The 57,037-nt window shown below is 72.6% G+C and carries 54 protein-coding genes, 1 tRNA gene and 1 riboswitch (1 of these 56 running past the window's edge); of the genes, 38 read left to right on the top strand and 17 right to left on the bottom strand.

All coding sequences use genetic code 11. The features are described from left to right. On the bottom strand, positions 1–150 hold the start of the coding sequence (locus tag JK361_RS01105; protein WP_201813684.1) for an enoyl-CoA hydratase/isomerase family protein. 606 nt of this gene lie to the left of the window's left edge; 150 of the gene's 756 nt are visible here — the first part of the coding sequence; it begins with the start codon at positions 148–150; its stop codon lies beyond the left edge, outside the window. A 236-nt stretch (positions 151–386) separates the two neighbouring features. On the opposite strand from JK361_RS01105, the gene JK361_RS01100 reads away from it, so the two are divergent. Continuing rightward, on the top strand, positions 387–881 hold the full coding sequence (locus JK361_RS01100) for an ATP-binding protein (RefSeq protein ID WP_201814220.1): 495 nt from the start codon (positions 387–389) through the stop codon (positions 879–881). A gap of 15 nt (positions 882–896) precedes the next feature. Here JK361_RS01100 and idi read toward each other — a convergent pair whose 3' ends face one another. From idi to galE, 3 genes are all read right to left on the bottom strand, one after another. Next, on the bottom strand, positions 897–1,490 hold the full coding sequence (gene idi / locus JK361_RS01095; protein ID WP_201813683.1) for an isopentenyl-diphosphate Delta-isomerase: 594 nt from the start codon (positions 1,488–1,490) through the stop codon (positions 897–899). Between the two features lie 175 nt (positions 1,491–1,665). Next, entirely contained in the window at positions 1,666–2,607 is a 942-nt protein-coding gene (locus tag JK361_RS01090; RefSeq protein WP_201813682.1) for a cation diffusion facilitator family transporter, read from the bottom strand. A gap of 466 nt (positions 2,608–3,073) precedes the next feature. Further along, on the bottom strand, positions 3,074–4,045 hold the full coding sequence (galE, locus tag JK361_RS01085) for a UDP-glucose 4-epimerase GalE (protein ID WP_201813681.1): 972 nt from the start codon (positions 4,043–4,045) through the stop codon (positions 3,074–3,076). Between the two features lie 265 nt (positions 4,046–4,310). Here galE and JK361_RS01080 point away from each other — a divergent pair, with 265 nt between their 5' ends. The 20 genes from JK361_RS01080 (at position 4,311) to JK361_RS00990 (ending at position 25,609) form a co-directional block, all read left to right on the top strand. Further along, on the top strand, positions 4,311–6,158 hold the full coding sequence (locus JK361_RS01080) for a DUF5941 domain-containing protein (RefSeq protein ID WP_201813680.1): 1,848 nt from the start codon (positions 4,311–4,313) through the stop codon (positions 6,156–6,158). Next, positions 6,155–6,907 carry a phosphocholine cytidylyltransferase family protein gene (locus JK361_RS01075; RefSeq protein WP_201813679.1) on the top strand — a complete coding sequence of 251 codons (753 nt, stop codon included), beginning with the start codon at positions 6,155–6,157 and terminating at the stop codon, positions 6,905–6,907. The genes JK361_RS01080 and JK361_RS01075 overlap by 4 nt, the downstream gene beginning before the upstream one ends. After that, a complete protein-coding gene (locus JK361_RS01070) occupies positions 6,895–7,956 on the top strand; it encodes an iron-containing alcohol dehydrogenase family protein (protein ID WP_201813678.1) in 1,062 nt (353 codons plus the stop codon). Before JK361_RS01075 ends, JK361_RS01070 begins: the two co-directional genes overlap by 13 nt. Then, positions 7,934–8,713, top strand: coding sequence for a CDP-alcohol phosphatidyltransferase family protein (locus JK361_RS01065; protein WP_201813677.1), 780 nt, complete (start codon positions 7,934–7,936; stop codon positions 8,711–8,713). Before JK361_RS01070 ends, JK361_RS01065 begins: the two co-directional genes overlap by 23 nt. An 8-nt stretch (positions 8,714–8,721) precedes the next feature. Next, complete coding sequence (locus JK361_RS01060; protein ID WP_201814219.1) at positions 8,722–9,594, top strand: glycosyltransferase family 2 protein; 873 nt, start codon at positions 8,722–8,724, stop codon at positions 9,592–9,594. A gap of 104 nt (positions 9,595–9,698) precedes the next feature. After that, positions 9,699–10,628: an ABC transporter permease gene (locus JK361_RS01055; RefSeq protein ID WP_201813676.1), complete on the top strand. Its 930-nt coding sequence runs from the start codon at positions 9,699–9,701 to the stop codon at positions 10,626–10,628. Continuing rightward, complete coding sequence (locus tag JK361_RS01050; RefSeq protein ID WP_201813675.1) at positions 10,621–11,400, top strand: ABC transporter ATP-binding protein; 780 nt, start codon at positions 10,621–10,623, stop codon at positions 11,398–11,400. The genes JK361_RS01055 and JK361_RS01050 overlap by 8 nt, the downstream gene beginning before the upstream one ends. Before the next feature lie 360 nt (positions 11,401–11,760). Further along, on the top strand, positions 11,761–12,657 hold the full coding sequence (gene hpnC, locus JK361_RS01045) for a squalene synthase HpnC (RefSeq protein WP_201813674.1): 897 nt from the start codon (positions 11,761–11,763) through the stop codon (positions 12,655–12,657). Next, entirely contained in the window at positions 12,654–13,616 is a 963-nt protein-coding gene (hpnD, locus tag JK361_RS01040; protein ID WP_201813673.1) for a presqualene diphosphate synthase HpnD, read from the top strand. The genes hpnC and hpnD overlap by 4 nt, the downstream gene beginning before the upstream one ends. Continuing rightward, positions 13,616–13,744, top strand: a complete 129-nt coding sequence (locus JK361_RS42565) for a DUF6380 family protein (RefSeq protein ID WP_222995444.1) — start codon at positions 13,616–13,618, stop codon at positions 13,742–13,744. Before hpnD ends, JK361_RS42565 begins: the two co-directional genes overlap by 1 nt. Continuing rightward, positions 13,741–15,216: a hydroxysqualene dehydroxylase HpnE gene (gene hpnE, locus JK361_RS01035; protein WP_201813672.1), complete on the top strand. Its 1,476-nt coding sequence runs from the start codon at positions 13,741–13,743 to the stop codon at positions 15,214–15,216. The genes JK361_RS42565 and hpnE overlap by 4 nt, the downstream gene beginning before the upstream one ends. Next, a complete protein-coding gene (locus tag JK361_RS01030) occupies positions 15,216–16,349 on the top strand; it encodes a polyprenyl synthetase family protein (RefSeq protein ID WP_201813671.1) in 1,134 nt (377 codons plus the stop codon). The genes hpnE and JK361_RS01030 overlap by 1 nt, the downstream gene beginning before the upstream one ends. Positions 16,350–16,465: 116 nt before the next feature. After that, a complete protein-coding gene (gene shc, locus JK361_RS01025) occupies positions 16,466–18,496 on the top strand; it encodes a squalene--hopene cyclase (protein ID WP_201813670.1) in 2,031 nt (676 codons plus the stop codon). 1 nt (position 18,497) lies between these two features. Further along, complete coding sequence (locus JK361_RS01020; protein ID WP_201813669.1) at positions 18,498–19,139, top strand: phosphorylase family protein; 642 nt, start codon at positions 18,498–18,500, stop codon at positions 19,137–19,139. Between the two features lie 5 nt (positions 19,140–19,144). Next, the gene (gene hpnH / locus JK361_RS01015; RefSeq protein ID WP_201813668.1) at positions 19,145–20,167 is read left to right on the top strand and encodes an adenosyl-hopene transferase HpnH; all 1,023 of its coding nucleotides are present in this window, start codon (positions 19,145–19,147) and stop codon (positions 20,165–20,167) included. Positions 20,168–20,171: 4 nt separating this feature from the next. Beyond that, on the top strand, positions 20,172–21,305 hold the full coding sequence (ispG, locus tag JK361_RS01010; RefSeq protein ID WP_201813667.1) for a flavodoxin-dependent (E)-4-hydroxy-3-methylbut-2-enyl-diphosphate synthase: 1,134 nt from the start codon (positions 20,172–20,174) through the stop codon (positions 21,303–21,305). Positions 21,306–21,336: 31 nt separating this feature from the next. After that, positions 21,337–23,289, top strand: coding sequence for a 1-deoxy-D-xylulose-5-phosphate synthase (gene dxs, locus JK361_RS01005; RefSeq protein ID WP_201813666.1), 1,953 nt, complete (start codon positions 21,337–21,339; stop codon positions 23,287–23,289). Between the two features lie 55 nt (positions 23,290–23,344). Beyond that, the gene (locus tag JK361_RS01000; RefSeq protein ID WP_201813665.1) at positions 23,345–24,730 is read left to right on the top strand and encodes an aspartate aminotransferase family protein; all 1,386 of its coding nucleotides are present in this window, start codon (positions 23,345–23,347) and stop codon (positions 24,728–24,730) included. Between the two features lie 136 nt (positions 24,731–24,866). Further along, positions 24,867–25,490: a helix-turn-helix domain-containing protein gene (locus JK361_RS00995; protein ID WP_201813664.1), complete on the top strand. Its 624-nt coding sequence runs from the start codon at positions 24,867–24,869 to the stop codon at positions 25,488–25,490. Further along, positions 25,487–25,609: a DUF6126 family protein gene (locus tag JK361_RS00990; RefSeq protein ID WP_201813663.1), complete on the top strand. Its 123-nt coding sequence runs from the start codon at positions 25,487–25,489 to the stop codon at positions 25,607–25,609. Before JK361_RS00995 ends, JK361_RS00990 begins: the two co-directional genes overlap by 4 nt. 100 nt (positions 25,610–25,709) lie before the next feature. On the opposite strand, the gene JK361_RS00985 is transcribed toward JK361_RS00990, so the two are convergent. Further along, positions 25,710–26,507 carry a tyrosine-protein phosphatase gene (locus JK361_RS00985; protein WP_201813662.1) on the bottom strand — a complete coding sequence of 266 codons (798 nt, stop codon included), beginning with the start codon at positions 26,505–26,507 and terminating at the stop codon, positions 25,710–25,712. A gap of 171 nt (positions 26,508–26,678) precedes the next feature. Here JK361_RS00985 and JK361_RS00980 point away from each other — a divergent pair, with 171 nt between their 5' ends. The 3 genes from JK361_RS00980 (at position 26,679) to JK361_RS00970 (ending at position 31,201) form a co-directional block, all read left to right on the top strand. Beyond that, positions 26,679–28,751 carry an alpha-galactosidase gene (locus tag JK361_RS00980; RefSeq protein WP_201814218.1) on the top strand — a complete coding sequence of 691 codons (2,073 nt, stop codon included), beginning with the start codon at positions 26,679–26,681 and terminating at the stop codon, positions 28,749–28,751. 269 nt (positions 28,752–29,020) lie between these two features. Continuing rightward, a riboswitch (cyclic di-AMP (ydaO/yuaA leader) is annotated at positions 29,021–29,214 on the top strand. Between the two features lie 5 nt (positions 29,215–29,219). After that, the gene (locus JK361_RS00975) at positions 29,220–30,173 is read left to right on the top strand and encodes a M23 family metallopeptidase (protein ID WP_201813661.1); all 954 of its coding nucleotides are present in this window, start codon (positions 29,220–29,222) and stop codon (positions 30,171–30,173) included. Positions 30,174–30,415: 242 nt separating this feature from the next. Further along, positions 30,416–31,201, top strand: coding sequence for an SGNH/GDSL hydrolase family protein (locus JK361_RS00970; RefSeq protein WP_201813660.1), 786 nt, complete (start codon positions 30,416–30,418; stop codon positions 31,199–31,201). A gap of 140 nt (positions 31,202–31,341) precedes the next feature. Here JK361_RS00970 and JK361_RS00965 read toward each other — a convergent pair whose 3' ends face one another. Both JK361_RS00965 and JK361_RS00960 read right to left on the bottom strand, forming a co-directional pair. Next, the gene (locus JK361_RS00965) at positions 31,342–31,962 is read right to left on the bottom strand and encodes a TetR/AcrR family transcriptional regulator (protein ID WP_201813659.1); all 621 of its coding nucleotides are present in this window, start codon (positions 31,960–31,962) and stop codon (positions 31,342–31,344) included. Between the two features lie 49 nt (positions 31,963–32,011). After that, positions 32,012–33,190, bottom strand: coding sequence for a Glu/Leu/Phe/Val dehydrogenase dimerization domain-containing protein (locus JK361_RS00960; protein WP_201813658.1), 1,179 nt, complete (start codon positions 33,188–33,190; stop codon positions 32,012–32,014). Between the two features lie 182 nt (positions 33,191–33,372). Between JK361_RS00960 and JK361_RS00955 the strand changes: the two genes are divergently transcribed. The 13 genes from JK361_RS00955 (at position 33,373) to JK361_RS00895 (ending at position 46,374) form a co-directional block, all read left to right on the top strand. After that, positions 33,373–34,557: an MBL fold metallo-hydrolase gene (locus JK361_RS00955; RefSeq protein WP_201813657.1), complete on the top strand. Its 1,185-nt coding sequence runs from the start codon at positions 33,373–33,375 to the stop codon at positions 34,555–34,557. A gap of 672 nt (positions 34,558–35,229) precedes the next feature. Continuing rightward, entirely contained in the window at positions 35,230–37,806 is a 2,577-nt protein-coding gene (locus tag JK361_RS00950) for a sensor histidine kinase (protein ID WP_201813656.1), read from the top strand. A gap of 77 nt (positions 37,807–37,883) precedes the next feature. Then, the gene (locus JK361_RS00945) at positions 37,884–38,318 is read left to right on the top strand and encodes a roadblock/LC7 domain-containing protein (protein ID WP_201813655.1); all 435 of its coding nucleotides are present in this window, start codon (positions 37,884–37,886) and stop codon (positions 38,316–38,318) included. Between the two features lie 2 nt (positions 38,319–38,320). Beyond that, a complete protein-coding gene (locus tag JK361_RS00940; protein WP_201813654.1) occupies positions 38,321–38,692 on the top strand; it encodes a DUF742 domain-containing protein in 372 nt (123 codons plus the stop codon). Then, a complete protein-coding gene (locus JK361_RS00935; protein ID WP_201813653.1) occupies positions 38,670–39,269 on the top strand; it encodes a GTP-binding protein in 600 nt (199 codons plus the stop codon). The genes JK361_RS00940 and JK361_RS00935 overlap by 23 nt, the downstream gene beginning before the upstream one ends. 61 nt (positions 39,270–39,330) lie before the next feature. Further along, positions 39,331–39,903 carry a GAF domain-containing protein gene (locus JK361_RS00930; RefSeq protein ID WP_201813652.1) on the top strand — a complete coding sequence of 191 codons (573 nt, stop codon included), beginning with the start codon at positions 39,331–39,333 and terminating at the stop codon, positions 39,901–39,903. A 223-nt stretch (positions 39,904–40,126) separates the two neighbouring features. After that, the gene (gene tdh, locus JK361_RS00925) at positions 40,127–41,155 is read left to right on the top strand and encodes an L-threonine 3-dehydrogenase (RefSeq protein WP_201813651.1); all 1,029 of its coding nucleotides are present in this window, start codon (positions 40,127–40,129) and stop codon (positions 41,153–41,155) included. A gap of 70 nt (positions 41,156–41,225) precedes the next feature. After that, a complete protein-coding gene (locus tag JK361_RS00920; RefSeq protein ID WP_201813650.1) occupies positions 41,226–42,419 on the top strand; it encodes a glycine C-acetyltransferase in 1,194 nt (397 codons plus the stop codon). 30 nt (positions 42,420–42,449) lie between these two features. Next, entirely contained in the window at positions 42,450–43,352 is a 903-nt protein-coding gene (locus tag JK361_RS00915; protein WP_201813649.1) for a LysR family transcriptional regulator, read from the top strand. A gap of 46 nt (positions 43,353–43,398) precedes the next feature. Next, complete coding sequence (locus JK361_RS00910) at positions 43,399–43,965, top strand: helix-turn-helix domain-containing protein (protein ID WP_201813648.1); 567 nt, start codon at positions 43,399–43,401, stop codon at positions 43,963–43,965. After that, a complete protein-coding gene (locus JK361_RS00905) occupies positions 43,962–44,513 on the top strand; it encodes a GNAT family N-acetyltransferase (protein WP_201813647.1) in 552 nt (183 codons plus the stop codon). The genes JK361_RS00910 and JK361_RS00905 overlap by 4 nt, the downstream gene beginning before the upstream one ends. A gap of 30 nt (positions 44,514–44,543) precedes the next feature. Next, positions 44,544–44,903 (top strand): MmcQ/YjbR family DNA-binding protein, encoded by a 360-nt coding sequence (locus JK361_RS00900; RefSeq protein ID WP_201813646.1) that lies wholly within the window; start codon positions 44,544–44,546, stop codon positions 44,901–44,903. Between the two features lie 181 nt (positions 44,904–45,084). Continuing rightward, positions 45,085–46,374 carry an MFS transporter gene (locus JK361_RS00895; protein ID WP_201813645.1) on the top strand — a complete coding sequence of 430 codons (1,290 nt, stop codon included), beginning with the start codon at positions 45,085–45,087 and terminating at the stop codon, positions 46,372–46,374. A 10-nt stretch (positions 46,375–46,384) separates the two neighbouring features. On the opposite strand, the gene JK361_RS00890 is transcribed toward JK361_RS00895, so the two are convergent. Both JK361_RS00890 and JK361_RS00885 read right to left on the bottom strand, forming a co-directional pair. Next, a complete protein-coding gene (locus JK361_RS00890) occupies positions 46,385–47,305 on the bottom strand; it encodes a transketolase family protein (RefSeq protein ID WP_201813644.1) in 921 nt (306 codons plus the stop codon). Between the two features lie 32 nt (positions 47,306–47,337). After that, the gene (locus JK361_RS00885) at positions 47,338–48,045 is read right to left on the bottom strand and encodes a thiamine pyrophosphate-binding protein (protein ID WP_201813643.1); all 708 of its coding nucleotides are present in this window, start codon (positions 48,043–48,045) and stop codon (positions 47,338–47,340) included. Positions 48,046–48,169: 124 nt separating this feature from the next. Here JK361_RS00885 and JK361_RS00880 point away from each other — a divergent pair. Continuing rightward, a tRNA-Pro gene (locus tag JK361_RS00880) sits at positions 48,170–48,243 on the top strand. Positions 48,244–48,330: 87 nt separating this feature from the next. On the opposite strand, the gene JK361_RS42560 is transcribed toward JK361_RS00880, so the two are convergent. The 8 genes from JK361_RS42560 to JK361_RS00840 all read right to left on the bottom strand — a co-directional run bounded on the left by JK361_RS42560 (position 48,331) and on the right by JK361_RS00840 (position 56,932). Next, positions 48,331–49,311 carry an NADase-type glycan-binding domain-containing protein gene (locus JK361_RS42560; protein ID WP_372448672.1) on the bottom strand — a complete coding sequence of 327 codons (981 nt, stop codon included), beginning with the start codon at positions 49,309–49,311 and terminating at the stop codon, positions 48,331–48,333. Positions 49,312–49,940: 629 nt separating this feature from the next. Continuing rightward, a complete protein-coding gene (locus JK361_RS00870) occupies positions 49,941–50,537 on the bottom strand; it encodes a phage tail protein (RefSeq protein ID WP_201813641.1) in 597 nt (198 codons plus the stop codon). Next, positions 50,537–52,498 carry a putative baseplate assembly protein gene (locus JK361_RS00865; protein ID WP_201813640.1) on the bottom strand — a complete coding sequence of 654 codons (1,962 nt, stop codon included), beginning with the start codon at positions 52,496–52,498 and terminating at the stop codon, positions 50,537–50,539. The genes JK361_RS00870 and JK361_RS00865 overlap by 1 nt, the downstream gene beginning before the upstream one ends. Then, positions 52,498–52,932: a GPW/gp25 family protein gene (locus JK361_RS00860; RefSeq protein WP_201813639.1), complete on the bottom strand. Its 435-nt coding sequence runs from the start codon at positions 52,930–52,932 to the stop codon at positions 52,498–52,500. Before JK361_RS00860 ends, JK361_RS00865 begins: the two co-directional genes overlap by 1 nt. 40 nt (positions 52,933–52,972) lie before the next feature. Then, positions 52,973–54,880 (bottom strand): VgrG-related protein, encoded by a 1,908-nt coding sequence (locus JK361_RS00855; RefSeq protein WP_201813638.1) that lies wholly within the window; start codon positions 54,878–54,880, stop codon positions 52,973–52,975. Continuing rightward, positions 54,880–55,605: a CIS tube protein gene (locus JK361_RS00850; RefSeq protein ID WP_201813637.1), complete on the bottom strand. Its 726-nt coding sequence runs from the start codon at positions 55,603–55,605 to the stop codon at positions 54,880–54,882. Before JK361_RS00850 ends, JK361_RS00855 begins: the two co-directional genes overlap by 1 nt. Positions 55,606–55,619: 14 nt before the next feature. Next, positions 55,620–56,042 (bottom strand): phage tail protein, encoded by a 423-nt coding sequence (locus JK361_RS00845; RefSeq protein WP_201813636.1) that lies wholly within the window; start codon positions 56,040–56,042, stop codon positions 55,620–55,622. A gap of 353 nt (positions 56,043–56,395) precedes the next feature. Continuing rightward, a complete protein-coding gene (locus tag JK361_RS00840) occupies positions 56,396–56,932 on the bottom strand; it encodes an extensin (protein WP_201813635.1) in 537 nt (178 codons plus the stop codon). Between the last annotated feature and the right edge of the window lie 105 nt (positions 56,933–57,037).

The raw sequence follows: 57,037 nt of genomic DNA, 5'->3' as shown, positions 1-57,037 counted from the left end.
CGCCCGTACACCGGGGTCACGTGCAAGCGCGTCCAGCATCGGGGGAAGGGAACGCCACATCGCGGTCGTCATGGCGTTGCGCTTGGCGGGATGACGGATCACCACGGTGGCGACGGAGTCGGTGACCTGGTGGGACAGCTGGGGCTCCATGCGGCGGATCGTATCGAAGGGCGCCTGCCCGGTGGCAGGCCGAACCCGTACAACCCGACTAGTTCGCGAACCGGCGTCCTAAGAACAGGAACAGTCCGACCCGCGACCGGCTGGGGCGCAGTCGGTCAGAAACCGTTCGATACCCGCTGACTTGTGTTCAGGTATCCGGGCGGGGGCGCCTCGTTACCAACACTCGACGTGTGGTGACAATCGAGCGCGAGGGTGGCGACCGGACGATGGACAACCACGGGCGCGGGGACGGCCCGCGCCCGGCGGGGCGCGGCGAACGTCCACCGGATCCCCTGCCGTACGAAGGCGTCTGGCGGTTCACCGCGGCCGCGGTGGACGCCTCGGTCCCGCAGGCCCGGCACGCGGTACGGGACCTGCTGCTGCGCCAGGGCGTGCCGGTCTCCGACGACCTGGTGCACGGGCTGCTGCTGATCGTCTCCGAGCTGGTCACCAACGCGGTCCGGCACGCGGCGCTGCTGTCGCCGGTGCTCGCCGTGGAGGTGGCGGTGGGGGCCGAGTGGGTGCGGGTGTCCGTCGAGGACAACCATCCCTACCGGCCGACCGCCCTGGAGGCCGACCACGGCCAGACCGGCGGCCGGGGGCTGCTCCTGGTCCGTGAGGTGGCCCGGGAGGCGGGCGGTGTCGTCGACGTGGAGCACACCGCGAGCGGCGGCAAGGTGATCTGGGTCGCCCTGCCGCTCAAGCCCGCGGCGCTCTCGTAGCGGGACCGGGAAAGGTCACCAGCCCGCGGACGGGCCCGTCAGCTCCCTGATCGCGGGGCGGGCCGCGTCCAGCACGGTCATGAACCAGGCCGAGAACGGGTCCCGGGCGTGCCGCTCGGCCAGCTCGGCCGCCGTCACGAAGGCGGTCGAGGCGACCTCCTCCTGGTCCGGGCCGAGCGGTGCCTGCACCAGCCCGACGAACAGGTGGTTGTACTCCTGCTCCACCAAGCCCGAGTCGGGGTCCGGGTGGTTGTAACGGACCGTGCCGGCCTCCGCCAGCAGCGACGGCGACACACCCAGCTCCTCGTACGTGCGCCGGGCGGCCGCCGCGAACGGCGCCTCTCCCGGGTACGGGTGGCCGCAACAGGTGTTGGACCACACACCGGGGGAGTGGTACTTGCCGAGCGCCCGCTGCTGGAGCAGCAGCCGGCCGTGGTCGTCGAAGAGGAACACCGAGAACGCCCGGTGCAGCTGCCCCGGTGGCTGGTGCGCGGCGAGCTTCTCCGCGGTGCCGATCGTCACGCCCTTCTCGTCGACCAGTTCCAGCAAAATCGCCTCTGCGGTGCCGTTCGACGAGCTGTGCGTCGCGGTGGCAGGTGTGATCGGCATGCCCATCCTTCGCTTCGGTCCTAGCGCCCCAAGTCTGCCGTACGAATCCGGCACTCCCGGCACGTCCGCGCGTACGCGCGCGGCGCGGTACCGCGAGTCGGATCCGGTAGATCATCGTGCCCGGCGTCCGCCGCCGGGAACCGTCCTGGGGTGCGCCGAACGGCAGTCCGTACGGTCAGTGGCACAGCCGTGCCTCGTGCTCCGCGTGCCCGCCCGGTTCCAGCTGGAAGGTGCAGTGCTCCACGTCGAAGTGGTGGCCGAGGCAGCCCTGCAGCTCGTGCAGCATCTTCTCGTTCCCTATGGCGTTCAGCACCTCGGAACTGACCACCACGTGGGCCGACAGCACCGGCATGCCCGAGGTGATCGTCCAGGCGTGCAGGTCGTGCACGTCCTCCACGCCGTCCAGCGCCAGGATGTGAGTCCGGACCTCCGCCATGTCGACACCCTTGGGGGCCGCCTCCAGCAGCACGTCCAGCGTCTCGCGCAGCAGCTTCAGCGTCCGTGGCACGATCATCAGCCCGATGACCAGCGAGGCGATCGGGTCGGCCGCCTGCCAGCCGGTGGTCAGGATCACCGTCGCCGAGAGGAGCACGGCCACCGAGCCCAGCGCGTCCGCGGCCACCTCCAGGAAGGCGCCGCGCACGTTCAGGCTCTCCTTCTGCCCCTGCATCAGCAGGACCAGCGAGACGGAGTTCGCGGCCAGGCCGATCAGACCGAACACGATCATCAGGCCGCCCCGGGTGTCGGCGGGCTCGACGAACCGCTGGACCGCCTCGTACAGGACGTATCCGCCGACCACGAGCAGCAGCAGACAGTTGGCCAGGGCGGCGAGGATCTCGGCGCGGGCGTAGCCGAAGGTGCGGTTGGTGCTCGGCGGACGGTTCGCGAAGTGGACGGCGAGCAGCGCCATGCCGAGGCCCACCGCGTCGGTCGCCATGTGCGCGGCGTCCGCGATCAGCGCCAGCGAGTCCGCGAGGAGGCCGCCGGCGATCTCGACCACCATGATCATGAGCGTGATGCCGAGCGCGATGCGCAGCCGGCCCCGGTACGCGGCCGTGGCCGTACCCGGAGCCGGCGCGTGGGAGTGCGCGTGCCCGTGGTCGTGCCCTGCCCCCATGACTACCGCCTTCCGTGTGCCTGCCAGGAGCCCCAGTGAACTACGGGTGGGGGGTATCTGGCAACGCGGCACTGAACACCGTTGTCATGTGCCCTGACCTGCGAAAACCGTTACGCAGGTCAGGAGGCTGCGGACGCCCCCGCCGAACGGCGGCGCCGGGAGTGCCGGCTCGCGCGCGGGCCTGAGGCGGCCGTGCTCGGCTCACGCGCGAGCCGACGGCCGACTGTGTCGGCTCGCGTACGGGCCGGAGGTCGCGGTGCCGGATCAGGCGCGGGCCGGGGGTCGGGTGTCGGCTCGCGCGCGGGGGCCGGGGGTCGGCTGTGTCGGCTCGCGTATGGGCCGGGGGTCGGCTTTGTTGGTTCGCGCGCGGGTTGTGGTCGTTTTCTCATCCGCGGTCCGGCAGGCGCCGGACACCCGCCTCCGGGCCGGTCCGCCCTGTCGGCCGACCCGCCGTCCGGGCCGGCGGCTATCCGCCGTGGTGCAGTCGCCAGCCCGCCCACGCCGACTCGATCATCTCCCGTACCCCGCGGCCGGCCCGCCAGCCCAGTGTCGCGGCGGCCCGCTCGGCCGACGCCACCGCGCGCGGCGCGTCCCCGGGCCGGCGGTCCTCGACCAGGGGTGCCCGGCGGTCACCGGTGACCTCGCCGATGACGGTGATCAGTTCGCGCACCGAGACCCCCTCGCCCCGGCCGATGTTCAGTGTCAGATCGCCGTCGAGGTCCCCGGCCGCGAGCCGCCGGGCCGCCGCCAGGTGGGCGTCCGCGAGATCGGCGACGTGGATGTAGTCCCGGACGCAGGTGCCGTCCGGCGTCGGGTAGTCGTCGCCGAAGATCCGCGGAGCCTCGTCACGGGTGAGCCGGTCGAAGACCATCGGCACGATGTTGAACACACCGGTGTCCGCCAGCTCCGGCGCCGCCGCGCCCGCCACGTTGAAGTAGCGCAGGCAGGCCGTGGAGATGCCGTGCGCCCGCCCGGCCGCCCGCACCAGCCACTCCCCGGCCAGCTTGGTCTCGCCGTACGGGTTGACCGGGGCGCACGGGGTGTCCTCGGTGATCAGGTCCACGTCCGGGTTGCCGTACACCGCCGCCGACGAGGAGAACAGCAGCCGGCCGACGCCCGCCTCCGCGACCGCGTCCAGCAGCGTGGCCAGACCGCCCACGTTCTCCCGGTAGTAGCGGGTGGGGTCGGCCACCGACTCCGCGACCTGCTTGCGCGCCGCGAGATGGACGACGCCCGTCACGCCGTACTCCGCGAGGACCCGCTTCAGCAGCGGACCGTCCAGCGTCGAGCCCCGCACGAGCGGCACGTCCGCCGGCAGCCGCGCGGGCACCGCGGCCGACAGGTCGTCCAGCGCCACGACACTCTCCCCGGCGCCCGCCATGGCCCGTGCCACGTGCGCCCCGATGTATCCGGCCCCGCCGGTGATCAGCCACGTCATGGTCGCCCACCCTATGCCGAGCCACCCCGTGTCCCGGTTGCCCGGGTCTGCCCCCATGGGTTTGTGGGCCGGGCCCCGGATCCACGATGATGATCGCGGCAAAGGCCGGGTCAGCCCTCGTGGGCCGGGCCGTGAACGGCCGGTGAACACGGACCGCGGCCCATCGGATAGCCTCTGCCGACATGCCGCCCGGGTGCCGCAGGCAGGGCGCCCCACCACGCGAAAGACCGGCGCCCGCGCGCCGGCACCCAGGGAGTGAGTTCGGTTGTCGACGGCCATCGTCACCGGTCAGCCGGTCCCCGGATCGTCACTGGAGAGCGATCTGCGGTCCCTCGGCTTCGAGGTGCGCACGGCCGCCGACGCCGCCGAGGCGGAGACCCTGCTCGCGGCCGTGCCGGCCGACCGGCGCGTGGCCCTCGTCGACGCCCGCTTCGTCGGTCACCCGCACGCGCTGCGCCTCGGCCTGACCGACCCGCGCTTCCCGCTCGCCGCCGTCCCGGGCGCCGTCACCGCCCAGCCGGCCGCCCGGCAGCAGCTCACCCGGGCCATGGCCCGTGAGACCTCCGCGGGCGACGGCACGACCGTCGAGGGCCCGGCCCCGCTCGGACCGGGCGGCGGCCCCGCGCTCGCCGTGGACAGCCTCGCCGACCGCGTCGTCGCCGCCCTCGACACCGACGGCGGCGCGGTGCACCGGCCCGAGCTGGGCAGCCTGGTCGCCGCCGTGCCGGCCGACCCGCAGGCCCGCAACGAGGTCCGGCAGGCCGTCGCCGCCGTCGACGACGAGGCCGTACGCCTGAAGTCGGCCGTGAAGTCCCGGGACGGCTTCTTCACCACCTACTTCATCAGCCCCTACTCGCGCTACATCGCCCGCTGGTGCGCCCGCCGCGGCCTCACCCCCAACCAGGTCACCACCGCCTCGCTGCTCACCGCGCTCGTCGCGGCCGGCTGCGCGGCGACCGGCACCCGCGGCGGCTTCGTCGCGGCCGGCGTGCTGCTCATCGCGTCCTTCGTCCTGGACTGCACCGACGGCCAGCTCGCCCGCTACGCCCTGAAGTACTCCACGCTCGGCGCCTGGCTGGACGCCACCTTCGACCGGGCCAAGGAGTACGCCTACTACGCGGGCCTCGCCCTCGGCGCGGCCCGCGGCGGCGACGACGTCTGGGCCCTCGCCCTCGGCGCGATGGTGCTCCAGACCTGCCGGCACGTGGTCGACTTCTCCTTCAACGAGGCCAACCACGACGCCACCGCCAACACCAGCCCCACCGCCGCGCTCTCCGACAAGCTCGACAGCGTCGGCTGGACGGTCTGGGTGCGCCGCATGATCGTCCTGCCCATCGGCGAACGCTGGGCGATGATCGCGGTCCTCACGGCGCTCACGACCCCCCGGATCACCTTCTACGCCCTGCTCATCGGCTGCGCCTTCGCCGCGACGTACACCACGGCGGGACGCGTGCTGCGGTCGCTGACGCGGAAGGCCGAGCGCACGGACCGGGCGGCGCAGGCACTGGCGGACCTGACGGACACCGGACCGCTCGCCGGTACCGGGGCCAAGAGGCTGGGCCGCCGTTCCCCCCGGAATGCCTTCGCCGCGCCGCTGTGGGCGGCGGCCGGCGCCGCGGTGCTCCTGATCGACGTCTCCCTGCGGTCCTTCGGGAACTGGCAGACGGTGGTCGGCGCGCTCGTCTACGTCGCCACCTCGGGCCGCGCCGTCGCCCGGTCCCTCAAGGGCCCGCTCGACTGGCTGGTCCCGCCCGTGTTCCGCGCCGCCGAGTACTGCACGATTCTGGTCCTCGCCGCGCGGGCCGAGGTGAACGGGGCGCTTCCAGCGGCTTTCGGCCTGGTGGCCGCCGTCGCCTACCATCACTACGACACGGTGTACCGCATCCGCGGCAACGCCGGAGCGCCCCCGGCCTGGCTGGTGCGCTCCATCGGGGGGCACGAGGGGCGGACGCTGCTCGTCACCGTCCTGGCCACGGTGCTCACCGCCTCGCAGTTCACGGTTGCGCTCACGGTCCTCGCCGTGGCCGTCGCCCTCGTGGTGCTCGTCGAGAGCATCCGCTTCTGGGTGTCCGCTGGGGCGCCCGCCGTACACGACGAAGGAGAACCCGCATGATCGGCCTCGTGCTCGCGGCCGGCGCCGGACGGCGTCTGCGCCCCTACACCGACACCCTGCCCAAGGCGCTGGTGCCGGTGGGGCCCGCGGGCATAGAGGACTCGATCACGGTGCTCGACCTCACCCTCGGCAACTTCGCCGAGATCGGGCTGACCGAGGTCGCGATCATCGTCGGCTACCGCAAGGAGGCCGTGTACGAGCGCAAGGCGGCCCTGGAGCAGAAGTACGGCCTCAAGCTCACCCTCATCGACAACGACAAGGCCGAGGAGTGGAACAACGCCTACTCCCTGTGGTGCGGCCGTGACGCGCTCAAGGACGGCGTGATCCTCGCCAACGGCGACACCGTCCACCCGGTCTCCGTCGAGAAGACGCTGCTCGCCGCCCGCGGCGAGGGCAAGCGGATCATCCTCGCCCTGGACACGGTGAAGAGCCTGGCCGACGAGGAGATGAAGGTCGTCGTCGACCCCGACAAGGGCATGACGAAGATCACCAAGCTGATGGACCCGGCCGAGGCCACCGGCGAGTACATCGGCGTCACCCTGATCGAGGGCGACGCCGCGGCCGACCTCGCCGACGCGCTGAAGACGGTCTGGGAGACCGACCCGCAGCAGTTCTACGAGCACGGCTACCAGGAGCTGGTCGACCGGGGCTTCCGGATCGACGTGGCGCCGATCGGTGACGTCAAGTGGGTCGAGATCGACAACCACGACGATCTCGCCCGTGGACGGGAGATCGCGTGCCAGTACTGACGAGGCTGATCCCCTCGCCGGTCGTCGTGGACATCCGCCCGGGTGCCCTGGACGACCTGGCGGGGGTCCTGGCCGACGAGCGCATCTCGCAGTCCGGCCGGCTGGCCATCGCCGTCAGCGGCGGCTCCGGGGCCCGGCTGCGCGAGCGGATCGCCCCCTCGCTGCCCGGCGCCACCTGGTACGAGGTCGGCGGCGGCACCATCGACGACGCGATCCGGCTGGCGGGCGACATAAAGGCCGGCCACTACGACGCGGTCGTCGGCCTCGGCGGCGGCAAGATCATCGACTGCGCCAAGTTCGCGGCGGCCCGGGTCGGCCTGCCGCTGGTCGCCGTCGCCACCAACCTCGCCCACGACGGCCTGTGCTCGCCGGTCGCCACCCTCGACAACGACGCGGGCCGCGGCTCGTACGGCGTGCCGAACCCGATCGCGGTGGTCATCGACCTCAATGTGATCCGCGAGGCCCCGGCCCGGTTCGTGCGCTCCGGCATCGGCGACGCCATCTCCAACATCTCCGCGGTCGCGGACTGGGAGCTGGCCCACCAGGTCAACGGCGAGAAGATCGACGGCCTGGCCGCCGCGATGGCCCGGCAGGCCGGCGAGGCGGTGCTCCGGCACCCGGGCGGAGTCGGCGACGACGACTTCCTCCAGGTGCTGGCCGAGGCGCTGGTCCTCACCGGTATCGCCATGTCCGTGTCGGGTGACTCCCGCCCCTCCTCCGGCGCCTGCCACGAGATCAACCACGCCTTCGACCTGCTCTACCCCAAGCGCGCCGCGGCCCACGGCGAGCAGTGCGGTCTCGGCGCCGCCTTCGCGATGTACCTGCGCGGCGCCCACGAGGAGTCGGCGTACATGGCGCAGGTGCTGCGCCGGCACGGGCTTCCGGTGCTGCCGGAGGAGATCGGCTTCACGGTGGACGAGTTCGTCCGCGCGGTGGAGTTCGCTCCGGAGACCCGGCCCGGCCGCTACACGATCATCGAACACCTCGACCTCAAGACGAACCAGATCAAGGACACCTACGCCGACTATGTCAAGGCCATCGGTAGCTGAACTCCGTCCGGTCGTCCACCCCGCGGGGGTGAAGGACCGGCGCAGCGGTGAGCACTGGATGGGACGCCTCTACATGCGAGAGGTCTCCCTGCGCGTCGACCGCTACCTGGTGAACACCAGGGTCACGCCCAACCAGCTCACGTACCTGATGACCGTCTTCGGCGTGCTCGCGGCCCCGGCACTCCTGGTGCCGGGGATCCCGGGCGCCGTGCTCGGTGTGCTGTGCGTCCAGATGTACCTGCTGCTGGACTGCGTCGACGGCGAGATCGCGCGCTGGAAGAAGCAGTACTCGCTGAACGGCGTCTACCTGGACCGGGTCGGCGCCTACCTCACCGACGCCGCGGTGCTCGTCGGCTTCGGCCTGCGCGCCGCGGACCTGTGGGGCAGCGGCCGCATCGACTGGCTGTGGGCCTTCCTCGGCACGCTGGCCGCGCTCGGTGCGATCCTGATCAAGGCCGAGACCGACCTGGTCGGCGTCGCCCGGCACCAGGCGGGCAAACCGCCGGTGCAGGAGACCGCCTCCGAGATGCGCTCCTCCGGGATGGCGCTGGCCCGCCGGGCCGCCGCCGCGTTCAAGTTCCACCGGCTGATCCTCGGCATCGAGGCCTCGCTGCTCATCCTGGTCCTGGCGATCGTGGACCAGGCCCGCGGCGACCTCTTCTTCACCCGCCTCGGCACGGCCGTCCTCGCGGGCATCGCCCTGCTCCAGACGCTGCTGCACCTGGTGTCCATCCTCGCCTCCAGCAGGCTCAAGTGAGCGCGCCCGTGAAGGTCGGCGCGGTCGTCATCACCATGGGCAACCGGCCCGACGAACTGCGGGCCCTGCTCGACTCGGTCGCCAAGCAGGACGGCGACCCGGTCGAGGTGGTCGTGGTCGGCAACGGCTCGCCCGTGCCGGACGTCCCCGAGGGCGTACGGACCATGGAGCTGCCCGAGAACCTGGGTATCCCCGGCGGTCGCAACGTCGGCATAGAGGCCTTCGGGCCCGGTGGCCGTGATGTCGACATATTGCTCTTCCTCGACGACGACGGCCTGCTCGCCCGCCACGACACCGCCGAGCTGTGCCGCGAGGCGTTCGCCGCGGACCCCGAACTCGGCATCATCAGCTTCCGCATCGCCGACCCCGAGACCGGCGAGACCCAGCGCCGGCACGTGCCCCGGCTGCGGGCCTCCGACCCGATGCGCTCCTCCCGGGTCACCACCTTCCTCGGCGGCGCCAACGCCGTCCGCACCCGCGTCTTCGCGGACGTCGGCGGCCTGCCGGACGCGTTCTTCTACGCGCACGAGGAAACCGACCTGGCATGGCGGGCCCTCGACGCGGGCTGGATGATCGACTACCGGTCCGACATGGTGCTGTACCACCCGACGACCGCGCCCTCGCGGCACGCGGTCTACCACCGCATGGTCGCCCGCAACCGCGTCTGGCTCGCCCGCCGCAACCTCCCGGCCCCCCTGGTCCCGGTCTACCTCGGGGTCTGGCTGCTGCTCACCCTGCTCCGCCGCCCCTCGCGGCCGGCCCTGCGGGCCTGGTTCGGCGGCTTCCGGGAGGGCTGGTCCACGCCGTGCGGTCCCCGCCGGCCGATGCGGTGGCGTACGGTGTGGCGACTCACCCGACTGGGCCGCCCCCCGGTCATCTGACAAGCTCGACCCTGTGAGGTCGCGACTGTCGGACACCTCATGGACACGCGTCCGCCGACGCGGCGGCGCGCAGCAGACGAACCCGAAGACGAAAGTTTCCCCCTGTGAGTGAGACCACGCACGACGGCACGGTCGCGGTGACCGCGGCCCCGTCGCCCGACGAGGGACTGACGGCGGCCGAGCTGGCCGCGAAGTACGGGCTCTCCGTGAGCGGCGCCCGGCCCTCGCTCGGGGAGTACATCCGTCAGCTGTGGGGGCGCCGTCACTTCATCCTCGCCTTCTCCCAGGCGAAGCTGACCGCCCAGTACAGCCAGGCCAAGCTCGGCCAGGTCTGGCAGGTGGCCACCCCCCTGCTGAACGCGGCCGTCTACTTCTTCATCTTCGGCCTGATCCTGCACGCCGGCCGTGGCATGTCCCGGGACGTGTACATCCCGTTCCTGGTCACCGGCGTCTTCGTGTTCACCTTCACCCAGAGTTCGATCATGTCGGGCGTCCGTGCGATCTCCGGCAACCTCGGCCTGGTGCGCGCCCTGCACTTCCCGCGCGCCTCCCTGCCGGTCTCCTTCTCGCTCCAGCAGCTTCAGCAGCTGCTGTTCTCGATGCTGGTGCTGTTCCTCGTGGCGATCGGCTTCGGCAGCTACCCGGGCCTGTCCTGGCTGCTGATCGTGCCGGTGCTGGCGCTCCAGTTCCTGTTCAACACCGGGCTCGCGCTGATCGTGGCCCGCCTGGGCTCCAAGACGCCCGACCTCGCGCAGCTGATGCCGTTCATCCTGCGCACCTGGATGTACGCCTCCGGCGTCATGTTCTCGATCAACACGATGCTGGCCGGGCGTCCGGAGTGGATCGTCCGGGTGCTCCAGGTCAACCCGGCCGCGGTCTACATGGACCTGATGCGCTTCGCTCTGATCGACGACTACGGTGCCTCGAACCTGCCGCCGCACGTGTGGGCCATCGCCCTGTTCTGGGCCGTGGTCCTCTTCTTCGGCGGCTTCGTGTACTTCTGGAAGGCGGAGGAGCGGTACGGCCGTGGCTGAGCAGAACACCCAGGACCGGCGCCCGACGGTCATCGCGGACGAGCTGCACATCGTCTACCGGGTCAACGGCGCGAAGACCGGCAAGGGCAGCGCGACGGCGGCACTGAGCCGGATCCTCAAGCGCGGCGAGGAGCGGGGCGTGCGCAAGGTGCACGCCGTGCGCGGGGTGTCCTTCGTCGCCTACCGCGGCGAGGCCATCGGCCTGATCGGCTCCAACGGCTCCGGCAAGTCCACCCTGCTGCGCGCCATCGCCGGCCTGCTGCCCGCGGAGAAGGGCAAGGTCTACACCGACGGCCAGCCCTCCCTGCTGGGGGTGAACGCGGCTCTGATGAACGACCTGACCGGCGAGCGGAACGTCATTCTGGGCGGCCTCGCCATGGGCATGTCCCGGGAGCAGATCAAGGAGCGCTACCAGGACATCGTCGACTTCTCCGGCATCAACGAAAAGGGCGATTTCATCACCCTGCCGATGCGGACCTACTCCTCCGGCATGGCGGCCCGACTGCGTTTCTCCATCGCCGCCGCCAAGGATCACGACGTCCTGATGATCGACGAGGCGCTGGCCACCGGTGACCGCAAGTTCCAGAAGCGCTCCGAAGACCGGATCCGGGAACTGCGCAAAGAGGCCGGAACGGTCTTTCTGGTGAGTCACAACAACAAGTCCATCCGTGACACCTGCAACCGCGTGCTGTGGCTGGAGCGCGGTGAACTGCGGATGGACGGGCCCACGGACGAGGTCCTGAAGGAGTATGAGAAGTTCACGGGCAAGTGACCCGTTTCGGCCAGGGCCCCGCCGGAATTCGTCCGGCGGGGCCCTGTGTCTGCAAAGGAAACGTCAACTCGCACTGGCTTAAGGAATCTTGGAGCCAATCGGTGTGTTGTTGTGATGCGCAGGACACCCCGAGGGTCCGTGCTGCGTTGTACAACGTAAGCTGTACCGGTGCCGGAAACCGGCAAGTAGGGCGATAATGCACACCGCCCTCCGCGGGGGTGCCCCTGTGCATTGCGGGGCGGCGTGTCCGAAATAGTGTGTATTGGGTCGGCAGTGTAGAACGGGAGATGTGACGGCAATGGCTACGGAAACTCCCCAGCTCAGCGCAGCATGTGCCGTCCCCGCCCCGGGCAGCCCCCGATGACCGGCACCGCCACGGCGCCCGGTCCGGAACGCGCCACGCTGGACAAGGCCGCGAGCGAGAACTTCCCCGTGGCCCCCTTCTTCCTGCCCCGGGTCTGGCGCGACGACCTCATGGCCGTCTACGGCTTCGCCCGCCTCGTGGACGACATCGGCGACGGCGACCTCGCCCCCGGCGGAGCCGACGCCCGGCTGCTCGGCGTGTCGGCCGACGGCGCGGAGGACCGCCTGGTCCTCCTCGACGCCTTCGAAGAGGACCTGCGCCGCGTCTTCGACGGCACCCCGCACCACCCGCTGCTGCGCCGCCTCCAGCCCACCGTCCGCCGCCGCGCCCTGACCCCCGAGCCGTTCCTCGGCCTGATCGCCGCCAACCGCCAGGACCAGCTCGTCACCCGGTACGAGACCTACGACGACCTCCTCGCCTACTGCGAACTGTCGGCCAACCCCGTCGGCCGTCTCGTCCTCGCCGTCACCGGCACCTCGACCCCCGAACGGATCCGGCTGTCCGACGCGATCTGCACCGCACTCCAGATCGTGGAGCACCTCCAGGACGTCGCCGAGGACCTCCGCCGCGACCGGATCTACCTCCCCGCCGAGGACATGAAGCACTTCCACGTCCAGGAAGCGGACCTCGCCGCGAAAGCCACAGGCGCATCGGTGCGCGCCCTGGTTGCATACGAAGCACAACGCGCCCGCGATCTGCTGAATGAAGGCGCCCCCCTGGTGGGTAGCGTCCACGGCAGGCTGAAGCTGCTGCTCGCGGGGTTCGTGGCGGGGGGAAGGGCGGCGATCCGGGCGATCGCCGCCGCCGAATACGACGTACTTCCCGGCCCGCCCAGACCCGGCAAGCTCCAGTTGCTGCGTGAGGCGGGCGTGATCCTGCGAGGAGAGGGGTGATCCGGACCGTGGATTCTCCGCCGCACGTGTCCGCACCGGTACTCGCCGCCTACAGCTACTGCGAGGCCGTCACCGGGCAGCAGGCCCGTAACTTCGCGTACGGCATCCGGCTGCTGCCGACGGCCAAGCGGCGCGCCATGTCGGCGCTGTACGCGTTCTCCCGGCGCGTGGACGACATCGGCGACGGCGACCTGCCCGGTGAGACCAAGCTGGCGCGCCTGGAGGACACCCGGGCGCTGCTCGTCCGGGTCCGCGGGGAGGAGGTCGAGGAGGACGACACCGACCCGGTGGCCGTCGCCCTCGGCCACGCCGCCGGCACCTTCCCGATCCCGCTCGGCGGGCTCGACGAGCTGATCGACGGCGTCCAGATGGACGTGCGCGGGGAGACCTACGAGACCTGGGACGACCTCAAGGCGTACTGCCGGTGTGTCGCCGGTGCCATCGGCCGCCTCTCGCTCGGCGTGTTCGGCACCGAACCGGGCGCGCGCGGCGCCGAGCGCGCGGCCGAGTACGCCGACACCCTGGGCCTCGCACTCCAGCTCACCAACATCCTCCGCGACGTCCGCGAGGACGCCATGGGCGGCCGGACCTACCTGCCCGCCGACGACCTCGCCAAGTTCGGCTGTTCGGCCGGGTTCAACGGGCCGACCCCGCCGGAGGGCTCCGACTTCGCCGGCCTCGTCCACTTCGAAGTGCGGCGCGCCCGGGCCCTGTTCGCCGAGGGCTACCGGCTGCTGCCCATGCTCGACCGGCGCAGCGGCGCCTGCGTGGCCGCGATGGCCGGCATCTACCGCCGCCTGCTGGACCGCATCGAGCGCGACCCGGAGGCGGTGCTGCGCGGCCGCGTCTCCCTGCCCGGACACGAGAAGGCCTACGTCGCCGTGCGCGGCCTGTCCGGACTCGACACCCGGCATGTGACCCGCCATGTCTCCCGGCGCTCCGTCAGGAGGCGCGCCTGATGGAGTGCCCCGAACCGGACCGCAAGCGGCAGGCAACCCTCCGCTGCGGCGTGGCGTCCCTGACTGCGACGGCCGGGCGTGCACCGTTCAACCAGCACGCTCGGCACGCACGGAAGGACGCACGATGAGCGACGGCTCACCCCCCGCCCGGGCACGGGCCGACGGCCCGCGGACGACAGGCCGCAGCGCGGTCGTGGTCGGCGGCGGCCTCGCCGGGATCACCGCGGCGCTCGCCCTCGCCGACGCCGGGGTCCGGGTCACCCTGCTCGAGGGCAGGCCCAGGCTGGGCGGCCTCGCCTTCTCCTTCCAGCGCGGCGAACTGACCGTCGACAACGGCCAGCACGTGTACCTGCGCTGCTGCACCGCCTACCGCTGGTTCCTCGACCGCATCGAGGGCACGGCACTGGCACCGCTTCAGGACCGCCTGGACGTGCCCGTCGTCGACGTCGCCAAGCCCGAGGGACGGCGGCTCGGCAGGCTGCGGCGCGACCCGCTGCCCGTACCCCTCCACCTGGGGCGCAGCCTGGCCGCCTATCCGCACCTCTCGCTCGCCGAGCGCGCGGCCGTCGGGCGTGCCGCGCTCGCGCTGAAGGGGCTCGACCTCGCCGATCCGGCCCTGGACACCCAGGACTTCGGCAGCTGGCTGGCCGCGCACGGCCAGTCGGCGCGCGCCGTCGAGGCCCTGTGGGACCTGGTCGGGGTCGCCACCCTCAACGCGGTCGCGGGCGACGCCTCGCTGGGGCTCGCCGCGATGGTGTTCAAGACCGGTCTGCTGTCCGACCCGGGCGCGGCCGACATCGGCTGGGCCCATGTCCCGCTGGGCGAACTGCACGACCGGCTGGCCCGCAAGGCGCTCGACTCCGCGGGCGTCCGTACCGAGGTCCGTACACGCGTCACCTCCGTCTCTATCAACGAGAACGGAAGCTGGAACGTTCAGGTTCCCGGCGAGACGCTTTCCGCGGACGCCGTCGTCCTCGCCGTACCCCAGCGCGAGACCCACGAACTGCTGCCGCCCGGCGCCCTCGACGCCCCCGAGCGGCTGCTGGAGATCGGCACCGCGCCGATCCTCAACATCCACGTCGTCTACGACCGCCAGGTGCTCGCGCGCCCCTTCTTCGCGGCCGTCGGCACCCCCGTGCAGTGGGTGTTCGACCGCACCCACGCCTCGGGGCTGTCGGGAGGCGGGCCCGAAGAGCCTCCGTACAAGGGTGGTGGCGGGCGGCGGCCGGGACAGTACCTGGCGCTGTCCCAGTCGGCCGCGCAGGACGAGATCGACACGCCTGTCGCCGACCTCCGCGAGCGCTACCTGCCCGAGCTGGAGCGGCTGATCCCGGGGACGCGCACGGCCGTGGTGGAGGACTTCTTCGTGACCCGGGAGCGCACGGCCACGTTCGCCCCCACCCCCGGTGTCGGGCGGCTGCGGCCCGGCGCCCGCACCAAGGCACCCGGCCTGTACCTGGCCGGAGCGTGGACCGCCACCGGGTGGCCCGCGACCATGGAGAGTGCGGTCCGCAGTGGAGTGAGCGCGGCCGACGCCGCCCTCAGCGCCCTGGGCCGGCCCCGCCCCCGCCACCTCTTCGAGTTCGAGGAGGCGGCCTGATGCCCGACCGGCAGGCGGCAGGTTCCCGCACCCCCGGTACCGCAACAAGAGGAGAGACTGTGCCCACTGTGCCCCCGGCCGCGACGCCCGCTCGGAGGCCCGCGGTGGATGTGACCGCGCTGCTGGAGCGCGGCCGGACCCTGGCCACGCCGGTGCTCCGCGAGGCCGTCGACCGCCTGGCGCCGCCCATGGACACCGTCGCCGCCTACCACTTCGGCTGGATCGACGCCGCCGGCAACCCCGCCGACGGTGACGGCGGAAAGGCCGTCCGTCCCGCGCTCGCCGTGCTCTCCGCCGAGGTCACCGGCGCCGCACCCGAGACGGGCGTCCCGGGCGCGGTCGCCGTCGAACTCGTGCACAACTTCTCGCTGCTGCACGACGACCTGATGGACGGTGACGAGCAGCGCCGGCACCGCGACACCGTCTGGAAGGTGCACGGCCCCGCCCAGGCCATCCTGGTCGGCGACGCCCTGTTCGCCCTCGCCAACGAGGTCCTGCTGGAACTCGGCACGGTCGAGGCGGGCCGCGCCACCCGCCGTCTGACCACCGCCACCCGCGCCCTGATCGACGGCCAGGCCCAGGACATCTCCTACGAGCACCGCGACCGCGTCAGCGTCGAGGAGTGCCTGGAGATGGAGGGCAACAAGACCGGTGCCCTGCTCGCCTGCGCCTCCTCCATCGGCGCGGTCCTCGGCGGCGCCGACGACGCCACCGCGGACGCGCTGGAACGGTACGGCTACCACCTCGGCCTCGCCTTCCAGGCCGTCGACGACCTGCTCGGCATCTGGGGCGACCCGGAGGCCACCGGCAAGCAGACCTGGAGCGACCTGCGCCAGCGCAAGAAGTCCCTGCCGGTCGTCGCCGCCCTCGCGGCCGGCGGCCCCGCCTCCGAGCAGCTCGGCGAGATCCTCGCAGCCGACGCCAAGAGCAGCGACTTCGAGAACTTCTCCGAGGAGGAGTTCGCGGCCCGCGCCGCCCTCATCGAGGAGGCCGGCGGCCGCGAGTGGACGGCCGAGGAAGCGCGCCGTCAGCACACCATCGCCATCGAAGCCCTCGACGCCGTCGACATGCCCGGCCCGGTGCGGGACTCCTTCACGGCGCTCGCCGACTTCGTCGTCGTACGAAAGAGATGATCACTATCGGCCGAACTTGCCTCGCTTAGTCGCCGGCCGGTGCCGCAGGGATGCGGACACCGGCCGACGGCGGACCCACAGCAGCACGACTCGCACGACTGCACGAAGGGGAAGCCATGACAGCGACGACCGACGGAAGCACCGGGGCGACCCTGCCGCCCCGCGCTGCCGCGGCCAGCGACACCACCCTCATCACCCCCGAGACGGCCGGGGTACGAGAAGCCGCCGCCCGTGCCGCACGGCGCGCCACCGACTTCCTGCTCGCCGGGCAGGACACCGAGGGCTGGTGGAAGGGCGACCTGGAGACCAACGTCACCATGGACGCCGAGGACCTGCTGCTGCGTCAGTTCCTGGGCATCCTGGACGAGCACACCGCGCAGGCCGCCGCCCGGTTCATCCGCGGCGAGCAGCGCCCGGACGGCACCTGGGCCACCTTCTACGGCGGCCCCGGCGAACTGTCCGCCACCATCGAGGCGTACGTCGCCCTGCGCCTGGCCGGCGACGCGCCCGGCGACCCGCACATGGCGAGGGCGTCCGCCTGGATCCGCGAGCGCGGCGGCATCGCCGCCGCCCGGGTCTTCACCCGGATCTGGCTCGCCCTGTTCGGCTGGTGGAAGTGGGAGGACCTGCCCGAACTCCCGCCGGAGCTGATCTACTTCCCCACCTGGTTCCCGCTCAACATCTACAACTTCGGCTGCTGGGCACGGCAGACCATCGTGCCGCTCACCATCGTCTCCGCCAAGCGCCCGGTGCGCCCGGCGCCCTTCGCTCTGGACGAACTGCACACCGACCCGGCGAATCCCAATCCGCCGCAGCCGCTCGCCCCGGTGGCGAGCTGGGACGGCCTCTTCCAGCGGCTCGACAAGGTTGTCCGCGGCTACCGCAAGGTCGCGGTGCGCCGGCTCCGCAAGGCCGCGATGAACTCGGCGGCGCGCTGGATCATCGAGCGGCAGGAGAACGACGGCTGCTGGGGCGGCATCCAGCCCCCGGCCGTGTACTCGGTCATCGCCCTGCACCTGCTCGGTTACGACCTGGAGCACCCGGTGCTGCGCGAGGGCCTCGCCTCGCTGGACCGTTTCGCCGTCTGGCGCGAGGACGGCGCCCGGATGATCGAGGCCTGCCAGTCCCCGGTCTGGGACACCTGCCTGGCCACCATCGCCCTCGTCGACGCCGGACTGCCGGTGGACCACCCGCAGCTGGTCAAGGCGGCCGACTGGATGCTCGGCGAGGAGATCGTCCGGCCCGGCGACTGGGCCGTGAAGCGTCCCGGACTCCCGCCGGGCGGCTGGGCGTTCGAGTTCCACAACGACAACTACCCCGACATCGACGACACGGCCGAGGTGGCCCTCGCACTGCGCCGGGTCCGGCACCACGACCCGGAGCGCGTGGACCACGCGATCGGGCGGGCCGTGCGCTGGAACCTCGGCATGCAGTCGAGGAACGGCGCCTGGGGCGCCTTCGACGTCGACAACACCAGCCCGTTCCCGAACCGGCTGCCGTTCTGCGACTTCGGCGAGGTGATCGACCCGCCGTCCGCGGACGTCACCGCGCACGTCGTGGAGATGCTCGCCGCCGAGGGCCTGGCCCACGACCCGCGCACCCGGCGCGGCATCGACTGGCTGCTCGCCGAACAGGAGCCGAACGGCTCGTGGTTCGGCCGCTGGGGTGTCAACTACATCTACGGCACCGGGTCGGTCGTCCCCGCGCTCACCGCGGCCGGACTGCCCGGCTCGCACCCCGCGATCCGCCGGGCCGTGGCCTGGCTGGAGAGCGTCCAGAACGACGACGGCGGCTGGGGCGAGGACCTGCGCTCCTACCGGTACGTCAAGGAGTGGAGCGCCCGGGGCGCCTCCACCGCCTCGCAGACCGCGTGGGCGCTGATGGCGCTGCTCGCGGCGGGGGAGAAGGACTCCAAGGCCGTCGAGCGCGGCGTCCAGTGGCTGGCCGGGACCCAGCGGGAGGACGGCACCTGGGACGAGCCGTACTTCACCGGCACCGGCTTTCCCTGGGACTTCTCCATCAACTACCACCTGTACCGGCAGGTGTTCCCGCTCACCGCGCTCGGCCGGTACCTGCACGGGGACCCCTTCGAGCGCAAACTGCTCGCCCGGGCCGAGAGGGCTTCCTCACAGGCCGAGGGAGACTGAATTGACCAACCAGCCCGCCCCTGCCCCGCTGCTGATCGCCTGCGCGCTCGGCATCGAGCGCCTCGCCCTGCGCACCGGCGACCGCAGCGGTGCCGGCGGGCCGGTGACCTTCGTCCGCACGGGCATGGGGCCCCGTGCGGCGGAACGCTCCGTCACCCGGCTCCTGGCCGGCCCGGCACCGGCCGACACGGCCGTGCTGGCCACCGGCTTCTGTGCCGGGCTGGCCCCCGGGATGCACCCCGGCGACCTGGTCGTCGCCGAGGAGACCCGGGACCCGCGCGGGACCGTCCCGTGCGTGGGCACCGAACTACTGGTCAAAGAACTCGTGCGCCTGCTGCCCGGACGCACCGTCCACACCGGCCCGCTCACCGGCTCCGACCACGTGGTCAGGGGACCCGAGCGGTCCGACCTGCTCGCCACCGGCGCGATCGCGGTGGACATGGAGTCGGCGGCCACGCTCCTGGCCGCCGTCCGCACGGGCGAACGCCCGGTCGCGGCCGTACGGGTCGTCGTGGACGCTCCCGAACACGAACTCGTCCGGATCGGCACGGTGCGCGGTGGGATATCGGCCTTCCGCGTTCTCCGTTCCATCCTTCCCGCATTTTTCGAATGGCACCGTTCCTTGCTGCTCCCTCGGAGGTGAGCCAGATGGCCATGCCGTTGCGTCAGTCCATCAAGGTCGCTACATACCTGGCCGAACAGAAGCTCCGCAGGCGGGACAAGTTTCCGCTCATCGTCGAGCTGGAACCGCTCTTCGCCTGCAATCTGAAGTGCGAGGGCTGCGGCAAGATCCAGCACCCGGCCGGTGTGCTCAAGCAGCGCATGCCGGTGGCCCAGGCCGTGGGCGCGGTGCTGGAGTCCGGTGCGCCGATGGTCTCCATCGCGGGCGGTGAGCCCCTGATGCACCCTCATATCGACGAGATCGTCCGGCAGTTGGTGGCCAAGCGGAAGTACGTCTTCCTGTGCACCAACGCGATGCTGCTGCGCAAGAAGATCGACAAGTTCAAGCCCTCCCCCTATTTCGCCTTCGCCGTGCACATCGACGGGCTGCGGGAGCGGCACGACGAGTCCGTGGCGAAGGAGGGTGTGTTCGACGAGGCGGTGGAGGCCATCAAGGAGGCCAAGCGGCGCGGCTTCAGGGTGACCACCAACTCCACCTTCTTCAACACCGACACCCCGCAGACCATCGTCGAGGTGCTCAACTTCCTCAACGACGACCTCAAGGTCGACGAGATGATGATCTCGCCCGCCTACGCCTACGAGAAGGCACCCGACCAGGAGCACTTCCTCGGCGTCGAGCAGACCCGCGAGCTGTTCAAGAAGGCCTTCGCGGGCGGCAACCGCCAGAAGTGGCGGCTCAACCACTCCCCGCTCTTCCTGGACTTCCTGGAGGGCAAGGTCGACTTCCCGTGCACCGCGTGGGCGATCCCGAACTACTCGCTCTTCGGCTGGCAGCGCCCCTGCTACCTGATGAGCGACGGGTACGTGCCGACGTACCGGGAACTCGTCGAGAAGACCGACTGGGACAAGTACGGCCGCGGCAAGGACCCGCGCTGCGACAACTGCATGGCGCACTGCGGCTACGAGCCGACGGCCGTGCTCGCCACCATGAGCTCCCTGAAGGAGTCGCTGCGGGCGATGCGCGAGACCGTCTCCGGAAACCGGGAGTGACACGATGACCGCCGTTCCCTTGGGCGTTCCCGAGGTGCCGGCTCGTCCGGTCGCGCCGCGGCGCCCGTCGCGGCAGATCCAGGTCGGGCCGGTGGCGGTCGGGGGCGGCGCCCCGGTGTCGGTGCAGTCGATGACGACGACCCGTACGTCGGACGTGGGCGCCACCTTGCAGCAGATCGCGGAGCTGACCGCGTCCGGCTGCCAGATCGTCCGCGTCGCCTGCCCCACCCAGGACGACGCGGACGCCCTCGCCACCATCGCGAGGAAGTCGCAGATCCCGGTCATCGCGGACATCCACTTCCAGCCGAAGTACGTCTTCGCGGCCATCGAGGCCGGGTGCGCGGCGGTCCGCGTGAACCCCGGCAACATCAAGAAGTTCGACGACCAGGTGAAGGAGATCGCGCGCGCCGCGAAAGACCATGGCACGCCGATCCGGATCGGCGTCAACGCCGGTTCCCTGGACCGTCGCCTGCTCCAGAAGTACGGCAAGGCCACGCCCGAGGCCCTCGTCGAGTCCGCCCTGTGGGAGGCGTCCCTCTTCGAGGAGCACGACTTCCGCGACATCAAGATCTCCGTCAAGCACAACGACCCCGTCGTGATGATCGAGGCGTACCGCCGGCTCGCCGAGCAGTGCGACTACCCGCTGCACCTCGGCGTGACCGAGGCCGGCCCGGCCTTCCAGGGCACGATCAAGTCGGCGGTCGCCTTCGGCGCGCTCCTGTCGCGGGGCATCGGGGACACGATCCGTGTGTCGCTGAGCGCGCCGCCGGCCGAGGAGGTCAAGGTCGGCATCCAGATCCTGGAATCCCTGGGTCTGCGGCAGCGACGCCTGGAGATCGTGTCCTGCCCGTCCTGCGGCCGCGCCCAGGTCGACGTCTACAAGCTCGCCGAAGAGGTCACGGCGGGCCTGGACGGCATGGAGGTGCCCCTCAGGGTCGCGGTGATGGGGTGCGTGGTCAACGGTCCTGGCGAGGCCCGCGAGGCCGACCTCGGAGTTGCCTCGGGCAACGGCAAGGGCCAGATCTTCGTCAAGGGCGAGGTCGTCAAGACCGTCCCCGAGTCGAAGATCGTGGAGACCCTCATCGAGGAGGCCATGCGGCTCGCCGAGCGGACGAGCCCCACAGAACACTTGAGTTGAGGCAAGGCACAGACCGAGAGGGGGCCCGAGCGTGACCATTCTGGAGAACATCCGGGGACCACGCGACCTGAAGGCGCTGTCCGAGGCGGAACTCGGCGAACTGTCCGAAGAGATACGTGAGTTCCTGGTGAACGCGGTGTCGAGGACCGGCGGTCACCTCGGACCCAATCTGGGCGTGGTGGAACTCACCGTCGCGCTCCACCGGGTGTTCGAGTCGCCCGTCGACCGCATCCTGTGGGACACCGGCCACCAGAGCTACGTGCACAAGCTGCTGACCGGCCGTCAGGACTTCTCCAAGCTGCGTGGCAAGGGCGGCCTGTCCGGCTACCCCTCGCGCGAGGAGTCCGAGCACGACGTCATCGAGAACAGCCACGCCTCCACCGCGCTCGGCTGGGCCGACGGCCTCGCCAAGGCCAACCAGGTGCAGGGGGAGAAGGGCCATGTGGTCGCGGTCATCGGTGACGGCGCGCTGACCGGCGGCATGGCCTGGGAGGCGCTGAACAACATCGCCGCCGCCAAGGACCGGCCGCTGATCATCGTCGTCAACGACAACGAGCGCTCGTACGCCCCCACCATCGGCGGCCTCGCCAACCATCTGGCCACCCTGCGCACGACCGACGGCTACGAGAGGGTCCTCGCCTGGGGCAAGGAGGTGCTCCAGCGCACCCCGGTCGTCGGCGGCACGCTCTACGAGTCGCTGCACGGTGCGAAGAAGGGCTTCAAGGACGCCTTCGCGCCGCAGGGCATGTTCGAGGACCTGGGCCTGAAGTACCTCGGCCCGATCGACGGCCACGACATCAAGGCCGTCGAGTCCGCGCTGCGCCGTGCGAAACGCTTCCACGGCCCCGTCCTGGTCCACTGCCTCACCGTCAAGGGCCGCGGCTACGAGCCGGCCCTCGCGCACGAGGAGGACCACTTCCACAGCGTCGGCGTGATGGACCCGCTGACCTGCGCACCCTTGACACCGTCCCAGGGGCCTTCCTGGACCTCCGTGTTCGGCGAGGAGATGGTGCGGATCGGCGAGGAGCGGGACGACGTCGTCGCCATCACGGCCGCCATGCTGCACCCCGTCGGTCTGGGGAAGTTCGCCGAGCGCTTCCCGGACCGGGTGTGGGACGTGGGCATCGCCGAGCAGCACGCGACCGTCTCCGCGGCCGGCCTCGCGACCGGTGGGCTGCACCCGGTCGTCGCGGTCTACGCCACCTTCCTCAACCGGGCCTTCGACCAGCTGCTCATGGACGTCGCCCTGCACCGCTGCGGGGTGACCTTCGTGCTGGACCGGGCCGGTGTCACCGGTACCGACGGCGCCTCCCACAACGGCATGTGGGACCTGTCCGTCCTCCAGGTCGTCCCCGGCCTCCGGATCGCCGCGCCGCGCGACGCCGGCCAACTGCGGGCCCAGCTGCGCGAGGCGGTCGCCGTGGACGACGCGCCCACCCTGGTCCGCTTCCCCAAGGAGTCCGTGGGCCCGGACGTCCCCGCGGCCGGCCGCGTCGGAGGCATGGACGTCCTGCACCGTGCCGAAAGCCCCGAGGTGCTGCTCGTGGCCGTCGGGGTGATGGCGCCGGTGTGCCTCCAGGCCGCCGAGCTGCTCGAGGCCCGCGGCATCGGCTGCACCGTGGTGGACCCGCGCTGGGTCAAGCCCGTCGACCCCGCGCTGCCCGGACTCGCGGCCGCGCACCGGCTGGTGGCCGTCGTCGAGGACAACAGCCGGGCCGCGGGCGTCGGTTCGTCCGTGTCGCTGGCCCTCGGCGACGCCGACGTGGACGTGCCGGTGCGCCGGTTCGGCATCCCGGAGCAGTTCCTGGCGCACGCCAAGCGCGGCGAGGTGCTGGCCGACATCGGCCTCACGCCCGTCGAGATCGCCGGGCGGATCGGTGCGAGCCTCGCGGCGCGGGACGTCGAAGGCGCGGCGGGAAGCGCCGAGAATCGCCGTACCGCGTCCGCGGCGCCGGCCGGGCCGGTCGCGCCCACGCGGCGGTAGCCGCATGAACCACCATGGCCCCGCGCCCCTTCGGGGCGTCGACGAGGAGGGTTGAATGAGCACGGAGTTCGACCTCGGCGCCCTGCTCGCCGAGCGCGGAGCCGAACGCTACGAGCTGCACGCCAGGCACCTCAACCCGCAGCTGCCGCGCATGCTGCACACCATCGGCTTCGACAAGGTCTACGAGCGTGCCGAGGGAGCGCACTTCTTCGACGCGGACGGCAACGACTACCTGGACATGCTCGCCGGGTTCGGGGTGATGGGCCTCGGCCGACACCACCCGGTGGTCCGCAAGGCGCTGCACGACGTCCTGGACCTGGACCTCGCCGACCTCACCCGCTTCGACTGCCAGCCGCTGCCCGGTCTGCTCGCCGAGCGGCTCCTCACGCACAGCCCGCACCTGGACCGGGTGTTCTTCGGCAACAGCGGCACCGAGGCGGTCGAGACGGCCCTGAAGTTCGCCCGGTACGCCACCGGCAGGCCCCGCGTCCTGTACTGCGACCACGCCTTCCACGGTCTGACCACCGGCTCCCTCTCGGTCAACGGCGAGAGCGGCTTCCGTGACGGGTTCGCCCCGCTGCTGCCCGACACCGCCGTACCGCTCGGTGACCTGGACGCGCTCGCCCGGGAGTTGCGGAAGGGCGACGTGGCCGCCCTGATCGTGGAGCCGATCCAGGGCAAGGGCGTCCACGAGGCCCCGCCCGGCTATCTGCGGGCCGCGCAGGACCTGCTGCACAAGCACAAGGCGCTGCTCATCGCCGACGAGGTGCAGACGGGACTCGGCCGCACCGGTGACTTCTACGCCTACCAGCACGAGGACGGCGTCGAACCGGACCTGGTGTGCGTGGCCAAGGCGCTGTCCGGCGGCTATGTGCCGGTCGGTGCCACCCTCGGCAAGGACTGGATCTTCAAGAAGGTCTACTCGTCCATGGACCGCGTGCTGGTGCACTCGGCGAGCTTCGGCGCCAACGCCCAGGCGATGGCGTGCGGCCTCGCCGTGCTGTCGGTCATGGAGAACGAGCAGATCGTCGCCGGCGTACGCAGGACGGGGGAACTGCTCAAGTCCCGGCTCACCGGGCTGATCGACACGTACGAGCTGCTCGCCGACGTCCGTGGCCGGGGCCTGATGATCGGCATCGAGTTCGGCAAGCCGTCCTCGCTGAAGCTGCGCGGCCGGTGGACCATGCTCCAGGCGGCCCGCAAGGGTCTGTTCGCGCAGATGGTCGTCGTGCCCCTGCTTCAGAAGCACCGGATCCTCACCCAGGTCTCCGGCGACCACCTGGAGGTGATCAAGCTCATTCCGCCGCTGGTCGCCGACGAGGCCGACGTGGAGCGGTTCGTGGAGGCCTTCACCGCGGTGATGGACGACGCGCACAGCGGCGGCGGCCTGATGTGGGACTTCGGCAAGACCCTGATCAAGCAGGCGGTGGCGAACCGCTGACCGCGGGCGGCCCGGACACCACCGTGGGGGCCCGGACACCGGCACGGTGGACCGGTGGTCACCGCGGGTGGTCCGGGGCTTTTGCCTCAGAGGCAAGAGAATTGCCGGTGAGGCAAAAGTCGGGCTCAATGGAGGCATGAACGCCTCAGACGCCGCGCCGCCGGCGGCTCCGGACGACGGCCTGCCGGCCGTCGCACCGCAGCTACGCGCTCTGCGCCGGCGCGCCGGCCTCACGCTGGAGGCCGCGGCCCGCGCCGCCGGCCTCTCCCCGGCCCACCTCTCCCGGCTGGAGACCGGGCAGCGTCAGCCATCGCTGCCGATGCTCCTCGCGCTCGCCCGTGTCTACGGTACGACGGTCTCGGAACTGCTCGGCGAGACGGTCGCCGACCGGGACGCCATCGTGCGTGCCGCCGACATGGAACCGACCCGGGCGGGCGGGTGGATCTACTACCAGGCCGGGGCGCCCGGCCGCGGCATGCAGGCCCTGCGGGTACGGGTGCCGTACGGCTCGCAGGGCGACATCGTGCGCGTCCATCCCGGCGAGGAATGGCTCCACGTCCTCAAGGGACGCCTGCGGCTGCGACTCGGGGACACCGTGCACCTGCTCGGCCCGGGTGACAGCGCGCACTTCGACTCACTCACCCCGCACCGCCTCGCCGCCGAGGACCACGACGGCGTGGAGCTGCTGTTCGTCCACACCCTGCTGCAGAGCCCCACGGCCACGCTGTGCCTGGGCCCCCTGACCGGAGAGCTGCCATGAGCGACTTCGAGGAGAAGTTCCCCCGTTCCCTGTGGATCCGACTGCTCATCTACATCGCCCTCGGGCACGTCCTCGCCGCGTTCCTCTACCTGCTGTTCGCGGTGGGCGCCAAGGGCTGACGCCGACGGGAGGACCGGCGCCGTCCGTCCGCCCCGGGCGACTGGGCGACTGGGCGTCTGGGCCACTGGGCGCCGGCCGCCGGTCCACCGGGGCCGGCCGTCAGTCCAGCAGCCGCTCGCGCAGCCGCTCGCGGGACTCGGGCGCGAAGCCGAGGCCCTGCGACAGGTAGGTCTCGGTGTCGCCCCACGTCTCCTCGATGCTCCCGAGTGCCGCCTGAAGGTACTCGGCGCGGGCGTCGAAGAGCGGGCTGATCAGGTCCATCACCTCGGGGGTGTACGCGCTGTCCGCGCTGCCGCTGCGGCGGACCTTGTAGCGGCGGTGCTTGGCGTTGGACTTCAGATAGTCGGCGACGATCGCCTCGCGCTCGACCCCCAGGGCGAGCAGGGTGACGGCGATGGAGATGCCCGCGCGGTCCTTGCCGGCCGCACAGTGCATCAGCGCGGGGACGCTGTCGTCGGCGAGCGAGTGCAGCACCCGGGAGTGTTCGGCGGTGCGCTCCTTGACGATCTTCCGGTACGAGGCGATCATCCGGTCCGCCCCCTTGCCGCCGTCGAGGATCGCCCGCAGCTGGTCGAGGTCGCCGTCGCGGACCATCTTCCAGAACTCGGCGCCGTCGGCCGGGTCGCTGAGCGGCAGGTTCACGTTCCGCACGCCGGGCAGCTCGACGTCCGGGCCCTCCAGCTTCTGGTCGGCCGCGTTACGGAAGTCGAAGACGGTGTGCAGGCCCAGGGAGGCGAGGAAGGCCGCGTCCTCCTCGGTCGCGTGCGCGAGGTGGCCGCTGCGGAACAGCACTCCGTGGCGCACCCGCCGCCCGTCCACGGTGGGCAGTCCGCCCACGTCACGGAAATTGCGGACTCCGGCCAGCTCCGGCTCGGTCGAGGGGACCTGCTGCGTCACGGGGGCTCCTCCCGGTCGGCCCCGCCGGCGCGGCTCGTCGACGGGCACTCCGTTGACGATACGACATCGATTTCCTCGGGCAATGAGTTGTCCACAGGCATTGTCAAGCCGGTCCGCACCCGGTGATGATGTTGGTACTTGAGCGCATCTGTTGGCACCTGTGAGGTCTCGATGGTCGACATCGCCGAAGACGGTCGTACTTGGCTCCTGTCGGGCCCCGGCAGCAGCTACGCCCTGCACCTCACCGCCGCGGACGAACTGCTCCACCTCCACTGGGGGCCGCGGATCGCCCTCGCCGACGCCGAGGCGCTCGCGGTGCGCCCGCTGCCCGGCTACCGGCCCTTCGAGTCCCCGCTCGACGGCCGTGAGGAGTACCCCGTCGAGGGCGGCCCCCGCTTCGTCCGCCCCGCCCTGTCCGTCCGCACCGAGGCGCGGCGCGGCACCGAGTGGCGCTTCGTGTCGTACGAGACGGAGGACGAGGAGCTGCGGCTGCGCTTCGACGACGACGGCCTGGCGATCGTCCTGCACCACCGGATGCGCGGGGACGTCGTCGAGCGCTGGGTGACCGTCGGGAACGGCGGCCACGCGCCCGTGGAGCTGCTGCGGGCCGACGCGGCCACCTGGACCCTGCCCGACCGCGAGGGCTGGCGGCTGTCCCGGCTGCACGGCCGCTGGGCCGCCGAGTCCCGGCTCGACAGCACCCCCCTCGGGTACGGCGAGACGGTCATCGGCAGCCGCCGCGGACACACGGGCCACCAGTACCTGCCCTGGGTCGCCCTCGACACCGACGCCACCGAGGAGCGCGGCGAGGTCTACGGCTGCGCGCTCGGCTGGTCCGGGTCCTGGCGCATCGCGGTGGCCCTGCTCCCGGACGCGCGCGTGCAGATCACGGGCGGCGCGGGCCACGACGACTCGGGCCTGCTCCGCCTGGAGCCCGGACAGTCGTACACCACCCCGGTCTTCGCGGGCCTGTGGAGCGACGGCGGCTTCGGCGGCGCGAGCCGCACCTGGCACGCCTACCAGCGCGCCCACGTCGTCCCGGACGCCGAGCGGGACCGGCCCGTGCTGTTCAACTCCTGGGAGGCGACGAACTTCGACATCTCCGAGGAGCAGCAGGCCGCCCTCGCCCGCCGGGCCGCGGAGATCGGCGTCGAGCTGTTCGTGGTGGACGACGGCTGGTTCGGTGCCCGCACCAGCGACCGCGCCGGCCTCGGCGACTGGACGCCCAACCCCGACCGGTTCCCGCACGGCCTCAAGCCCCTCGCCGACCAGGTGCACGGCCTGGGCATGCGGTTCGGCATCTGGGTCGAGCCCGAGATGGTCAACCCGGACAGCGAGCTGTACCGCGCGCACCCCCACTGGGTGCAGTACCAACCGGGACGTAAGCGGACGGAACTGCGTAATCAGCTCGTACTCAACCTCGCGCGCGAGGACGTCCGGGAGTATCTGTGGGAGCGGCTGGACGCCCTGCTCTCGAGCGCCCCGATCGACTACGTGAAGTGGGACTTCAACCGCTGCTTCACCGACGCCGGCTGGCCCGGCGAGGCGTACCCGCAGCGCCTGTGGGTGGACCACGTCCACGCGCTGTACGCCCTGCTGGACCGGCTGCGGGCGGCGCACCCCGAAGTCGCCTTCGAGTCCTGCTCGGGCGGCGGCGGCCGGATCGACCTCGGAGTGCTCGGCCGCACCGACCAGGTGTGGACCTCCGACAACACCGACCCGCTGGACCGGCTCGCCATCCAGCACGGCTTCACCCAGATCCACCCCGCGCGCGTGATGGCCGCCTGGGTCACCGACAGCCCCAACACCCAGCTCAACGGGCGCGTCAGCTCGCTGCGGTTCCGGTTCGTCAGCGCCATGGCGGGCGTGCTCGGGGTCGGCGGCGACCTGACCGGGTGGAGTGCGGGGGAACTGGCCGAGGCGCGGCGCTGGGTGGAGCTGTACAAGGAGATCCGGCCGGTGGTCCAGCACGGCGACCTGTACCGGCTGCGGCCCCCGGCGGGCGGCCTGAGTGCCGTCCAGTACGTCAAGGGGGACGAGGCCGTCGTCCTCGCCTGGCTCGAGGCGCAGCGCTACGGCGAGCCGGTGCCGGCGGTGCGGCTGCGCGGACTCGACCCGGCGGCCTCGTACGAATGCCGCGAAACGGGCGAAGTGCACCGAGGTGCGGTGCTGCTGCACCACGGGCTGCGCACGGAACTCAAAGGCGACCTGGATGCGACTGTTCTCCGGCTGCGTCGCATCTGAACCATCTGCCCGAATCGTCACCTTCATTACAACTCGTCGCGGAATAGGGGGACGTAGGGGGAGGGTGGGTGAGGAGCGTCATATGCGTGACCGTGCGTCGTGCGTCATGTTCACGTAAAGACCGTGCCGAGCAGGGGAATTGAGAGCGCGACGGCCCGGGAATTCACTCTGGGTGACGGTGAATTCCCGCAACCGATCACCCGAGACCCGAACAACGGGAACCCCCTGCTTGTTTCCATGCGTCTCGCTCGCTTACGTTCGCCACCAATCCGGACGGAACGCCGAATCCTGCCGCCGCCCGGAGTCCCCACACATGACCCGCGTCGGCAGGAGCGGGGGACCCACCAGGTACGACTGCCTGTCCCGGTCTCCGCGACAGGCTAGGGGTGCAGCCGTGCCGCGCACGGCCGGGCAGCTCCAACCCGAACCCGACAGCTGACCTCGCAGGCGCCGGAGAGGAATCGCGCCATGCCCGCCAAGGGTAAGCACCGTCGTCCCAAGACCCCGCGTTTTTCCCGCTCCATCGCCGTCGCCGGAACCGGTGGCGCCGCCCTGGCCCTCCCGCTCCTCGGGGCCACCGGAGCGCACGCCGCCACCCCCGCGCAGTCCGTCCCCGGAAAGGCCGTGCGGACCCTTCCGGAAACGGTGCACAAGACCGCCGCGCAGTCGGATTCGGGCGTACGCAGCTACACGGTGCGCAGCGGCGACTGCCTCGCCACGATCGCCGAGGCACAGCACGTCGACGGCGGCTGGCAGCGCCTCTACGACGACAACCGCCAGGCCGTCGGCGCCGACCCGTCGCTCATCCACCCCGGCCTGAAGCTCACCCTCGGCGGCAAGGCCGCGGCGGCCCACGCCGAATCCGCCGCCCCGCGGCACACCCCGGCCGCCCCGAAGCCCTCCCGGCCGGCCGCCGCTTCCCAGCCCGCGCACGCCTCCGCCCCGTCCTCCGCCCCGTCCTCGGCCCAGACCTCCCGGCCGGCCGGGGAAGGCACCGCGCAGACCGCCTCCACCGGCTACACCCTCCCGGTGGCCGGCGCCACCATCGGCACCGGCTACCACGTGGCCGGCAGCATGTGGTCCAGCGGTTACCACACCGGCGTCGACTTCGTCGTGCCGACCGGCACCCCCCTCAAGGCCGTCGCCGCGGGCACGGTCGTCTCCGCCGGCTGGGGCGGCGCCTACGGCAACCAGGTCGTCATCAAGCTCGACGACGGCCACTACGCCCAGTACGCCCACCTGTCGCAGCTCTCGGTCTCGGCCGGCCAGACCGTGACCGCGGGTCAGCAGGTCGGCCTGTCCGGCGCCACCGGCAACGTGACCGGCCCGCACCTGCACTTCGAGATCCGCACCACGCCCGACTACGGGTCCGACCTCGACCCCGTCGGCTACCTCCGCGGGCACGGCGTCGCCGTCGGCTGACGGCCGGCCCCCGCACCACCTGCCTGACACGCCACCGAAGGCCGGACCCACGATCCCCGGGTCCGGCCTTCGGTGTGCCCGGCGCCAACAGCCCCGTGAGCGACCGTATTCCTGAAATCGCAAATTCTTTAAGGGTGTCTCATCTCACCGTTCGTCAACCCCCGCTTACGGTCGCGTAGGTCACATCCGAAGGTGAATCATGGTCCGACGTGGCAGACGATTCGAAGAATGACAACAGATCAGTGATCGGGTCGTACGTGGCGGTGGGGGACAGCTTCACCGAGGGCGTCGGCGACCCCGGGCCCGACGGGGCGTTCGTGGGCTGGGCCGACCGGTTCGCGGTGCTGCTCGCCGACCGGCGTCCCGAGGGCGACTTCCAGTACACCAACCTCGCGGTACGCGGGAAGCTGCTGGACCAGATCATGGCCGACCAGCTCCCGCAGGCCGTCGGCATGGCCCCGGACCTGGTCTCCTTCTGCGCGGGCGGCAACGACATCATCCGCCCGGGCACCGATCCCGACGAGGTGGCCGAGCGCTTCGAACGCGCCGTGGCCCAACTGACCGAGGCCGTCGGCACCGTGCTGGTGACGACCGGCTTCGACACCCGTGGCGTCCCCGTGCTCAAGCATCTGCGCGGCAAGATCGCCACCTACAACGGGCACGTCCGGGCCATCGCCGACCGGTACGGCTGCCCCGTGCTCGACCTGTGGTCCCTGAAGTCCGTGCAGGACCGCAGGGCCTGGGACAGCGACCGGCTGCACCTCTCGCCCGAGGGGCACACGCGCGTGGCGCTGCGGGCCGGACAGGCCCTCGGCCTGGACGTCCCGGCCGACCCGGAGCAGCCGTGGCCGCCGCTGCCGCCCCGGGGCACCCTGGACGTCCGGCGCGACGACGTCCAGTGGGCGCGCGAATACCTCGTCCCCTGGATCGGGCGGCGGCTGCGCGGCGAGTCCTCCGGCGACCACGTGACCGCCAAGGGCGCGCTGTCGCCGGACGACATCAAGATGCGGATCGCCTCGGTGGCCTGACGCCGCGGATCGCGCCCCGGGCCGCACCGGCGGCCCGGGGCGGCCCGGCGCCGCGGTCGTCTCCCCGGCGGCCGCCGCGCCGCCTGACACCGCGCATGGCCTCCGGTGCCGGTCGACCCCTCGGCGGCCTGGTGGCGCGCTCACCCGTCCCGCTCGGTCAACGCCTTCCGGTCCAGGCCCAGTTCCCGGGCGAGGGCGTCGTCCACCCACTCCTGCGCCCGGTACCGCGCCACCGCGCCCGGGTACGACGTCAGCTGCACCGCCAGCCCGTCCAGCAGCGCCGTCAGCCGCAGCGCCGCACCGGCCGGGTCCGCGCACGCGAACTCGCCCGCCGACACGCCCTCGGCGATGACCTCGGTGATCGCCGCCTTCCACTGCCTGTCCAGGTCCCCGCTGACCTCCCGCAGGGCCGGCTCGCGCAGGGCCACGGCCCAGCCCTCGATCCACAGCCGCCAGCCCTTCGCCTGACCGGTCGGCGCGTACCAGCGGACCGCCGCCCGCAGCCGGCGCAGCGCGGTGGTCCGCCGGCCCAGCAGCTTGCGCAGATGCGCGAGGTCGCCCTCGGCCGCGTACGTGAACGCGGCGGCGACCAGCTTCTCCTTGGTGGAGAAGTGGTACAGCACCAGCGCGTTGCTCACACCGAGGGCCGCGGCCACGTCGGCGATCCTGACCGCCGCCACGCCCCGCGCCTCGATCTGCTCGATGGCGGCCCGCAGCAGTTCCTCCCGCCGCTCCGCCACGCTCAACCGCACTCTTGCCACGCGGTCACCCTAGCCGCTGATCCCGGCGCCCCCGAAGCCGTCGGATCCGTCACCGGTACCAGCCGAGACGCTCCGCGATCACCGGCAGCCGGTCGGTCACCAGGGCGTGCGCCGCCGCGCGCGGGGTCGTCCCGTCGGCCTCCGCACGGTCCAGCGTCAGGCCGACCAGGGCGCGCATCGAGCGGCGGATGCGCGCCAACGCCTCGTCCGCGTCCGCGCGGATGTCGCCGAACAGGGTCCACCACCACCAGGCGTTCGTCCCCGAATTGACCACCACGTCCGGCAGTACCGTCACCCCGCGCGCGGCCAGCAGCGCCTCCGCCTCGGCCACGACGGGCATGTTCGCGGCCTCCACGATCCAGCGCGCCCGGATCCGCTCCTGGTTGGCACCGTCGACCGCGTACGACACGGCGGCCGGCACCAGCACCTCCGCCTCCGCGGACAGCCAGGCGTCGCCCGGCAGTTCGCGGTCGTCCGGGCGCAGCACGCCGCGGTCGACGGTGCCGTGGCCGTCCCGCGCCGCGAGCAGCGCCTCCACGTCGAGCCCCGCCGGGTTGGCGATCGTGCCCTTGAGGTCGGCGACGGCCACCACCGTCAGGCCCGCGCGCGCGAGGAAGCGCGCGGTGGCCCCGCCCATCGTGCCGAGCCCCTGTACGGCGACCCGGGTGCCCGCGTACGGCACCGCCGCCCGGTCCAGGACCGCCAGCACCGACTCGGCGACCCCGCAGCCGCCGGCCAGCTCGCCCAGGCCGATGCCGTCCACCTCCACCGCGAAGGCGTCCGCGAGCCGTTGCCGGGCCGCCGACTCGTCGTCCAGCAGCGGATACACCGCCTGGACGGAGGAGACCAGGCCCGCATCCGCCGCCGCGCGGTCCACCAGGTCCTGGCTGAGGCCCAGATCCTCGCCGGTGGCCCAGAAGCTCTCGACGTAGGGCCGCATGGCACGCAGATAGCGGACCAGGAGCCCGTACGACTCCGCGTCCCGCGGATCGCAGTCGATGCCGCCCTTCGCGCCGCCGAGGGGCAGGTAGCGGCCCTCGGGGTCGTAGTGCAGGGCCTCCTTCATCGTCATGCCGCGGGCCAGCCCCGTCACCTCCTCCAGGGTGCAGCCCGGCCGCATCCGCAGCCCGCCGCTGGCCACGCCCCGCACCAGCCGGTCCACGACGAGGAAGCCCCGGCGACCGGTGACGTGGTCGGTCCAGACGAGCGACATCAGGGGGGTGGTCATGGCGTCTCCGTGGGGGAGTGACAAGGGATGGTACTGAATGGCGAGTCAGTATCCGGAGCGGTCCCGCCGCTGTCAACGCGCAGAACGGATCGTCGGTGACGCGAGAGCGGACCCCGCCGTACCCGGAGTCCCGGAGGGGCCGACCATAATGGAGGGCCTCACCCACTCCACCGGGAGGTACCGTGACCGGTTTGCGTTCTGCGAGCTCCGGGCTGCGCGCGCTGCGGCCCGCCGCGTTCGGCGCGGACCCGGGTGGTGAGCGCCTGGCACGCATCCGCCGCTCGCCGCACTTCAAGGACGGTGTCTTCCAGAACCCCGGTGGTCCCGCACGCACCCGGCCCTCCGGCTCCACGCTCGACCTCGCCAAGGTGTTCCTCGACAAGGACACCCGGCCGCTGCGCGCCCCCAAGGGCACCGTCCCGGTGCACCCCACGACCTTCGCCGACCTGGCCGAGCCGCCCGCCACCGGACTGCGGCTCACCTGGGCGGGCCACTCCAGCGTGCTCGCCGAGATCGACGGGCACCGGGTCCTGTTCGACCCCGTCTGGGGCGAGCGCTGTTCCCCGTTCCCCTTCGCCGGGCCCAGGCGGCTGCACCCGGTGCCGTTGCCGCTGGCCGCGCTCGGCCCGGTCGACGTGGTCGTCATCTCCCACGACCACTACGACCATCTGGACCTGCCCACGATCAAGGCGCTGGCCGGCACGGACACCCTGTTCGCCGTGCCGCTCGGCGTCGGCGCCCACCTCGAACACTGGGGCGTCTCCCCGGACCGGCTGCGCGAGCTGGACTGGCACGAGTCCACCCGGGTCGGCGGACTCACCCTCACCGCCACCCCGGCCCGCCACTTCTGCGGCCGGGGCCTGCGCAACACCCAGCACACCCTGTGGGCGTCCTGGGTCGTCGCCGGCGAGGAGCACCGCATCTACCACAGCGGCGACACCGGCTACTTCGACGGCTTCGCGGAGATCGGCGCCGCGCACGGCCCGTTCGACGCCACGATGATCCAGATCGGGGCGTACAGCGAGTTCTGGCCCGACATCCACATGACCCCCGAGGAGGGCCTGCGCGCCCACCTCGACCTCCAGGGCGGCGCGCCGCACGGTGTGCTGCTGCCGATCCACTGGGGCACCTTCAACCTCGCCCCGCACCCCTGGGCCGAGCCGGGGGAGTGGACCAAGGAGGCCGCGGGGGAGGCCGGCCAGGCGGTCGCCCTGCCCCGGCCGGGCGAGCCCTTCGAACCCGCCGGCAAACTGCCGGCGGAGGCCTGGTGGCGAGGCGTGTCGGGAGACGTGCGGCGCACCTGGCGCTCGGTCGGGGCGTTCGTGGCCGAGCCGCCCGCGCGCGCCACCGGCGACCGCAGCCACTGATTGCGGCGGGCGAGGTCCCACCGCCGTGTTCCGGCGGCCACCGTCCGGTGGCCGCCGTTTCGTGTGTGCCGTTCACACCCTCCTCCAGCCAAGGCCAAAGCGGGCACGCTCTGTAATGAGCGCCGCGGTGCGGAGGTGTCGGTGACGGCCCCTCGGGTCGTCGTGCGGGCGGGCCGGAAACGATCGGCACCGCGCACGGGGTCGCTCGACGGGGGCGCGAAGCGCGCCACGACCACCCCCCGACGTTCCGCTTGTGACCACCTTTGACCAGGTCGGATCGATCACGCCTGAATCCGGCCGCGTGTCGAGCAGGGGTCATCGGACCTTCGTACGACACCTCATACCAGAGCGGGACGCTCATCGGGGGAGTTCGTCAACTGCCCACCGCACGTGCTGCGCAGGCAACTACTGTGAGTGTCCGTCGGGCGACACGCGGCCGGTTCCGCCGGTCCCGCCGGCCGACGCCGCGATGACGCGCGCCCGCATCGACGCATGCCCGCAGCGCGCACCGCACGAGGACACCAGGCCCGACGGACCAGTACGAGGACGCAGATGTCTCACCTCCGAGCACCGGCCGCCCGCGCCGACCGTCGCGAGGGCGGCCGACACGGGCGTCCTCCGGTGACCCGACCCGCTCCCGCACTGCCCGAAACACACATACGGCCCCAGCTCATGCGGCTCGCGGTCCTGCCGCCGCTCGCGGTCGCGCTCAGCGCCAGCGCCGCGGTGATGTTCAGCATCCGCTCCGCCGGCGCGCGCACCGGTCCCCTCCTGTGGGCCGTGCTCGCCGGAGCGGTCACCGTGGCCGTCGCCGGCATCCTGATCGCCGCCGTGGCCGCCGACCGCGCGGCCCGCGTGGTCTCCGACCGCGTCGACGACCTCCGCCGCACCGCCGCGCGCGGCGAGGCCGACCTGCACGCCCTGGTCGACGCGCTCCGGCAGGGCGAGACCCCGCCGCAGCGCGGCCCGCGCCGCCGGCCCCCCGCGGACGCCGACGACTTCGAGCTGCTCGCCGCCGACCTGGCCCGCGCGCACGACGGCGCCGTCACCGCCGTCGTGCGGGCCGCCCAGCTCTCCAGCCAGACGGGCAGCGAACAGAAGCTGGAAGTGTTCGTCAACCTCGCGCGCCGGCTCCAGTCGCTCGTGCACCGGGAGATCTCGATCCTCGACGACCTGGAGAACGAGATCGAGGACCCCGACCTGCTCAAGGGCCTGTTCCACGTCGACCACCTGGCCACCCGGATCCGGCGGCACGCCGAGAACCTCGCCGTGCTCGGCGGAGCCGTCTCCCGCCGGCAGTGGAGCAACCCGGTCAGCATGACCGAGGTGCTGCGTTCCGCCATCGCCGAGGTCGAGCAGTACTCCCGGGTCAAGCTGGTGCCGCCCATCGACGGCGAACTGCGCGGCCACGCCGTCGCCGACGTCATCCACCTGCTCGCCGAACTCATCGAGAACGCCACGGTGTTCTCCGCTCCGCACACCCAGGTGCTGCTGCGCGCCAACCTCGTCACCTCGGGGCTCGCCGTGGAGGTCGAGGACCGCGGGCTGGGCATGCCGGTCGGCGAACAGAACCGGATGAACGCGCTGCTCGCCGACCCCGACCAGGTCAATGTCGCCAGCCTGCTGGCCGACGGCCGCATCGGCCTCTACGTCGTCTCCCAGCTCGCCCGCCGGCACGGCATCCACGTACGGCTTCAGAGCAACATCTACGGTGGTGTGCAGGCCGTACTCGTCGTGCCGCAGGCGCTGTTGGGCAACGCGCCGGGTGTGCCGGCCGCGCCGGGGGCGGGCGCCGCGCTGCCGCACCACCGGTCCCAGCCGCCGTCGCAGCATCCGGTGGACACCGGTGCGGTGCAGCAGGCACGGGCGGCAGGTGCGGGGCAGCAGACACGGGTGCCTGTGCCTGCGCCCGCGGCGGAACCGGGGGCCCGGGCGGGGAGCGCGGCGCCCGCCCAGGGCGGCGCCGGCCTCGGGAACGGAGCCGGGGACAGCCCTCCGGCCGGGACCGGCTCCACAGCCGGAAGCGGTGCCGGTACCAGGACAGCTGCCGGCGCCAGTGCCGACGTCGGTGCCGGTGCCAGTGCCGGTGCCGGTGTCGGTGTCGGCGACGGCGACGGCGCCGATGTCGGAGGCCGTGCCGGTGCCGATGTGGGAGGCGGTGCCGGTACCAGGGCCGGTGCCGGTGCCGGAGAAGCGCCGGCCACCGGGCGGCGGCGGCACGCGCAGCGCGGATCCGGGCGGCGCGGGACCGACAACGGTGCGCGCGGACGGCACGGAGGCACCCCGCCCCCGCTTCCCGTGCGCGGCGCCGAAGGGTCGCGGCCCACCCCCGCCGAGGCCGTGCCCGGTGTCGGCACCGAGGACCGGGCGGTGGTGGACGCGCACGCCGGCACTCTGCCCACCCCGCGTGTAGGTCCCGTCCGCGGCACCATGGACAAGCCCGTACTCCCGCGCCGGCGCGCCCAGGAGCACATCGTGCCCCAGCTGCGCGGCGGTCCGGCGCCCCGCCAGGACGCCGACACCGTCGCCGGCCACGACCCCGGCCTGATGGCCGCCTTCCAGCGCGGGATCGGACTCGCCGAGGCCCAGCAGAACCTGGACTCGGAACTCGACGAACCGGAGTACGGCACGCCCGCGCATGGCATCCCCGTGCACGGGACGCCCGCGCACGGGACGCCCGCGCACGGGACGCCCGCGCACGGCACGCCCACGTACCCGGCGTCGTCGTACGAGCACATGGGTTCCGCCCACACCGACGCCGCGCACATGGCGGGCGCGTATCGGCCGGCATCTTCCGGACCTGAATCCACCGAGCCGGCGCGCACCCGCCCCGAGCACGGCGGAACGGACCACTTCGGCACCGCTCACGACGGGGCCCAGTACGGCGGTTCGCACCACCCGGGCCCGGACTCGGGCACCCCTGACACGGGCTCTCGGCCCATGGGCCCCGATCACACGATCTCGCACGCCATGGCCCCCAACCACATGGCCCCCGACCACATGGCCCCCGACCACACGGCCCCCAATCACATGGTCTCGGGCCACACAGCCCCGGGTCACACGGTTTCGGACCACACGGTTTCGGACCACATCGTCGCGGCTCACGTGGGTCCGGGCCACACGGTCCCGGACTCCACGGCCCCAGAATCCATGGCTTCGGCCCCCATAACCCAGGCGCACGCCCACGTGCCCGCAACCGACGGCATCCGCGGCACCGGCCGGACCGAGGGGAGCGCCCCGGCCGGATGACCATGTCCGCACCCGCACGTCGTACCCCCACCCCCAGCGCTCCCGCAGATCTTCGTACCCCAAGGAGTCGATCCACCATGGCGAGCGATGCGACGACCGTCCACGCATCCGACCTCGACTGGCTGCTGAGCGGCCTCGTGCAGCGCGTACCCCACACCAGCAGCGCGGTGCTCCTGTCCTGCGACGGACTGGTGAAGTCCGTGCACGGCCTGGACATCGACAGTGCCGACCACATGGCGGCCCTGGCGTCGGGCCTGTACTCCCTCGGCCGCAGCGCGGGCATCCGGTTCGGCGACGGGGGGGACGTCCGCCAGGTCGTCGTCGAACTCGACGCGACCCTCCTCTTCGTCACCACCGCCGGCTCCGGCACCTGCCTCGCCGTACTGGCCGGCCGCGAGGCCGACGCGGCGGTGCTCGGCTACGAGATGGCCATGCTGGTCAAGAGCGTGCGCCCCTACCTGGTGACCGCCCCCCGGCAGCCCGCCGTCGACTCCGCGGCGACGAGGCCTTGAGCGTGGCCGCAGCCGGCGACGGGCCCTGGCTGGACGACGCGGCCGGGCGGCTGGTGCGCCCCTTCACGGTCAGCAACGGCCGCACCGAGCCCAGCATCGACCTCGACCTGATGTCCCAGGTGAGAGCCACCGGCGTCACCCCGCTGGGCTACCTCGGCCCGGAGCACGCAGAGGCCCTCGACCTGTGCCGCGCGCCCGTCTCGGTCGCCGAGGTGGCCGCCCAGCTGAAACTGCCCGCGGTGGTCACCAAGGTGCTGCTCTCGGACCTGGTCGACTGCGGCGCGCTGACCACCAAGCCGCCCGCCTACCACCACATCCCCACTGACCGGTCTCTGCTGGAGGCAGTGCTCGATGGACTACGACGACAGCTCTGACCCGTTCCCCACCGCGCTCAAAATCCTGGTCGCGGGCGGGTTCGGGGTCGGCAAGACCACCTTCGTGGGCGCGGTCAGCGAGATCGCGCCGCTCAGCACGGAGGAGCTGCTCACCACGGTCAGCGTCGGCACGGACAGTCTCGACGGCGTCGAGAACAAGATGGAGACCACGGTCGCCATGGACTTCGGCCGGATCACCCTCGATCCGGAGCACGTGCTGTACCTGTTCGGCACACCGGGGCAGGAGCGGTTCTGGTTCATGTGGGACGAGCTGTCCGAGGGCGCGCTCGGCGCGGTGATCCTCGCCGACACCCGCCGGCTCCAGGACTGCTTCGCCGCCGTGGACTTCTTCGAGGAGCGCGGGCTCGCCTTCATCGTCGCCGTCAACGAGTTCGACGGCTCCCACCGCTACGACGCCGAGGAGGTGCGGTCCGCCATAGACCTCGACCCGGAGGTCCCGGTGGTGCGCTGCGACGCCCGGATCTCCAGCTCCGGCGTGCAGACCCTGCTCACCCTCGTACGCCACCTCCTCGCCCATGCCCCGGCGCCCACGCCCAGCCATGGCGCCCACATGTGATCCCGTCCCACCGCCCACGGAGCCCCTATATGAGGTACGTCCACAGCGACGGAGCCCGGTCATGAGCTACGAGCCGCCCCGGCCGGTCCGAGGTCTGCTGCTCACCCCCGAGGACAAGGAGGCCCCCGCCCGCGTCCACCGGCTGCGCCGACTCGGCCTGGCGGACCGGCCCGACCCCGTGCTCGACGCCTTCGCCGGCCACCTCGCCCAGGTCACCGGCGCGCACTACGCCATGGTCAACTTCATCGGCGAGGACCACCAGTTCTTCGCGGGGCTGAGCGCCGCCACCGCGCCGGTCGTGCGCGAGGACGGCAGCAGGGCCGAGATCGGCCGGGTGCTGCCCCGGGACCACGGGTTCTGCCCCCATGTGGTGGTGCGCCGCAAGGCCCTGGTGCTCGACGACGTCCGGGACTACCCGCGGTTCGCCGGCAATCCGGTCGTCGACGAGTTCGGTGTGCGCTCCTATCTCGGCGCCCCGCTCATCGACAGCTCCGGCATGGCACTCGGCACCGTGTGCGCAGCCGACACAGCGCCCCGCGTCTGGGGCAAACCGGGTCTGGAGACCATCAAGGGCCTCGCCGCCGATCTCGTCGCACGCCTCGAACGGAGCGCCCAGGACGGCCTGCCGCTGTGACCCGAACGGCCGCGCCGACGGCATCGCGAAAAGCACCGTCCAGGGCGTCGCCGGGCCCGCCGCACAAGGGGCCTGAAGGAAAGCTGAGGCGCCGGTTAAGAAAAGCTCGATGGACCGCGGCTCGCGCATGCGGCAGATTGCAAGGTGATTCCACCCCTCTGACCCGGTGCGGGCTCCTTCGGCGTACCCGCGGGCCGGGCCTCATCCCACAGGAGCCGTAGCGTTGAAGGCGCTGGTCAAGGACAAGGCAGAGCCAGGACTGTGGCTGACGGACGTCCCGGAGCCCGCCGTCGGCCCCGGTGACGTACTGATCAAGGTCATGCGGACCGGTATCTGCGGCACCGACCTGCACATCCGTTCCTGGGACGGCTGGGCCCAGCAGGCGATCCGCACCCCGCTCGTGGTCGGCCACGAGTTCGTCGGGCAGGTGGTCGAGGTCGGGCGGGACGTGACCGACATCCGTATCGGCGACCGGGTCAGCGGCGAGGGCCACCTGGTGTGCGGCAAGTGCCGCAACTGCCTGGCCGGCCGCCGCCACCTGTGCCGGGCCACCGTCGGCCTCGGCGTCGGCCGCGACGGAGCGTTCGCCGAGTACGTCGCCCTGCCCGCGTCCAACGTCTGGGTGCACCGGGTCCCCGTCGACCTCGACATCGCCGCGATCTTCGACCCGTTCGGCAACGCCGTCCACACCGCGCTGTCCTTCCCGCTGGTCGGCGAGGACGTCCTGATCACCGGCGCCGGTCCGATCGGCCTGATGGCCGCCGCCGTGGCCCGGCACGCGGGCGCCCGCAACGTCGTCGTCACCGACGTCAGCGAGGAGCGCCTGGAGATCGCCCGCAAGACAGGGGTGAGCCTCGCCCTGAACGTCGCCGAGTCCACCATCGCCGACGGACAGCGCGAGCTGGGCCTGCGCGAGGGCTTCGACATCGGCCTGGAGATGTCCGGCCGCCCCGAGGCCATGCGGGACATGATCGCGAACATGACGCACGGCGGCCGCATCGCCATGCTCGGCCTGCCCGCCCAGGAGTTCCCCGTGGACTGGGCCCGGATCGTCACCTCGATGATCACGATCAAGGGCATCTACGGCCGGGAGATGTTCGAGACCTGGTACGCGATGTCGGTGCTGCTGGAGGGCGGTCTCGACCTCGCCCCCGTGATCACCGGCCGCTACGACTACCGCGACTTCGAGGCCGCCTTCGCCGACGCCGCGAGCGGAAAGGGCGGCAAGGTCATCCTCGACTGGACCGCGTAAGCGGCAGTACCGCGGAAACCGCACGCCGCGAACTCCCTCACCCCGTCAGCACTTTCAGGAGCCCCCTCTCATGTTCAAGACCGTCCGCGACGACCTGCGCGCCACTCTGGACGAGATCCGCGCCGCCGGCCTGCACAAGCCCGAGCGGGTCATCGACACCCCGCAGTCCGCGACCGTGAACGTCAGCGCCGGCGGCCGTCCCGGCGAGGTCCTCAACTTCTGCGCCAACAACTACCTCGGCCTCGCCGACCACCCCGAGGTGATCGCCGCCGCCCACCAGGCCCTGGACCGCTGGGGCTACGGCATGGCCTCCGTCCGCTTCATCTGCGGCACCCAGGAGGTGCACAAGGAGCTGGAGGCGCGGCTGTCGGCGTTCCTCGGCCAGGAGGACACGATCCTGTACTCCTCCTGCTTCGACGCCAACGGCGGTGTCTTCGAGACCCTGCTGGGCGAGGAGGACGCGGTGATCTCCGACGCCCTCAACCACGCCTCCATCATCGACGGCATCCGCCTGTCCAAGGCCCGCCGCTTCCGCTACGCCAACCGGGACCTCGAGGACCTGGAGGCCAAGCTCAAGGAGGCGTCCGGCGCCCGGCGCCGCCTGATCGTCACCGACGGCGTCTTCTCCATGGACGGCTATGTCGCGCCCCTGCGCGAGATCTGCGACCTCGCCGACCGCTACGACGCGATGGTGATGGTCGACGACTCGCACGCCGTCGGCTTCGTCGGCCCGACCGGCCGCGGCACCCCCGAGCTGCACGGCGTCATGGACCGCGTCGACATCATCACCGGCACCCTCGGCAAGGCCCTCGGCGGCGCCTCCGGCGGCTATGTCGCCGCCCGCGCCGAGATCGTCGCCCTGCTGCGTCAGCGCTCCCGCCCGTACCTGTTCTCGAACACCCTGGCGCCCGTGATCGCCGCCGCCTCCCTGAAGGTCCTCGACCTGCTGGAGTCCGCCGACGACCTGCGCGTCCGGCTCGCCGAGAACACGGCCCTGTTCCGCCGCCGGATGACCGACGAGGGCTTCGACATCCTCCCCGGCGACCACGCCATCGCCCCGGTCATGATCGGTGACGCGTCGAAGGCGGGCCGGATGGCCGAACTGCTGCTGGAGCGCGGGGTCTACGTGATCGGCTTCTCCTACCCCGTCGTCCCGCAGGGCCAGGCCCGCATCCGCGTCCAGCTGTCCGCCGCGCACTCCACGGAGGACGTGAACCGAGCGGTCGACGCGTTCATCGCGGCGCGCGCCGAACTGGAGTCCTGACCAGGGCGGACGCCCTGGGATAATGAGGGCATGATCGAAGCACGGCGGCTCCACATCCTCCGTGCGGTGGCCGACCACCGCACGGTCACCGCGGCGGCCGCCGCGCTCTATCTCACCCCCTCCGCCGTCTCCCAGCAGCTGACGGCGCTCGAGCAGGAGACCGGCCACCGCCTCGTCGACCGCGGCGCCAAGGGGGTACGGCTCACCCCGGCCGGCGAGATCCTGCTCGGCCACACCAACGCGGTCCTCGCCCAGCTGGAGCGCGCCGAGGCCGAGCTGGCCGCCTACGGCTCGGGCGAGGCGGGCACGGTCACCGTGGCGGCCTTCGCGACCGGCATCGCCCAGGTCGTGGCCCCGGCCGTGGCCCGGCTCGCCGCCGCGGCGCCCGGCATACGGATCCGTGTCCAGGACGCGGAGGGCGACGCCAGCCTGCCCATGGTGCTGGACCGTCAGGTCGACGTCGCGGTCGCCGTCGAGTACCGGGGCGCCCCGTCGGCCGACGACCCCCGGCTGACCCACGTCCCGCTCTACGCCGAGCCGTTCGACGCGGTCGTACCGCCGGGCCACCGCCTCGCGGACGCCCCCGAGGTCCCCCTCGCCGAACTGGCCAAGGACGCCTGGATCGGCCCGTACCCCGGAAACCCCTGCCACGACGTGGTGGTCCTCGCCTGCGAGAGCGCCGGCTTCCAGCCCCGTCTGGAACACTCCTCCGACGACTTCCGTGCCGTCGTCGCCCTCGCCTCGGCCGACGCGGGCGTGGCCCTCGTACCGCGCTCCGCACTGCGCGGCATGGACCTCGCCGGCGTGGTGGTACGCCCCGTCGACGGCATCGCCCCGACCCGCCGGGTGTTCGCGGCCGTCCGCCGCGGATCCGAGGAGCACCCGCTGATCCGCCCGGTGCTGGAGGCACTCGACGAGGCGGCCCAGGCGTGAGGGTTCCGTAACAGCGGCGTCTCATATACGGGATAGCGTCCCGGATATGAGAAGCGAGGATTCCGTCGATCTCCTCATCGGCGCGCGGCTGGCCGAGCTGCGGGCCCAGCACGGCTGGTCCCTCGGTGAACTGGCGGAGCGCAGCGGCGTCAGCCGGTCCACCCTGTCCCGCGCCGAACGCGCGGAGACCAGCCCCACCGCCGCCGTCCTGAACCGGCTCTGCCATGTGTACGGCCGCACCATGTCCCAGCTGCTCAGAGAGGTCGAGGCGGCACCGGCGCCGCTGGTCCGGGCCGCCGACCAGCGGGTCTGGGAGGACCGCGCCTCCGGCTTCGTCCGCCGGTCCGTGTCCCCGCCGCACACCGGGCTGCGCGGCGAACTGGTCGAGGGCCGCCTCACCCCGGGCGCGGACCTCGCCTACGACCGCCCGCCCGTGCCCGGTCTGGAACAGCACCTGTGGCTGCTGGAGGGAGCGCTGGAAGTGACCGTGGGGGAGCGGGCCCACCGGCTCGACGCGGGTGACTGCCTGCGCGTGCGCGTCACCGGCGCGACCCGGTTCCGCTGCGCCGGGCCCGGTGCGGCACGTTACGTACTGGCGGTGGTGCGGCCATGAGGGTGGAGCGCTGGAGCGCCGCCCGGGTACGCGCCCGGGCCGACGGCCTGGCGGCGCTGCTGACCGACACCGTCGCCTCCGGAGCCTCGGTCGGCTTCCTCGCCCCGCTCGGCCACGCGGAGGCGGTCGCCTGGTGGCGGGGGCGGGCGGACGACGCGGCGGCCGGCCACCTCGCCGTCTGGGCGGCCGTGGACCGCTCGGACACGGTGACCGGCACGGTCGGCCTGGCCTTCCCCGGCAAACCGAACAGCCGGCACCGGGCCGAGCTGGTCAAGCTGATGGTGCACCGCTCCGCGCGGGGACACGGACTCGGCCGCCGGCTCCTCGCCACCGCCGAGCAGGCGGCCGCCGCCGACGGCCGCACCCTGCTCCACCTCGACACCGAGACCGGCAGCCCCGCCGAGCACCTGTACCGCTCGGCCGGCTGGACGCCGGCCGGCACCATCCCCGACTACGCGGCGGGCCCCCTGGGCGAGTTGCGTCCCACGACCCTCTACTACAAGCGGCTGGACGCCTGCCGCTCCCGGCCGGACGCTCCCGGCGGATGACTGTCAGTGGCAGGAGCTACGGTGCGTTGCATGCCGGACGCAGAAGACGTACGCCGAATCGCCCTGTCCCTGCCGGACACCTCGGAGAAGGTCGCCTGGAGCATGCCCACGTTCCGGGTGGCCGGAAAGATGTTCGCGACCCTCCCGGAGGACGAGACGTCCATCGCCGTGCGCTGCCCCAAGGAGGAGCGCGACGAACTGGTGCTGGCCGAGCCCGGGAAGTTCTGGATCGCCGACCACGAGGCGCAGTTCGCCTGGGTGAGGGCGAGACTCGCCGCCCTGGAGGACGAGGACGAGCTGCGGGACATCCTGGCCGACTCCTGGCGCCAGGCCGCCCCGCCCCGACTCCTGGACGCCCACCCCGAGTTGGGGCTTCCGCCCGGGGACTGAAAATCCCGGCGGGCGCGGCCGGGTGGTGGCATGATCCCGCGCGGCGTAGGCGGTAGGGGGAAGCGCACGGCGGGGACGCGCCGCCGGGGAAGCGCACGGCGGGGACGCGCCGCCGGGGGAGTGCCGGGCAGGGACGGTGTCGCCGGGGGAGTGCCGGGCGGCAGGGAGGGGAGCACGCGGGATGACCGGAACGGACGCGCGGCGCGGCGTCGCCGCCCAGGGGGCGCGGAGGGCCGCGGCCGGCGCCCCGGCCGTGTGGTCGCGGGACTTCGCGCTGTTCTTCCTGGCCCGGGCCGTCGCCCGCCTCGGCGACACCATGCTGCCCGTCGCCCTCGCCGCGGGCCTGCTGGAGCACGGGTACGGCGCGGGCGCGGTCGGCCTCGCCATGGCCTCCACGGTCGCCGCGTTCGCCGGCCTGGTGGTCTTCGGCGGGGTCGTCGCCGACCGGTTCAGCACCCGCAGGCTGATGATCGGCGCCGACCTCGTCAGGGTCGGCACCCAGTCCCTCGCCGCGGGGCTCTTCTTCACCGGGCACGTGGTGCTCTGGCAGATCTGCGCCATCGGCGTCGTCAACGGCGTGGCCGGCGCGGTCTTCCAGCCGGGCGTCGCCAGCACCGTGCCCCGCCTCGCGGCGGACGTCCAGGGAGCGAACGGCGCGATCCGTATCGCCGAGTCCGCGGCCCAGCTCGCGGGCCCGGCCGTCGCGGGCGTCCTGGTCGGCCTCGCCTCGCCCGGCGGTCTCTTCGCCGTGCACGCCGCCACCTACACGCTCAGCGCCCTGTGTCTGCTGCTGCTCCGGCTGCCCCCGCCGGCCGCGGGCGACCGGGCCACCACCGGTTCCGCCCTGCGCGCCTTCCGCGACGATCTCGTCGACGGCTGGCGGGAGTTCCGCTCCCGCACCTGGCTGTGGGGCGTGATCGCCGTCTGGTGTCTCTACATGATCGCGGTCTGGGGCCCGACCGTCCCCCTCGTGGCGACCGAGGTCGTCCGGCACCACGGCCCGCGTGCCTACGGCCTGCTCAACTCGGCCCTGGGCGCGGGCACGGTGGCCGGCGGTCTGCTCGCCCTCCGGCTGCGCCCCCGCCGTATGCTCCGCGCGGGCGCGCTCGCCCTCTTCGCCTTCTTCGGTTTCCCCGCGGCCGTCGGGGCGGGCCTCGGCGTACCGGCCATGGCGGCCGGGGCCGCGCTCGCCGGCGCCGGCATGTCGTTCTGGGGCGTGATGTGGGCGACCACCGTGCAGACGCAGGTCCCGGCCGACGTCCTCAACCGCATCCACGCCTACGACGTGGCCGGGTCCCTCGCCATGATGCCGGTGGGTCAGGCCCTCGCCGGCCCGGCGGCCGGAGCGCTGGGCGCCGGCCACGTGCTGCTGACCGCCGGCGCCGTGAGCCTCGTCGTGGCGGCGACCCTGCTCGCGATACCGGCGGTGCGCGATCTGGTCCGGGCCGACCCGGGCACCCCCGCCCCCTGAGTCCCGGCGTTCACCGGCCCGCCGGCAGCAGCCCGGCGCCGACGAAGCGGCCGATGCGCTCGCGCAGGCTCGCCGCGTCCAGGCCGTGCGCGGCCACATGCTCCTCGATCGTGCCGTAGCGGCGCAGCTCACGGCGGCCGACGCCGAGGCCGAGCACTCGGTGCGGCACGTCGGACAGCGCCTCGCTCACCGCGGCCGTCGACGTCCCCGCCAGGTACGGCTCGACCAGCACGACGTCCGTACCGGCCGTCTCCGTCGCCCGGCGCAGCCCGGCCGCGTCGAAGGGGCGCACGGTCGTCGCGTACAGGACGGTCACGTCCATTCCCTCGGTGGCGGCGAGGACCGCGTCGAGCACCGGGCCGACGGCGACGACGACGCCCGAGCGGCCCTCGCGGGCCGTGACGAAGTGCTGCCCGTCGATCACCCGGCCCTGCCGGTTGGACTGCACGGACAGCCGCACGTACACCTTGTCGTCGCCCGCGGCGATGGCGTGGTGCAGCAGCGTCTCGGCCTCGTCCGGATGCCCGGGGACGTGCACGGTCCAGCCGTCCAGCGTGTCCAGGAGGGCCACGTCGCCGGGGGCCATGTGGGTGAAGCCGCCGGCCGGCCAGTCGAAGGAGGCCGCGGCGCTCACCAGTACCGCGCCCGTGTCCTGGTGCCCCAGATCCAGCTTGACCTGCTCGAACGGCCGCTCCACCAGGAAGCTGGCGAAGGTGTGCACTACGGGCCGCAGCCCGGTGAGTGCCAGTCCCGCCGCCGTCCCGATCAGCAGCTGTTCGCGGATGCCGACGTTGATCACCCGGTCGGGATGGCGCCGCTCCGCCTCGCGGAAGCCGTCCCGGCCGATCTCGGCGAGGACGACCGCGACCCGCGGGTCCTCGTCCAGCAGCCGGGAGACGACGGGGGCGAATCGGTCACGCATGGTGTCCATGGAGGTGTGCCCTTTCCAAAGAGCGGGTGAGGTCAGGCGTTCTTCGGTTCGACACGGGCCACGACGACGTGCGGCCGGCCCGGATGCGGGGCGGTGAACGCGGCGTACAGCGCCTCGTGGTCGCGTCCGTCGACGGTCACCGCGGACCAGCCCGCGGCCCGGAAGCGGGCGGCGATCCCGCCGGGCAGCGCATGGCTGGCGGAGGAGTTGTCGATCACGACGGCGTGCAGCCGGTCCAGGCCGGCCGGCCCGGCGAAGGCGATCGCCTCGTGGTTGCTGCCCTCGTCCAGCTCGGCGTCCCCGACCAGTACCCACACCGCCGGGTCGGGCCGGTCCTGGGCCCGCAGCCCCAGCGCGGTGCCGACGGCGATCGGCAGCCCGTGCCCGAGCGAACCGCTGCCGATCTCCGCACCCGGCACCAGCACGCGGTCCGGGTGATGCCCGAGCGGGGAGTCGTACGCCCCGAAGCCGGGCAGCCAGTCGACGGGCACGAACCCCTTCGCGGCGAGCACGGCGTAGTACGCCATGGGCCCGTGCCCCTTGCTGAGCAGGAAGCGGTCCCGGGCCGGGTCGTCCCGCCGCTCCGGGGCGACCCGCAGGACCCGGTCGTAGAGCACCCACAGCACGTCGAGCGTGGAGGTGGCCGCCGGACCGTGCTTCTCGTCGCCGGTCATCAGCCCCATCAGCCGGGGGAGGTCGTCGTAGCCGTACGTGCGGCTCTGGTCCGCGGTGAGCGTCATACCGAAGATCGTGCAACCTCAACCAAGCTTGAGGTCAACCGGGAAAGTGATGCGCGAGCACTGATCCGAGTGCGGTATTGTTTCTCTGCGCGTTCGGCCGGGGAAAGCCCAGGTCACACCGCACCGGGACGTGGCGCAGCTTGGTAGCGCACTTGACTGGGGGTCAAGGGGTCGCAGGTTCAAATCCTGTCGTCCCGACTCGTGAGAGTCGCAGATCAGGGCCGATTTCGGAGATATCCGGAACCGGCCCTCGGTCGTTTCGAGGGCCGGTACGCGGGCGGTCGGTCAGGACGAGTGGGACGGGCCGAAGAACTCGATCTCGGCGATGGCCACCTGCTTGGTCGGGGACGGCTGGTAGGCCGACTCCAGGGTGAAGCGGACCGCGGTGACCTCGCCGACGCGGAACGGGATCCGCTGGGCGCCCGCACCCTGGTCCAGGTTGAGCCGCCGGGTCGTCGTCCGGCCGTCCGCGCCGGTGATGCGCACCTCGACGCGGTGCGGCAGCGCGGACCGGGAGAGCTGGTCCGGGCGGGGCGACTCACCGGGGGTGATCAGCAGGTCCAGCAGCCGGGTCGGCTCGGCGAACCTGGCCTCGATCCACTGGTTCTGCCCGGAGCCCGCCACCCCCGGCCCCCACCAGGTGTTGCTGAGCTTGTCGAACGCCAGCTGGGGCTTGTGGCCCGGGAAGGAGCGGGAGGCCCGGTAGCCGTCCGGGGCGACCGGTGCGCGCTTGGCGAAGTGGTCGCGGGTCGCATGCACGCCCTGGGGGATGCTGACCACCAGGGTGATGAGCAGGGCGAGCACCAGTGCGGCGCCCAGCCAGCCCAGGACGCGGTCGAAGACGCGGCGCAGCCGCGGCCGGTCGCCGGCCCACGGGGTCTCCCCGTTGCGGGCCCACGGCAGTCGCCGCCACCAGGGCAGCCGCCCGGCCACCACCGGGCTCTGGCCGGCCATGGGCATCGCACACCGCGCGCAGTAGTGCCGTTCGGGGCGGTTGGGCGTCGCGCACCAGGGGCAGGGCGTGCCCCCGTGCGCACCGGGCTCTTCCCCGGGCGCCCGCACGGTCTGCGGGCGCGGCTGCTCGGGGCGGCCGGGCAGCACCGGATCGACGGTGGGAGGAGCGTCGGGCCGGGGCCCGGGCCCGGTGACGGGGACGAGGAGACGGCGCGCCCGGTCGAGGCCGTCGTCGGCGCCGCCGGAGCCGGGCGCGGCGGGCGCGGCGGGCGCGGCCGGGGGGAGCGGTTCGGTGGGCGTGGTGTCGGACACCGGCCGGGGCGTACGGTACGGGTCGTCCGGTGCGGACGCCGGCTCCCCGGGGTGCGCGGCGTACGGCGCGTGCGGGGCCGGATCCGGGGCCGGGCCCGCCGCCGCCCAGGGGCCGGGCCGACCACCGCCGGCCGAGGCACCGGAACCTGCGGGAGCGCCCGGACCGGCCGGAGCACCAGGAGCAGCCGTGGTACCCGGACCGGCCGAGGCGTCCGGGCCGGCCCAAGCACCCGGAGTAGCCGTGGTACCCGGACCGGCCGAGGCGTCCGGGCCGGCCGAAGTACCCGGACCGGCCGAAGCGCCCCGAGCAGCCGAAGCGTCCGGACCGGCCGAGGCGCCCGGAGCCGTTGAGGAGCCCCGGTTCGTCGAGGCGTCCTCGGTGTCCGGGGTCCGGCCGTTCGCGGCGGGTGCCGGTCCGCCGGCCGCGGCGGGGCGCGTCTGAGGCCGGGCCCCCGACGCCCGGCCAGGGGCGTCCGCGGCCGCGTGGGCCGTCGTCCCGGCCGCCGGAGAACCGGCCGAGGCCCGCGCCGCCGCCCGGTCCGTCCAGCCGAGCACCGCCCCGCAGGCGTCGCAGAACGACTGGCCCGGTTCCGCGCGGGTGCCGCATTCGGCGCAGTTCTGGGGGGTCGTCATCGCTCGGAGGTCCTTTCGGTGGGTACGGCGCCCTCGGCGCCGTCGTCGTCGCGGTTCACGGCGGTCACCCGCACCGTGTACGGCATGTGGGCGGGGCGGACGGCGGCCACCAGGGAGTCCAGGCGGTGCCGGTCCGCGGGGGTCGGGTCGGTCAGGCGCAGATGCACATGGAGCGCGGGCCGGGCCATCCCGGGGAACGCGCCCAGCGGACGGGCGTCCCAGGAGGCCCCGCCGCTCTCGGTGACCTCCGGGCGCACCCCGAAGGCGAGGCGCACCGCCTCCACCAGGCCGCGCCGGGTGCCCCGGATGCGGTGGAGGTGGGCAGCGGCGGCCACGGCGGCCCGCACGAGCGGCTCGCTGTCCACGCCCTCGGTCTCGGCCCCCACCCAGTCGCCCAGCCACTGCGCGAAGTCGAGCGGGGCGAGCGAGGGCCTGAAGTAGGTGTCCAGGCAGTCGAGAACGCCGTGCACCGGGGCCAGCACGTCGTCGAGTCCGGCGACGAACCGCTGCGCGAGGTCGTCGTCGGCGAACACGGCGGGCAGCATCATGCCGATCGGCGCGGACGAGCCCAGCCCGTCGATGGAGCCTCTCATCAGGAGCCGTCCCCGATCACCCGGACACGATGGTCGTAGGAGAACACCAGGGACGGCGCCGACAGGTCGATGCGGTCGGTCGCGTCGCCGCGCTTGCCGGTCAGCGGATCCGCCGGGTGCAGCCGTACCTCGTCGACGAGTTCGACGCCCGGCACCCGCTGGAGCACCGCGAACACCTCGCCGCTCTGCACGGGACGGCCGAACGGCCAGCCGGTGCCGTCCGCACCGCCGGTGAGCGGATCCAGGTGCCGGTAGAGGGCGTCGTACGCCTCCCGGCGGACCCGGTCGGTGTCCACCCCGCGGAACGCGTGCACCGTGGCCACGACCGTCACCCCCTGGTAGTACGGCGGCCCGACCGCCAGCCGGGTGCCGATCAGCCGGCGTTCGTCCAGGTGCCGGGTGATGCGCTCCAGCAGGCTGTCCGCGGGCACCAGTTGCTCGAAGCGGAGCCGGCCGCCCGGGTCGGGCACCGCCTGCGGTACCACCAGCACCCGGACCGCGTAGGCCCCGTGCTCGCTCTCCTCGCCCTCCAGGCAGGTGATCCGGGCGGTCTCGGGAGCGGCGCGGCGGGCCAGCTCCTCGTAGTCCCGCAGGGTCACCGCCCGTTCCTGGGCGCGCAGGGTGATCGGCGCCCGGACCTTCGCCTCCTCCACCGTCTCGCCGTCCACCCCGCCGTGCGCGGCCTCCCGGTTGACCACCTCCGAGACGTACGGGATGGAGGTGCGCAGGATCCGCACGGCGCCCCGGGCCACGTTGCCGGCCCGGCCGCCGCCCGTGCGGTACCGGCGGGCCCTGATCGGCGTGCCCTTCGCGGCGACCGCCCCGTACTGGCGCAGCGAGCCGTCCGGTTCGCGCACCGCGGGGCCGAAGGCGATCTCACCGGTCGCGGCGTCCAGGGTGATGTGCCGGTCCGCCGGCCCGGAGGCCGCGAAGTGGCGCACCACCTGCCAGTCCGTCCACCCTTCGTGCTCGGCGGTCTGGAGCAGCACCGGAGGCTCGTCGCCGACCACCGGCGCGTGCGCGAGGCGCAGCCGCTGTCCCGGCAGCCCGGTCGACTCGCCCAGCGCCTCGTCGCGGACGGTCTCCGCGTGCACGGCGGTCGTCGTGCCGCCGACGGTGAACGCCTCGGCCGAGCGGACCGTCGGAGAGGTCGTGTAGAACGGCTGTCCGGCCAGCGGTTCGGTGACCCGGCAGCGCAGCCAGCCCGCCTCCCGGCCGGCGTTGCGGGACAGCACATGCCCGCCGGGTACGTGCAGGACCACCTCGCCCGGCCGGTTGAGGCCGCCGGTGCCGTCCCGGTCGACCTCGCAGGGCTGCCAGCCGTCCGCCGTCCACGCCTCCCACACCAGCGGGGGCTGCCGCGGATCGACGCCGACGCCGTCCACCCTGCTGTCCAGGTCGAGAGCGAGCGCGCAGTGCGGCACGGCGGCGGTCAGGCCCAGCAGCATGCAGTCGCCGGTGGTGGGCGACTCGGCGAAGCACAGCACGTCCTTGTCCTCGTCGGCGAGGTCGTGCGTGCGGTCCACGGCCGCCTCGCCCCGGTACTGCACCAGCAGATGCCGCAGCGCGCACGGTACGACCGTGAGATCGCGCTCGGTGGCGAAGACGACCGCCTCCTCGCTCTCGGTGCGCACGGTCGCCGTCTCGGTGCCGACCGGCACCCGCACCGGCTCCTCCTGGGGGGCCGACAGCCAGAACGTCACGTCCGTACGTGCGGCGGTGGGCGGGAACAGGGTGATCCCCACCAGGTCGAGGAAGGCCAGATGGTTCTTCTCCGGTACCCGGTTGAGCCGGTACACGATCTGGTCGGCCATGTGCGCGACCGTCTCGATGAGGGTGACCCCCGGGTCGGAGACGTTGTGGTCGGTCCACTCCGGGGCGCGCTGCTGTATGTAGCGCTTGGCGTCGTCGACGAACTGCTGAAAGCGGCGGTCGTCGAGATTGGGGGAGGGCAGGGCCATCAGCGATCGCTTTCCGGAGCCGGGGAGTCGCCCCCCGGCTCGTCGTGGGACGGAATGACGTAGAAGGGGAAGACCAGGCTGCGCGGGTTGTTGGTGCCGCGGATCGAGTAGCGGACGTCGATGTAGAGGACGCTGCGGTCCGCACCCGCCGTGACCTCGACCTCCTCCACCTGGATGCGCGGCTCCCACCGGTCCAGGCTGACGTGGACCTCGTGCTGGATACGGCCCGCGGTCTGCTCGTTGACCGGCGCGAACACCAGGTCGTGGATCGCGCAGCCGAAGTCCGGCCGCATCGGGCGTTCGCCCGGCGCGGTCGACAGCACCAGCCGGATCGCCTCCTCGACCTCCCGCTCGCCGCTGACCAGGGCGATACCGCCGGTCGGGCCGATCCGCAGGGGGAACGACCAGCCGGAGCCGACGAACTGCTCGGCCATCAGCGACCCACCCGCCTCTCCGGGCGGCCCGTGCGCCCGCTCATGCCGGCACCACCATCACGACCAGCCCGTTGGAGGTCAGCGCGCCCATGATCGGAACGGTGGCGGCCCGGATGCCCACGTTGGCGATGGAGGTGATCTGGACGCTGCCGCCCGCGGTGATCGATGCGGCGCCCAGCGCCTTCAGGCTCAGGGCGCCCAGGGCGTCCACGGTGACCGCCCCGGTGAGGGACTTGAGGCTGACCGGGCCGCGCCCCTCGATGTCGAGCATGCCGCCGCTCTTGATGCTCAGATTCCGGCGCGCGCTGAGCGTCAGGTCGGTGCCCGCCTCCACGGACACCGACCGGCCGCCCTTGATGCTCACGGCGCCCTTGCTGTCCACCGTGATCTCCGTCCTCGTCCGGTCCAGCTCGATCACCAGCTTGTCGTTGCCGGTGGCGAGCCGGACGCCCTGCCTACGGCTCCCGGTCCGCTGGCTCAGCAGGTCCAGCCGGTTGCCGGTCCGGTCGGCGACGGTGTGCCGGGACGCCTGCTTCTTCAGCCCGTCGTGCAGCGGCACGTCGGAGACCGTGGTGGGCCTGTCCCGCCCGTTGTAGAGCCCGCCGATCACGAACGGATGGTCCAGCGCGCCCCGGTCGAAGGCGACGAGCACCTCGTCCCCGACGTCCATCGGGAACACCCCGCCGCCGCCCTTGCCGCCGAGCTGCACGGTTCGCGTCCAGTCACTGACGTACGCGTCGTCGAGCCAGGGGAACTGGAGCTTCACCCGTCCCTGCTTCAGCGGGTCCTGCACGTCCGTGACCAGCGCGTTGGCCACGCTCGGCAGGCGGGGACCGGTGTCCGCACCGCCCGACGCCAGGCCGTACAGCGACCGCCACTGCCGGCCGCTGACCGTCACCCACGTCTCGTAGTGCGTGCCGTCGCCGAACACGTGCCGTACCGACGTGGCCGTGTACTTGCCCTCGAACGGGGCCCCGACGTCCGCCAGCGCCACCGGAACCCCCGGGCGCAGCCTGGGATTGCCCCGCACCACGACCTCCAGCTCGGCGAAGGAGGCGGTGACGTCGTCGGCGAGGGCGTCGGCCGCGAACCGCACCTCGTTCTGCTTGTCGTACGGAGTGTCCGTGCCGACCAGCCGGGCCGGCTTGAAGCTGCCCGCCGCGGTGCCCGGCGTGGTGCAGATCCCGATGCCCGGGTTGGTGCTCGCAGGCGACGAGGCCGTCAGCTTCTTCTTGGCCGTCACGTCCCAGCCGCGCGCCTCGACCCTGCTCACCTGGTCGGCCGCGGTCACGGCGGACCGCAGCCGCAGGATGTCGTGCCCCGCCTGGAGCACGAACGGGCTCTTGTCGCCGCCGATGCCCGGGGAGGGCGCCCCCGAGGCCGAGCGCGGGCGCACGAACTGGAACCTGCCGTCCGCGTCGACGGACATGACCATCTCGTTCTCGTCGGCCAACCGCGCCAGGAAGTCCCAGTCGGTCACGTTGGACTGGCTGATGAACTCGTAGACGGTCCGGGTCGGCTGGATCCGGCCGATCGGCAGCCCGTCCTGCGCGGCCAGTTTCCGGGCGATGTCGGACGCGCTCTGGTTGCGGTAGGCCGCGACCCGGCGCTGGCGCAGCAGGCGGTGACCGGCGTCGTAGCCGCGGATCACGGTGAAGGTGCCGGTGCCGTCGTAGTCCGCCTCCAGACCGGTGACCTCGCCGGTCAGCAGCGGATCGGCGGCCCCCTGGCCGTCGGCGACCGGCGTGAGGACGACCTTCGTGCCGAAGGTGACGCCCAGCTTGCCCAGCAGCAGCCGGTAGGGGTCGCGGAAGGTCAGCCGGAACGCGGCCGGCACGCCGACGCCCTGGTCGACGTAGCAGTCCACGAGGGCGCGCGCGAACTCAGGCGGCAGCTTGGCGCCGCCGATCCGCACGTCGACGACGTTGGAGAAAGCGGACTTCGGCATCAGGAACGCACCTCCTCGACGGCGGGCAGCACCAGTTCCGTGCCCGTCGGCAGCCGGGCCGGGTCGTCGATGCCGTTGGCCTCGGCGATCGCCCGCCACACGGTCGCGTCGCCGTACTCCCGCCAGGCCAGCGACTGAAGCGAGTCGCCCGCCACCACCCGGTGGACGCGCTGCGCCGTCAGCGCCCCGGAGGTCGGGTTCTGCCCCAGGGTCTGGCCGGGTATCTCGTGCAGCTGCATCCGGCAGGTGGCGCGGATCGGCACGCCCGTCGTCCCGAACAGGGTGTAACTCGCCTCCACGGAACTCACGTACGCCGTGAACCGGGCCGTGGAGAACGAGCCCCACTGGAGCACCACCCAGGGCGGGGACGGCTGCTTGGCGGCGACGCTCCTCGCCGTCGTCTCACAGCAGTCGAGCAGCGACTCGACCTTCTTCAGCACGGTGTTGCCGGTCGGCTCGTCGGACGAGTCCAGGAAGATCTCGACGCTCATCTCGCGCGGCAGCGCCCCCATGAACTCGGGCAGCGAGCCGTCCCGTTCGACCTGTGCGGGCGTGGACTTCCACTCCGCGCGGCGGGTCAGCGCCAGCTGCGCCGGGTTGAAGTCGAACCGGAAGGTCCTGATGATCCCGCCGGGTGTGGTGCTCGTGCCGACGGGCGGCTCGTGGATCGCGAGCGTGGCCCGTACGAGGCTCTTGCCGGCCCCGCCCCTGCTGCCCTTCGCCATGCCGTGCCGTCCCCTCAGTCCGTGAATCCGTGGTGGGCGATCTCCAGCACCTCGGTCGCCACGGCGGGGCTCGCGGGGTCCAGGGTGGGGCCCGTCCAGCTCACCGGCAGCACGTCGATCAGACCCCAGCGGGCCACCTCCGAGCCGTCCGCGCGCAGCGCCGAGATCTGCGCGGTGGGCCGCGTGATCCCGGTCTGCACCGACGAGATCCACTTGGCCACCTTGGTGGTGTCCGGGGTGAGCGGACGGGTCAGCCGGATGGTGGAGAAGGTGACCCGGGTGGGCAGATGCCAGACGAAGCCGTTGTTGCCGCCCTCCTGGCGCTGTTCGACCTCCACCTGCGACGAGAGTCCCTGGCAGCCGTTGAAGTAGCCGAGGCTCTCGCCGTCGATGCTGAGGGTGAACCAGATGGTGGAACCCGGGTCCTGGCGGGACATCGCGGCGGACCTTCCTGTTCTGTCGGTGGCGGGTCGGTGGTGGGTGGGGGTGGGATCGGTGGGGGGCGGGATCGGTGGTGGGTTGGTGATCGGTCGGCGGTCGGTCGGTGGGGGACGGTGGTCGGCTGGCGGTCGGTCGGCAGCCGTCGATCGGTGGTCGGCGGTTGGCGGTCGGTCGGCGGCCGGTTGGCCGTCTGTTGGCGGTCGGCTGGTGGTCGTCGGTCGGCAGTCGGTTGGTGGTGGGTCGGTGGTGGGACGGTGGCGGTCGGTCGGCCGGTGGCCGTTGGTCGGCAGTCGGTTGGTGGTCGGTGGGTGGTGGGTCGGCGGTCGGTCGGCGGTCGGTCGGTGGTCGGTCAGCGGCGTGGGTCGCGGAGTCTGCCGATGCGTTCGCGGTCCATGCGCAGCTCGGTACGGATCAGCCGGGTGACGCGGCCGATGATGCGGTGCACGAGCTCGTCGAGCTGGAAGTCGGTCAGCTCCCTCGGGTCGAAGGAGCCGGCGGGGATCTCCGTGTACGCGGGCGGTGGGCCGCCGTCCGAGGCCGGTGCGTATGGGGGCGGCGGGCCCGGGGGCGGTCCGTCCGTTGACGTCTCGTATGGGGGCGGGCCGCCGGGCGGTACTCCGTACGGGGGCGGTGGCGTCGCGGGCCGGGTGGTGTACGGCGGCGGGGTGTCGGTTCGGTGACCGCCGGCCGGTCCGTTCCCTCGGCTCAGGTCGGTGGCGACGGTCGCGGCGGCCGACGCGGCCAGCGCGCCGACGGCGGTGTGACCGGTGGCGGAGGTGCCGCCCCGACGGTCGGACGGGGACGTGTGCTTGCGCCAGAACCGCTGGACGGGGAGCACTTGCCCGGACGCGTCGGCTGCCGGGGGACGGGCGGACGCAGCGGTCACGGCCCCGGCACCTGTCCCGCCGACCGGGGACGGAGGAGGCGTGACGGCGGCGGTGGTCGGGGACGGAGAAGGCGGGACGGCGGCGGTGGCCGGGGGCCGTGCCGG

Origin of the sequence: Streptomyces musisoli (assembly GCF_016741855.1) — a bacterium.
Classification (GTDB): domain Bacteria; phylum Actinomycetota; class Actinomycetes; order Streptomycetales; family Streptomycetaceae; genus Streptomyces; species Streptomyces musisoli.
This window is presented reverse-complemented; position numbering and strand designations above follow the sequence as displayed.

Coding starts and splice junctions, on each gene's coding strand:
- JK361_RS01100 (WP_201814220.1), top strand. CDS start 387: ATGGACAACCACGGGCGCGGGGACGGCCCGCGCCCGGCGGGGCGCGGC.
- idi (WP_201813683.1), bottom strand. CDS start 1,490: ATGCCGATCACACCTGCCACCGCGACGCACAGCTCGTCGAACGGCACC.
- JK361_RS01090 (WP_201813682.1), bottom strand. CDS start 2,607: ATGGGGGCAGGGCACGACCACGGGCACGCGCACTCCCACGCGCCGGCT.
- galE (WP_201813681.1), bottom strand. CDS start 4,045: ATGACGTGGCTGATCACCGGCGGGGCCGGATACATCGGGGCGCACGTG.
- JK361_RS01075 (WP_201813679.1), top strand. CDS start 6,155: ATGATCGGCCTCGTGCTCGCGGCCGGCGCCGGACGGCGTCTGCGCCCC.
- JK361_RS01065 (WP_201813677.1), top strand. CDS start 7,934: ATGTCAAGGCCATCGGTAGCTGAACTCCGTCCGGTCGTCCACCCCGCG.
- hpnC (WP_201813674.1), top strand. CDS start 11,761: ATGACCGGCACCGCCACGGCGCCCGGTCCGGAACGCGCCACGCTGGAC.
- JK361_RS42565 (WP_222995444.1), top strand. CDS start 13,616: ATGGAGTGCCCCGAACCGGACCGCAAGCGGCAGGCAACCCTCCGCTGC.
- hpnE (WP_201813672.1), top strand. CDS start 13,741: ATGAGCGACGGCTCACCCCCCGCCCGGGCACGGGCCGACGGCCCGCGG.
- JK361_RS01030 (WP_201813671.1), top strand. CDS start 15,216: ATGCCCGACCGGCAGGCGGCAGGTTCCCGCACCCCCGGTACCGCAACA.
- shc (WP_201813670.1), top strand. CDS start 16,466: ATGACAGCGACGACCGACGGAAGCACCGGGGCGACCCTGCCGCCCCGC.
- hpnH (WP_201813668.1), top strand. CDS start 19,145: ATGGCCATGCCGTTGCGTCAGTCCATCAAGGTCGCTACATACCTGGCC.
- ispG (WP_201813667.1), top strand. CDS start 20,172: ATGACCGCCGTTCCCTTGGGCGTTCCCGAGGTGCCGGCTCGTCCGGTC.
- JK361_RS01000 (WP_201813665.1), top strand. CDS start 23,345: ATGAGCACGGAGTTCGACCTCGGCGCCCTGCTCGCCGAGCGCGGAGCC.
- JK361_RS00995 (WP_201813664.1), top strand. CDS start 24,867: ATGAACGCCTCAGACGCCGCGCCGCCGGCGGCTCCGGACGACGGCCTG.
- JK361_RS00990 (WP_201813663.1), top strand. CDS start 25,487: ATGAGCGACTTCGAGGAGAAGTTCCCCCGTTCCCTGTGGATCCGACTG.
- JK361_RS00980 (WP_201814218.1), top strand. CDS start 26,679: ATGGTCGACATCGCCGAAGACGGTCGTACTTGGCTCCTGTCGGGCCCC.
- JK361_RS00975 (WP_201813661.1), top strand. CDS start 29,220: ATGCCCGCCAAGGGTAAGCACCGTCGTCCCAAGACCCCGCGTTTTTCC.
- JK361_RS00960 (WP_201813658.1), bottom strand. CDS start 33,190: ATGACCACCCCCCTGATGTCGCTCGTCTGGACCGACCACGTCACCGGT.
- JK361_RS00950 (WP_201813656.1), top strand. CDS start 35,230: ATGCGGCTCGCGGTCCTGCCGCCGCTCGCGGTCGCGCTCAGCGCCAGC.
- JK361_RS00945 (WP_201813655.1), top strand. CDS start 37,884: ATGGCGAGCGATGCGACGACCGTCCACGCATCCGACCTCGACTGGCTG.
- JK361_RS00935 (WP_201813653.1), top strand. CDS start 38,670: ATGGACTACGACGACAGCTCTGACCCGTTCCCCACCGCGCTCAAAATC.
- JK361_RS00930 (WP_201813652.1), top strand. CDS start 39,331: ATGAGCTACGAGCCGCCCCGGCCGGTCCGAGGTCTGCTGCTCACCCCC.
- JK361_RS00920 (WP_201813650.1), top strand. CDS start 41,226: ATGTTCAAGACCGTCCGCGACGACCTGCGCGCCACTCTGGACGAGATC.
- JK361_RS00915 (WP_201813649.1), top strand. CDS start 42,450: ATGATCGAAGCACGGCGGCTCCACATCCTCCGTGCGGTGGCCGACCAC.
- JK361_RS00910 (WP_201813648.1), top strand. CDS start 43,399: ATGAGAAGCGAGGATTCCGTCGATCTCCTCATCGGCGCGCGGCTGGCC.
- JK361_RS00905 (WP_201813647.1), top strand. CDS start 43,962: ATGAGGGTGGAGCGCTGGAGCGCCGCCCGGGTACGCGCCCGGGCCGAC.
- JK361_RS00900 (WP_201813646.1), top strand. CDS start 44,544: ATGCCGGACGCAGAAGACGTACGCCGAATCGCCCTGTCCCTGCCGGAC.
- JK361_RS00895 (WP_201813645.1), top strand. CDS start 45,085: ATGACCGGAACGGACGCGCGGCGCGGCGTCGCCGCCCAGGGGGCGCGG.
- JK361_RS00890 (WP_201813644.1), bottom strand. CDS start 47,305: ATGGACACCATGCGTGACCGATTCGCCCCCGTCGTCTCCCGGCTGCTG.
- JK361_RS00885 (WP_201813643.1), bottom strand. CDS start 48,045: ATGACGCTCACCGCGGACCAGAGCCGCACGTACGGCTACGACGACCTC.
- JK361_RS00870 (WP_201813641.1), bottom strand. CDS start 50,537: ATGAGAGGCTCCATCGACGGGCTGGGCTCGTCCGCGCCGATCGGCATG.
- JK361_RS00865 (WP_201813640.1), bottom strand. CDS start 52,498: ATGGCCCTGCCCTCCCCCAATCTCGACGACCGCCGCTTTCAGCAGTTC.
- JK361_RS00860 (WP_201813639.1), bottom strand. CDS start 52,932: ATGGCCGAGCAGTTCGTCGGCTCCGGCTGGTCGTTCCCCCTGCGGATC.
- JK361_RS00855 (WP_201813638.1), bottom strand. CDS start 54,880: ATGCCGAAGTCCGCTTTCTCCAACGTCGTCGACGTGCGGATCGGCGGC.
- JK361_RS00850 (WP_201813637.1), bottom strand. CDS start 55,605: ATGGCGAAGGGCAGCAGGGGCGGGGCCGGCAAGAGCCTCGTACGGGCC.
- JK361_RS00845 (WP_201813636.1), bottom strand. CDS start 56,042: ATGTCCCGCCAGGACCCGGGTTCCACCATCTGGTTCACCCTCAGCATC.